Below are 57,671 nucleotides of genomic sequence, written 5' to 3' on the forward strand. Positions count from 1 at the left end.
GTGGGAAAGTAGATAACCGCCCCCTCTACCGACCGGAGCTGAAATGCGAAAGCATTTCAGCTCCGGTCTTTTTTTTGTATCCGGCCAAATCTTTTGTATCCACCCCGGCCCTTGCAGGATCCCCCTCCGGTGTCTGTGCCAAAAGAGGTGGCAAATTGATTTATGCGCAGCAAACCGAATTTTATTAATGCTCACTCACTAACTTTCACCTTCTTTATACGGACGAAAAAGTCTTATTTACCGCGTTTTGTTTGAGGTTACATATTTTTATTGTAATTTTGCATGGAAATGACTATTTTAGCCATTCTATATTTACCCTTAAAAAGAAATTTAACCTCGCATACATGGAACTCACTGCGTCACAACTCGCGGCTATTGTCAACGGAACGGTTGAAGGTGATGAAAATGTAAAAGTCAGCACATTTGCCCGAATTGAAGAGGGCCACCCCGGCGCTCTGTCATTCTTGGCTAATCCCAAATACACCCATCATATCTATTCCACAGATTCATCAGTAGTGCTGGTGAAACGTGATTTCGTAGCCGAGCATCCTGTCAAGGCTACCTTGATTCGTGTGGATGACCCATACGCGACTGTCGCTCATCTTTTGGAAATGGTTACGCAGATGACCAAGGTCGAGAAGGTGGGCATTGAATCGCCTGCTTTCATTTCTGAAGGTGTGGAAGTGCCTGAGGATGCCTACGTCGGAGCTTTCGCTTATATCGGCAAGGGTGTGAAGCTCGCACCCGGTGTGAAAATCTATCCGCAGACATACGTCGGCGACGGATGTGAGATTGGCGAAGGCACTATTCTCTACGCAGGTGTGAAGATTTATCAAGGCTGTAAGGTCGGCAAGCGTTGCATCATCCATTCGGGTGCTGTCATCGGTGCCGACGGTTTTGGTTTTGCCCCCGTCGACGGCGGATATGAGAAGATACCCCAGACCGGCAATGTCGAGATTGAGGACGATGTCGAAATTGGAGCCAACACCACTATCGACCGTGCGATGATGGGTGCGACACGCATCTGCAAGGGTGTGAAGCTCGACAATCTTATCCAGATTGCCCACAACTGTTCGGTTGGTGCTAACACTGTCATGGCTGCACAGGTCGGGGTCGCAGGTTCTGCAAAAATCGGTGCGCAGTGCATGGTCGGAGGCCAGGTCGGCTTCGTTGGCCATATTTCCGTTGCCGACGGAACCCAGATTGGTGCCCAGAGCGGTGTCAGCAAGGCTACCAAGCCCGGAGAACGTGTGATGGGCTCGCCTGCCGTCGATATGGGTGAGTATGCGCGAGGTCTTGTATATGTCAAGAAGCTCGGATCGCTCTATGACCGCGTGAAGGAGCTTGAAAAAAAGATAAAATAAGCCAACATTATAAGTGAATATGAACCAGAAGACATTAAACGGCGAGTTTACCCTCACCGGCAAGGGCCTTCATACAGGCCTTGAAATTACAGCACGCTTCCTCCCCGCGCCTGAGAATCATGGCTACAAGTTCAAGCGTGTCGATCTTGAGGGAGAGCCTGTGATTGATGCTCTCGCCGAGAATGTCGTTGCCACAAACCGTGGCACCGTCATTGCAAAAGGTGACGCAAAAGTGTCGACAATCGAACATGCCATGGCTGCTCTCTACGCTGCCGGAGTCGACAACGTGCTCATCGAAGTAAATGCCCCGGAACTTCCCATCCTTGACGGCAGCGCGCGCTTCTATTGCGAAGAGATTGCGCGCGTGGGACTTCAGGACCAGAAAGCTGACAAGGATTTCTTCTATATCAAATCAAAAATCGAGGTCCGCGACGAAGCTACCGGTTCGTCAATCCTCGTGCTTCCCGACGACGAATTCTCGGCTGATGTGAAGATTGATTTCAATTCGGTTGTGCTCAACAATCAGTTCGCAACCCTCGATACGATGGATCACTTCGGCGACGAAATCGCTTCGTGTCGCACATTCGTCTTCGTGCGAGAGATCGAACCTCTCGTAAAGGGCAATCTCATCAAGGGTGGTGACCTCGACAATGCAATCGTCATTTACGACACCCCCATGGAGCAGACCGAGCTTGACCGTCTGGCAGATCTCATGAATGTTCCCCGCAAGGACGTGAGCGAATTCGGCTATATCAATGATTCGCCTCTCACCTACGAGAACGAGCCGGCCCGCCATAAGCTTCTCGATCTCATCGGCGACATCGCCCTTATCGGCCGTCCCCTCAAGGGCCGCGTCATCGCAACCCGCCCCGGTCACTCCATCAACACCACCTTCGCCAAGAAAATCCGTCGCGAAATCAAGCATCAGGAAGTGCAGGCTCCCGTCTATAATCCTAACAAGGAGCCGCTGATGGACAACAACCGCATCCGCGAACTCATCCCCCACCGCTATCCCTTCCTTCTCGTCGACAAAATCATCGAGAAGGGTACAAACTATATCGTCGGTGTGAAGAACATCACTGCCAACGAACCCTTCTTCCAGGGCCACTTCCCTCAGGAGCCTGTGCTCCCCGGTGTGCTTCAGGTCGAGGCTATGGCACAGACCGGTGGTCTGCTTGTGCTCAGCGGCCTTGACGAACCTGAACGCTATTCGACCTACTTCATGAAGATTGACAACGTGAAGTTCCGTCAGAAAGTGGTTCCCGGCGACACCCTGATTTTCCACGTATCGTTCATGACTGAGCTGCGTCGCGGCTGTGCCATGATGAAGGGCTACGCTTTCGTCGGTGAGAAGATTGTCACCGAATGTGAGTTCATGGCCCAGATTATCAAGAATAAATAACAATAAGACATGAAACAACCTTTAGCATACGTCCATCCCGCTGCCAAGATTCATCCCAGCGTGGTGATTGATCCTTTTGTGACCATTGACCAGAACGTTGAGATTGGCGAGGGCACACGCATCGGCTCCAATGTTACAATCATGGAAGGTGCGCGTATCGGCAAAAACTGTACAATTTTCCCCGGTGCCGTGATTTCCGGTCCTCCTCAGGACCTCAAGTTCCGTGGCGAGGAATCTGTTGCCATCATCGGCGACAACACCGTAATCCGCGAATGTGTGACCATCCATCGCGGTACTGCTTCCAAGGGCAAGACCGTGGTCGGCAGCAACTGTCTCATCATGGCTTACTGCCATGTGGCCCACGACTGCGTGGTCGGTGACAACGTGATTATGTCCAACGCCGTGCAGTGTGCCGGTGAAGTCGTTATCGACGATTTCGCTGTCATCGGTGGCGGTGCTCTCATCCATCAATTCTGTCACATCGGTCCTCATGTGATGCTCCAGGGGGGTGCGCTTGTCAACAAGGACATTCCTCCTTACGTCAAGGCCGGTCGCGAGCCTATCGCCTACGCCGGTGTCAACTCCATCGGCCTCCGTCGTCGCGGTTTCTCCAACGAAACCATCCGCGACATTCAGGAGACTTACCGTTACCTCTACCTTTCGGGACTCAACAACTCCGATGCCGTAGAGCGTATCGAAGCCGAACTGCCTGCCACCAAGGAGCGCGATGAAATCATCCTCTTCGTGCGCAACTCGAAGCGTGGCATCGTCCGCGGTTATGTCTAAATAGCCGTTCCCTTTCCTCCCGACCGGTGCTTTCCGGACGTGTTCCGGGCTTCACCTGTCTCTCTCCGTTTCAATCTCTACCTCACAAACATAAAGATTCCCCATGAGACATACAGTCTCTCTGATAATGCTATTGGGCGCTTCGGCTTCCACCCTTACGGTGGCCGAAGTGCCCTTTAACGGTAAAAGCGGTGAGGCTCTGCTGCAGGGTGTGGCCGCCGCCTCTCGTCCGGTCACAGTGGCTGACAAAAGTAAACTTGACTTCAATATGAGAGATGAGTTTTCCGGTACTGACATCGCGGTATGCGCCGGGAAACTTCCCGACGGTTATTCATGGAATTGCCTTGTGCCGTCGGAATGGTGGGACAATTCGAAGAACACATACGGTGCGATGGTCAGCGGTGACATTTACAATCTTCTTCCGCTCACAGACGGGACGGCGCGCAACCGCCGGGAGTTGGTCCCGGGCACGGTCACGACCCCAGTGTTCTCTAATCAATGGTGGAGCGCCGGACAGGGAATCATCTACGGTGTGGAGACCGACCTCTATTCACCACCGGAGGCTCTGCGAGGGGAGTTGGCAAGAGCTTTCTTCTACATGGCTGCCGTCTATCATGTTTCGCTATGGACTCCGCGTGGCTTTGTGATGATGACCACCAAAGCTTACCCCGGATTGACCGACTATGCCCTTAGCCTCCTGCTTGACTGGCACAGAACATATCCTGCGTCCCAACAGGAGCGCGAGAAGAATGAGAGGGGCGAGGCTTTGCAAGGCAACCGGAATCCATTTGTCGACTATCCGGAACTGGCTGAATACATCTGGGGTACGCATAAGGACGACAGTTTCATTGTCGAAGGTGAACCACAGCCATTGCGTTCGACCTACAGTCTGGCCACCGATCGTGTCGACCTCTATTCTCCGGAAGTGCCTGCTGACGCGGAGTGGATGATTGACGGACTCCCTACAGCTTCAACCTCAGTTCCTGCGACTGATTTAGGCAAAGGGAAGCATCGGCTTTCCTACACGTCGCGTTCGACCGGTGAAAAAGGCATCGTGTTAATCAAAATTCTTGACAGATGAGAGGGATTGGTAATATAAAGGCTGTAGTTGTGTATTTGGCGCGCTATTTCCGTCGTCCGATGGTGCTTTGCCTGCTCCTTGCAGGGCTTTGTCTCAGCGGGTGTGACAGAGGTTCTGACAATGTGCGCCGTGAGCCCGAAAAGGAGGAGAATGGCGGGCGCGATGACGACAAACCGACTCCTCCCGGCGAAGAGAATCGTCCGGGGCCATCGGACAAGGATTATGATTTCACATCTGAGTTGCCCGATGCGTGTGTGCGTTACAAGGGGAGTGGATTGACTCTCCGTTTCGACCGTGGAGGTGTGCTTGCCAAGGTTCATGCTGATGGCCGTCGTGAGCTCATCGATCTTGACGGAGGGGAGCGTGTGGAGTTCACACCCGCCGACATTCAGCCCGATTCGCTTATTCCTGAGGCTCGTTTGGCTGTCAATGGGTCAGCCGTAAGACTCAAAAGCGTGAGGATGAAAAAACAGACCGCCGAAGCGGTCTGGTATCATGCGGTCGACGAGGATGATAAGAACCATATCCTCGTTCTGCCGTAATATGTTTGTCCGGGAATGTCGCGATCCGGATACAGAATGTAGGCCGGTGGGCTACTTCTGCATCATTCGGGCCATAGTGACCTTGTCCTCGCGTTCCTTGATTGACTGTCGCTTGTCGTATTCCTTCTTACCGCGTGCCACTCCGATGACGAGTTTTGCCAGTCCGCGGTCGTTGATGAAGAGTCGGAGGGGTATGATGGTGAATCCGGTCTCCTTGCCGTTCTTTTCGAGTTTGGCAATCTCCTTCTTGTTGAGCAGGAGCTTGCGGTCGCGTCGGGCGACGTGGTTGTTGTATGTGCCGTAGAAATATTCGGCGATATACATGTTCTTGACCCAAACTTCACCCTTATCGACATAGCAGAATGTGTCGGCAAGCGAGGCTTTGCCTTGACGTATCGACTTTATCTCAGTACCGGTCAGCACTATACCTGCCGTGAAAGTATCACCTATGGCATAGTCGTAGGTGGCGCGTTTGTTTTTTATATTTATATCTTTTGAAATCATAGTTTTTAGGGGGGAGAGTTGTGAGTTTTTAGTTTTTAGTTGTGAGTTGAGAGTTGGGGGGAGTTGTGGGTTTTGAGTTGAGAGTTGTCAGTTTTAGGTCTGACCGGTTCAGGCTTATAAGTTACCGGGACTGTCCACCAATCACCAATACCCACTTTATACTTAGTCCTTAACCCTTGATACTTAGAGCACGCAGTGCTCTCTCATCCTATCACGAGGGAGAAGAGGAAATAGAAGAGATATGGCGGCATGAGGACACCGAGAATGGCGATTATCATGAAAATGCCTATCCGTTCAGGCTTCACTCCCATGTAGGTGCAACCTTTCCATTCGATAAGTGCCACATAGAACGGCAGGAAGAAAAGCATGGCGGAAGTGATGGGGAGGACGTTGATAATGAACGAAATCAGCGCGAGAAGTCCGAGCGTGTAGAGGACAAACGTATGGGCTTTCTTCTCGTTGTAGCGTTTTTCGAGGGTAGGCTCCGCGAAGAGCGAGAGGGCAAAGACCCCGAAGAAATAGGCCACGAAGTAGACAAGGAAAGTCACTATCATCCTCATGAAAAGCACGAGGAAATCAACGTGGTGGTAGACCCCCTGCATGTAGACGCTGACAGCCGTCAGAGCGATCAGCGGATAGTAGCCGTTGACTGCTATGTCGCGCGTCGGATCATCAGCCTTGCCTATATCCTCCCATCCGTTGCCCGGTGAGAGAATCAGTTGAAAGAGATGTTTGAGATAGCGCTTCATAATAGTGTGGTTGACAATGGTTTGACCGGTCATGAATGTCAATTTCTTGCCTGACACTAATGACCGAAAGGACACCGGCGTTGGTTGCCGAATGAATTAATAACAACTAAACCCGCAAAACAGGGGCTAAAACTCTGCAAAATTACACAGAATCCGCGAAAACACCGGCACCCTGACCCAAGAAAAATCAATCCCCATCAAAAATGCACTCTAATTGATACAAAAGTCCAAAAGGGCATAAGAAACAGAAGAGCTTATTGGACAGTTGATTGATAGACACAACCATATAGCCTAAAGCACCCCTTCCTCCCGCATAAAGTCAGTTATATCCTCCATCAGATAGCGGGCACTGAAAGTATGGAGGACGTCGTATGATGGGACTATATAGTTGTAGAGTATTCCTGACTCATGGAGCCGGCGGTACACTTCGGTCTGCGGCATCTTAAGATGGTCAGAGAGCTTGCTGATGCAGTAGGTGACAAATTCAAGAGTTTTCTTATCCATGTAGGTCTGATTTTCTTTTATGTCAAGAGCGGATTTTGTAATCGTAAAACGCTTGGGACAGCAGATAGGAAACTTTCAAAATTGCTTCCAACTGTCGGCTTATATCATTTAGTTATTTTTATCAGGCCATTTCCATTCTGACCTTGTCAATTACAAAGTTATGAAGAAAATTTGAGATTGGCACTTGACATGTTTATAAACATATTGACACTGACCTTATTTTGCAGATTTGCGATTGTTTAAAGAGGCATATTGAGAAAAATCATATTTTCTTAATATGCCCCATACATCAATAACAAACTTTTTATTATCTTTGCATTGAATCAGAAATTCAGCGCATGGAGTTGCGTGTAATTTGATTCAACATTTTAATAAAAAAGGTGTTATTGAAATTTTATCTTCGGTTTCTCAAACTTGGTCGTCTGAAGAACTGCATGAAGGTGAGATTGGCAATAGCACCTGCATCGACTGCTTATATCCGTCTGCTAAAGTGGACGCTATATAGCTGTATCGGTGTGGGGCTATTGTTTTATCCATGCAGTAGGTAGACCAAGACCTGAGAACCGGATAAAACAAGATACATTCCTCACACCTTTTTTCATGTCAAAACTTGAACAATTGACTCTTGGGGGATGGAGAATATCTGAGTGGCAGCTATGTATTTTATAAACTATGTCAAAGATAAAAAACTATTCGAAGAGATAGCACCGAATGTATATGGTTTGAAAAGAAATGGAATCAACTTTTCTACCAGAATATATAAGTATATTGATTTATCTGCACTTATAGATATTGGAAATGGGAATTTTAAGGTGCAACGGCGAATGGATTTTAGCGACAGGCATGAATCTACTGTTGGTATGCTAAGAGAATTTTATTCTGAAAATGATGATGAAAATTATAAGAAAAGCGACGAGCGTAATTTAAATGAGATACTAAAAAAGCAATCGGCAGAATTCCTTACAACGTGTTTTACAAAACGTAGTAGCGAACTTCATGCAATGTGGAAGGCCTTTACTTCCGGTTATACGGGAGTGCGCATTTCTACAACCATCGGACAGATAGTTGAAAGCATGAAACTCGATGGTTATAATTTATATATCGGAACTGTAAAATATGAAAAAGTGGTTTGGAGATATGATGTAGTGAGGGATATGTTTACGAAAAACCCATGTTACAGCCCTGAAAAAGAGCTCCGTATTTACATCTTGCCTAAGAATGGTGAGCTACCAAAAGAAGCAGTCAATTTAAAGGTTGACTCCGAAAAATTAATTACAGGGATAACATTGTCTCCATTCATACCACAACCAATCCATATACCGATTCGGAATATGCTGTCCAAACGTTTTCCAAACGCAAATATTCAGGGTTCAACAATAAGCGAAAAACCAATTAAATAATAAAAAACAATCATTATGAAATTTAAATTTTTACTGTGCATGGCATTGGCCATGTCGTTGTTCTCTTGTTCAAAAAATGATGAACCGGGCAATGGAAATCAGAGTGACAACAATTCAAAAGTAACAATCAATGCAAACGGTACGACATCTACTGGAGTGTCGTTCTCGTCAATTGATGAAACATCATTTTATCTTGACTATGTGAAGTACAAGATCGTTGATTCCCATCTTGAAATTGTGGGTTATGATCCAATTGAGATTGGCTCAATAGTCACACCTTATGCTACAGTAGTGTTAAATGGCACTTCATATAATACAAGAGTGGTAGGAAAACAAGCGTTTTATGATTGTGAAAATATGACAGAGATTAATCTGCCTAATACAATAACCACGATTGATGACTGGTACGCCTTTGGCTCCTGTATAAATTTGAAAAAAATAAGTTGGCCAAAAGAATTGGTTCGGATAGGAGATCATGCTTTTTCCAGATGTACTTCGTTAATGCAAATAGTTATACCTGGTACAGTTAAAGAAATACGAGGTTCAGCATTTTATGAATGTGATTCATTAACAGATATTTATGTGTCAGGAATGCCAAAATGTCAGTTTACAGTTATTTCAGGACAATTAGTTAGTTCCGTATTTACTTCATATACAGCTACTCTTCATGTGACAAAAGAAAATTACGAGTGGATAAAACAGGCTGCAGTTTGGTCCAATTTTGAAAATATAGTTGCGGACTATAATCCATAAATTAACATAAGAGATAAAATTTAAAGTATTGAATGTATGAATAAATTATTTATCCTGTCCATATTTTTAATGTGGAATGTATTTTATGCATTTGCAGGTTCGGTAATTAACCTTAGTGAGAAGCATATAGCGAACAGTTATATAATTTCAGAAATTGGCGATTATTGTTTTGCTGTAGATGATTACCCTGAAGCTGCTGATGCATTTATACTGTGGAACGAGCTTGGTGAAAAGGATATCGTTGACGTGAAATTATCTGACGGTACGGTATACTTCACGAAAACATTCTTTCAGAAAGGGAATGCCATGATAAGTATTGTGGATAAAAGCAATACTATATTATGGTCATGGCATATATGGTCGACTGACCGACCGAAATGTTATGAAAAGGATGGATATAACGTAATGGATAGGAACTTGGGTGCGACAAATGCAAATCCCTATAGCGTGGATTCATACGGGTTAAGTTATACTCCGGGTTGTCCATTTCCATTTCCCGGTCCGAAGTATTCTGATTACATTATAACCTCCACTCCCTCAGTTCCTGACGGTTGGTATGTTGCACCCGGATATGGCTTTTATAAGGAATCAAAAATGCCAACTCCTGCAAATCCGATGATGTTGTGTTCGCATCGTGATAAGTATGGTAACTCTGTTTATTTTAGAATAGGCTATAACCCATTCCCAACCACATATTATGTTCCTACTATTAAAGATATGGTCGCTGTATTGGGATATGAGCCGATTGTGAGAGGAGGAGTTCTGCATACAGATTTTGGTTTGTCATTACCGGCTATATATGACGGGAAGGCAAATGAAACACAAGGATTTTATCTATGCGCCGGGGTCTACAATACCACTGCTGTTGATACGCATTGCATATATTTTACGGATGACTTGTTGAAAACGACATACTGTGAAGGTGCCGCATTGATGCCGTTGCGTGGTTTCATGAAAATAGTAGAAGTTGATAAGCTCATGCTCCAGCCTACTTTTAAAATGATGAAAATAGGGGAAAGTATTTATTTGGAAGCGAAATTTACCCCTTCTGATGTCTATGATAAGAGTTTGGAATGGAGATCTTCTGATGAAAATATAGTAGTTGTTAAAGACGGTATGGTGACCGCTGTTGGTATTGGACATGCGTTTGTCACAGCAATAGCATCCAATGGAAAAACTGCCACATGTGAGTTTCTGGTGGATGCTCAGAAAATCAATAGAATTGAAGTAGATCCGGCTGAAGTGTGTGCATTGGAGGGCAGCTCCATTCAATTGACGGCAATAGTATATCCTGAAAACGCCACAGATAAAAGAGTTGCATGGTATTCGTCTGACACATCTGTTGCTGTTGTTGATGGAAACGGGATGTTGAAAATCGTTGGCAGTGGTGATGCAGTCATTGAAGCAAGAGCATTGGATGATAGTAAAGTTATCGGAGAGTGTCGTGTGTCCGGCTACTCCGGAATAGAGGATGTCTTGCTTGATACCAAAAACGACTGGAACCTATATACAGTAACCGGAATCCTCTTAGGTTCAGGAATAAACTCTGAAGATTTGAATCGTTTACCACGAGGAATGTATATATTGCGCAGTAATAAAAAGGCAATAAAAGTTATATTGGGAAATAATTAAAGTTTATTCTAAAACAGGATTGATGGTATGGTACTATGAATTCGTAATAGTTCAAAGTTCCATGCCATCATTTTTCTTTAAATGATTGTCGGGTAGAGATTCGCTGTTTTGATATGGGAAATTTACAGAGTTATTGACAATGTTAATAACTTTTTGAAATGTAAATAACTTTATAATTACGGTGTGTATCAATGGTATATGGTATAAATGTTGATAAAGTGGGTGGGTTTGTTGATAAAAATGTTAATAACTTTTTGTTGAAATGTTTTGGAGAATTGGAAAAAGTTCGTACCTTTGCAATCGCAAAAGCAAAAGAATCTTATCCAAAAGATTTGATGGCGAGATAGCTCAGTTGGTTAGAGCGTCGGATTCATAACCCGGAGGTCCCGAGTTCAATTCTCGGTCTCGCTACAAAAGAAAATCGGTCACACTCACGCGAGTATGACCGTTTTTTCTTTGAAATTCGAAAAAGAATTCGTAATTTTGCCCCGCAAAATCAGTCGGCCGATGCCGGAGGTGTGTCCCCAGTGGTGGCGCGCGCAGGCGAAGCGGTTGATTTTCAACAATATTATTAACTAAAACCAATTAATCAAAAAACCACAATGATCATCGTACAAGTAAAAGAAGGTGAGAACATCGAGAAGGCACTTAAGAAATTCAAGCGCAAATTTGAAAAAACCGGCATCGTTCGCGAGCTCCGTTCACGTCAGGCTTTCCAGAAGCCCTCTGTGACCAACCGCAAGAAGATGATGAAGGCTGTCTACGTTCAGCAGCTCCGCGCCAACGAGGAATAATCGTCGCCCATCCCGCATCAACCGGATTTTTCAAATCAATCGAAAGGAGGCAGTTTATCCCCCGGACATCACCCGAATTTATTTGATAACAATACACGCTATAATGGCGATGAGGATTGGCATCAGCCTTTCCTCATCGCTATTGTTGTTATGGGAATGCCGGTGCCCCCTGTAGGGACGCTTTTCAAAGCGTCCGCGTCCTGATAGAAAATGGCGTGTTGTGATGAATAAATGGCGTGCCGTAACGAATAAATGGCGTCCCGTGATGAATAAAAGGTGTGTCATGATGAATATTTTAAACGATCGGTTGGGGCTGTGGAGCCGGTTTTGGTGGTGTGGTTTTGATTTTATTCGATTTTTTGATGTATTTTTGTGGCGGACGCTTTGAAAAGCGTCCCTACAGGTGTGGTTCCGTTTCCCGGGAATCAGACAGCTCGGAATAATAAAATGAGGATGCTGACATACATATCGGTGCTGTTTCTTGCCGTTCTGACGGTGGGATGTGGCGGTGTGTCGCTTCCGAAGGAGGATATTTTCAGTTGTGAGGGTTTTGAGATATACCCCGACAGCATTGTGAGGGGCAACAGAATCTATCGTGCGGTGTCGCCACGGGAGATAAGCAATGCATGGACGCTCCCTGACAGCACGACAGTTGCTCCCGAGTTCACCTCGACGCTTCCGATGGCCGATGCGCTGTTTGCTAAAGCCGTTATATCCCCCTCATTCCTCACCCCCGAAGAAATATGGCTCAGCCTCGGATTCCTCCGCCCGGAGGAGTCGATGCAGGCGTTGCGCTCGCTGGCATCGCTCCCCGCGAACGATAACGAGGACTTCCCTTATTCCACCCTCTCGCCCTATTGGGCTGCAGCCGCGTGGGAGGTCTATTGTGCCACAGGGTCACGGACATGGCTGCGCGAAGCTTACGATGCGTTGACCCGGATGCTCTCGCGGCAATGGAAGCTCAACCGCTCGGCTCTCTCGGAATTCTATTGCGGAATACCGCGCGGAGTCACCGAACAGTCGACTTTCTATCCTGCTTCGATGGATGAGATGTCGCGTTTCCAGACCTTCAGTGCGTCCGTCAACATCATGCGCGCCTATTCGCTCAGAATCGCCTCACGGATGGCCGGCGAACTGAAGCTCTATGCCGAGCGCGAGTGGGAAATGGAAGCTGATAAGCTTGCCGGAGCTGTCAACGACCGCCTTTGGCTCCCCGACCTCCAGCGCTACGGACAGTATCTCTATGGCGACTACTATCCCATAGTATCCTCGGTGACCGACAACGAAGCCAACGTCCTTGCCGCATTGACGGGGACGGCTACACCTGAGATGTCGGCTGCAATGGTCGGCGAGCTTCCGCTGATTGCAAGCGGTGTACCGTCGGTCTACCCCTACGTCGTAAATCCGACCCCTCTGCGCCCGATTGTGCAGGCACTCTATGGGCTTTCGGCTGCAAAGGTGCGCAACCCGCGCGCTTTCATCCACTCGATGGCTTCCGTGTGGAATCTCTCGCTCGATGCGAATTATCCCTCACTGTGGCCGTCGCTCGTAATGAAAGGTCTTTTCGGGATTGAGGCTACCCCCTCCGGGCTTGAATTCCGGCCTATGGTGCCGGAGGTGTTCGGCGGAGAGAAGCAGCTCCGTGGATTGCGTTACCGCGACGCGGTTCTTGACATATCTCTCAACGGAACGGGCGACCGCATAGCCTCATTCATGGTCGACTCCGTCAGCACCGACAGCCACAGTCTCCCCGCCGGGATGAAGGGATATCACAAAGTGGTCATCACACTCTCCGGCAACGACCTCAACGCCAAACCGCTGAGGATTTTCGAACCTGTCACAGTCCCACCCACTCCCGAGGTGAAATGGCCAACGGCCAACGACATGAAGATTGTCGGCTATGACCGTCTCCTCCACTATGATATTTATCTTGACGGGGTGATGACCCAATCAATCTCCACCGACAACTATCATGTAAGGCCGGGGGAATGTGGGGTTGTCACGGTTGTCCCTACGCTCGAACGCGGGTCGAGCGGCTACGCCACGCCCCCGCATGTCTGTCTGCCTGACGATGAGGTAATCAGCATTCACGCCTCGTCCATCACCCCGCGCCGTCCGCCGTTACATTTCATAAAGGATCCGGCTACTGCCACAAACTACATCGAGCTTGCTGCCCGCCACAACACACGCATCACGTGCTATGTCAATGTCGCCGTCGAGGGTGACTATTTTATCACCGTAGGCTACAGCAACGGCTCCGAACGCTGCGGAATCCGTACGCTCGGTGTCAACGGTGTCGATGTCGCTACACTGCTCTTCCCCCCGCGCCGTCTAAACGACTGGGTGCATGTCTATCCGTCGACCACTTCAGTCATCCATCTCAACGAGGGGGTCAACAAGCTGTGGCTCACATACGTCGGCGGCACCATCCTCTTCAATAAACTAACTCTTCTGAAACGTTCATGAAAACGATAGGCATACTTTCCGACACTCATTCATGCTGGGACGACCGCTATGCAGTCCACTTCAAGGATTGCGATGAGATATGGCACGCAGGCGATGTCGGCGACATCGACATCATCCGTCGGCTTGAAGGAGTAGCCCCGGTCGTAAGGGCCGTGCGTGGCAATATCGACCACGGCGACGTGTGCCGCCGCTGTAAAGAGGTGGAATGTTTTGAAGTAGAGGGTGTCAGGGTCTGGATGACCCACATCGGGGGCTATCCCGGGAAATATGCACCCGGAGTGAAACGCATCCTCGCCGAAAACCGCGTTAATCTGATGGTCTGCGGACATTCCCACATACTGAAAGTTATACCCGACCATGAGCTCGGTATGCTGCATGTCAATCCGGGGGCGGCCGGTTACCACGGATGGCAGAAAGTACGCACCCTTCTCCGCCTCACCATTGACAACGGCCATGTCACCGGTCTCGAAGTCATCGAACTCGGGAAAAAATCGGGTTGATCCGAAAAACTGTTTATATGTGATGAGAAGATAGGTACAAAAGAACAAAACAGGCAGAAGTAACAAAAGTATAATTTGCTTGATAATAAACCTTTTGTATCTTCTGCCCCTATGTCTTTATGTACCTTTTTCGGATATATAAACAAAAAAATATCCGTCAGGCCATTTCTGAGGGGGACTCCCTTGCAGTTTTTCCTGACGGATATGGATGTTTTTTTCGTAGATTACGATTATCTAACAGATGTATCTATCCAAAAGTTGACTTGGGTGGAGTTAAAGTTTGAAAATAAGTCTCAATTTTGTAATTGTTGTCTTAGAATGAGAACTGCGCGAGAGCGCCGACGCGTCGTGCCCATCCGTGTTCACCGTTGAAATCCTGACGCTTGCCAAGGTTGGCCTCAGCTCCGAAACGGATGCGGGGTGTAACGTCCCAGAACACATTGATGGCGCTGTAGAGACCATACTTGTAATCCGTACCTTCCACGCCGGTCGATGGCAGATAGCGTCCCTGACCGAAGGTGGCCGACATGAAGAGCTGCGGAGTGAAATTGTATTGCAGTCCTAAGAAATATCCCCAACCGGGCACCGTGCAGAGCTTGCCGGGATTCTTGGTGTCGGTGACGAGGTCGTATTTTCCAAGCAGGAAGTCACCGCCGAAGTTGGAGTATGATTTACCGGCATTGACAGTTCCATAGACGGTGAGCGGAGCCACGGGGCGGAATACGGTACTGAGCTGGAAGCCGTAGCCCACGGCCTGATGGTTGCGGCCGTTGATGAGGTCGCGGTAGGGGAGGAAGCGTGCAATACCTGAGAGGCGCACATGCTGTCCGGTTGCCCACTCATACTGCACCATAGCTGCGAAGTTAGGCAGAAATTCACTTCGTGCTGCGGTCTGAGTGCCATCGGTCTGCAATGTCATGCTCGGAGTCTCTACCGAAGCGGCAACATACATACCGCTTTTCCTGAAATGGTGCATGTAACGAATGAGCACATTTGTTCCGTCCATTTTCATTGTCGGGCCGGATGAGTCTACGGTTGGAGCTACTGCCGCACCGTCGCCGAATGTTGAGGCTGCGTAGCCGATGGTCCAGTCGTTGAGGACTGCGTAGGCTTTTTTCAGATGGAAGTCACGTCCCTGATAACCATTGAAGTTTGCTTCGATGTAGAGTTGGTAGCTCCCGAGGCGCTTGTTGCGTCCGATGACGCGGAAGAAAAGAGCTGTTCCTGCGGGAGTGGTTCCGAGCACCTGACGGTTCAGTTCATCGCGCTGCACCGGAATGAAGTATGGCGAGAATCCTGAGATTCCTGTCGAGCCGCCCCAGTCGAAATATCCGCGCATACGGACCATTCCGCCAATTCCCATGGCAAGCTGCGTGTCGCGGCTCATGAAGAGGAAATATGGTGCCTGCGGGTCCTGGAAGCTGCGGAACTGGTCGTAGTAGAAGTTCTCCACTAAATTGCGGATTGAATCGGATTCAGGGGTTTCTCCTTCACCGAAAAACACGACCTTGTGGTCATTGACAAGAGCTTCGTGCTGCTCTTCGACAGGGCTTGTGGCCAATGAAGGGATGGCTGTCAGGACCGACAGCGCGATACCGGATATGATGCGGCGGATGTTCATGATGAATTGAATGTTAATGGTGATGAAGTGTGGTGATGGTGGGTGGTGTTGAGCTGATGAATGGCCGACGGCAGTTGCCGTTAAGCATATTGAAATCTAATTTCACTTTTTATAACATTTGCATCTTCCTCTCTGTTCATAAATATTTACTGAAAAGCGATTTTTTTTGAAAATTGAAGTAACGTTTGGCCAGTTTTTCCGTCTATATAACAAAAGGACATCTTGAAGCTACCACCCCGCCGGAAACATGAACCGCAACGAGTTTGAAAGCATGGCTATCCCACTGAGGAAGCGCATTGTCAGCATGGTCATAGGGATGTCGGCCGAAGCCGACCCCTCGCTTGCCGACGATGTCGCTCAGGACACCCTTCTCAAACTGTGGACAATCCGCGACAGGCTTGATGAATACCGCAGTGTAGAGTCGCTTGCAATCGTCATAGCCCGCAACCGTGCCATTGACATTCTGCGCGACTCGTCCGGTCTGACGGTCGGCCTCGATGCCGTCGGTGAGCAAGCCATCACCCCTTCCGTCGAGGAAGCCATCATCAGGGCAGAGCATACTGAGGGAGTCATGGAGATAATCGCCTCGCTCCCCTCGGTCCAGCAAAACGTCATCCGGATGCGCCACATTGAAGGTCTGGAAATCGAGGAGATAGCGCGCATCACCGGTTCCACCCCGGGCTCCATCCGAGTGGCGCTTTCAAGAGCCAGACAGAACATAAAGGAAATTTTCATGCAGCAGCAATGATGAATCATATAGACAGTTCAAATATCAATCAGACAATCGAACGCTTCATGGCGGGCGAGACCTCGATCGAGGAGGAGAAGGCACTCTATGCCTTCTTTGCCCGACCCGGTTTGCCGAAGGAGCTTGAAGCTTACCGCCCCATGTTCGGGTGGTATGCCTCGCTCGGAACGGTGACCGATGGCAACTCCGGCGAAGTCCACGTCGAAGCGTCGGAAGAAGCACACACCGACACACTCCTCCCTAAACACAGCAAAAAAGCTCTCATTCTCCCTCTCCGTCCCTTGCAATGGCTCGGCATCGCAGCCATGCTTGCTCTGGTCTTCACCCTCGGGTTCTACTACCGCACGTCAAGCTCCATTCCTGAGGAATATCTCAGCTATGAAGGCAGCTATATCATCCGCAACGGTAAAAAGATTACCGATTTGCGTGTGGTGGTGCCAGAAATCCTAAGGACAGAGGGCATAGTCAACGAACGCATCGATGCCCTCAACCTCAGTCTTGAGGAAGCTGAGGATGCCTTTAACCGGGCAGTATTCGAGTCCTATGATACCTCAGACCCGACTGTGAGAGAGGTGATTCTTGCCGCTCTTGATGATTGATTCTCCTCTCTCCTGCGACAATCCACGGAAATTCTCCTCTCTCACTTTAATTTCTCCGTTTTTACAGATAACATTTATCATCCATCCAACAATATAAAGATAACGCCTCACACCATGAAGTTTATCCGTCTGATAGCCCTCTCCTTTATCCTGTGCTCGAATCTCGGTCTTTCTGCGCAGCAGTCGATTGAATCGGCAATGAAGGCTCTTGAAAATTCAAAGAGCGTCACGAACGAGGTCTACAACGAGCGTCGGAACCCGACGACAAAGGCCGTCGTAAGTTCCAACCGTCTCTATGAATTCTCTGACGACAAAATTGCCAACAAGCTGATTGATGCCATCCGAAAAGAGCGTGGCAATGCCGCCTCGTTTCAGATGAACAGCCGTAATCCGAAAGCGGCCTACAATATAACCTTTGAGAAGAAAGATGGCTCGGCCTACTCTAAATACACCCTCGTGCAGCAGGGCGACGGCATGTGGGTCTTCTCGGTAATCAAATCCACAGCCAAGACATCTTCTTCCAAAAAGAAAAACAAGGATCACAGCCAATACCATGAGGTACCCGGTGTGCAGTCGACCTACAGCATATATAACAAAGGATATAATCTTGCCGTGTATGACGAGAAAGGCATTCCTCCCGAATGGGCCTGTATCGGTGCAGGAACAATTCATGATTCCAATGGCAACCCTATTGTCATTGAGACGTGTGACAACGATATGGCAGTTAGCAGTCCAAGGTCATATAATTGTATGACCGTTTTCAATGAGACTGATGAGGCAGCTGCCCGCGCCCGAGAGCAAGCAGCTTACGCTCGTGAACAGGCTGCATACGCCCGTCAGCAGGCCGCCTACGCCCGCGAACAAGCTGCCTGCGCCCGTCGGCAAGCTATAGAAGCTCGTCAGAAAGCAATAAAGGCTGAGAAAAAGGCTGCGGAAGCCCATAAAAAAGCCTTGAAGCAGTCACGTTCCAGGAACGTCACCACAGGCGGTAATTACTATGTAAGCTATAATTAAATTCACATATATTGGAAAAAGCGATTCCGTCCGTCTATAATAGTGATAAAAAAGGTGATGAGCCGGGTATTCGGGTGAATATCCGGCTCATTGATGCTTTTTCCCGCTGAGGCTGTATCCTTTCGACTAAATTTTGACACGCTGACGTCAGGATTTAGAGCAGAGATGTCTGAAAAAACATTATCTTTGTGAATGTAAAAAAACTAAACCCGATAGCTTGACGTGTCAGGGGCTATCGGGAATCAACACTGCAAAGATAGTGAGATTTTTATGTATAAACAAATTTGGCACGTAAAAAAATCGCAAAAGCGGATGAAATATTCTGAATTTCAACAGATATTGTCGGGTGAACGGCTCCAACGCTATCTTTTGGCGTGTGACAACAATACACGGAAGACGATGACCCTTTACAGGTTGAATCTTAATCTGTCGCAAGAGGTGTTCACCCTTCTGAGTTGCTTTGAGGTGGCTGTCAGAAATGCGATTGACCGTATTCTGACTGAAAGACTTGGAGAGAATTGGCTGCGCGATGCAGTGCTTGATGGAGGAATATTTGATGTGCCCGGTTGTCGTGACAGTGCGAAAATCATAAAGAAAGCATATAACCGACTGATGCGTGACGGTTCCTATTCACATCCAAAACTTCTTGCGGAAATGGAGTTTGGAGTGTGGAAATATATGTTTGCCAATCCTCAATACAGGGCTGTCGGACGTACCTTACTTGCAATATTTCCCAATAAGCCACGTTCATCGGCAGAAGTTCAATATAACAACACATTTATATTCAATGAACTGGATGGCGTAAATATTCTCCGCAACCGAATTGCCCACCATGAGCCGATATGTTTTGCACGCCGCCAACCTGAAATCGGAACGTCCTATATACTGAATGCTTATCAGACACTTCACAAACTGTTTATGTGGATGGGGATTGACAGCCATTCTCTTTTGTATGGTCTTGATCACGTTCAGCAAGTATGTTCAAAAATCAATCAACTAAGAGGGTGTTAAAATACTTTCTGACTATGACTGTAGGAGAAGGTATTTTCAATATCTCTCACCGTGATACAATGGAATTTTCGTTGCACCATAAAAGCGATGAAGAGCTCGTACTATATGAATATACAATGGGCGGCGATGGCGGGTATATGACAATGTTTGACTCCATTCTTGATTTTCCATAGACTTGATTTTGACGCGCAGATGTCAGGATTTATATCTGTTGCGGTCTGTAAGAAATACAAAAAGCCTGTCAGGTTTGAAGTGACAGGCTTTTTGTGGTTTCTTAGAAGGGGAGGTCATCGGTAGCCGACGGTGTAAGGTCGGGCATCGGAGGAGCGGGAGCGGCTGCAGGAGCGGCATAGCCCTGAGGCATGTTCTGCGCAGGTCCGTAGGCTGCAGGTGCGCCGTATGCTGCGGGCTGGGGCGCTGCCATACCGGCATTGGGATCTTCAGCTTTCCATGCGCGGACTTCCACATACCAACGACCGTTGTACTCACGGCTGTCAATGTCGAAGCTGATTTTCACGACCTGACCTACCTGAAGAGGATACTGGTCAACGCGGTCACCGAAGAAGTTGAAGAAGACCTTGCGGGGATATGTTTCCTGAGTCTCAAGTACATATTCACGCTTTTTCCAAGCGTTTCCCTTCTGGGAAGTGCCCCCCACTTCCGGGAGTGCTACAATGATTTTTCCTGTTATTTCCATGTGTGGATATTGTGTTTTTGATTATTCTGAATTTCGCCTCTCCTGACAAATCCGGACAGCATTTCCGGTCAGAACCCGATTTTTCAATCGTTTCTGAAAATCAGAGGCTGACTACAAAAGTAATCAAAAATCCCCGACTCTCCAACAAAAATCCCCTGCCAGTTTTCAACATTCTTATTAACAATAGAAAGATTTCGACAAACCACTCTTGATAAATCCACCATATATTCGTATATTTGTTGGTGTTAAACCAATCCGGTTGACTTTTAATCAAAGCATCATGAACACTATCTCTCCTCATACCGAGGCCATTATTGGCCGTGTGCGCTATCTGATGGAGCTGCGGAGGCTTTCGCAACGTCAGCTTGCCATCTTGCTCCGCATCGATACATCCAATCTTTCCAAAGTTCTCAACGGCAAACTCCCATTCTCAGAGGGACTTGTCAACCGCATCGTAGCCGACCTCGGAGTCTCGAAAACGTGGTTGCGCGACGGCGAGGGATTGCCCTTCGACAAGACGTTGATAGCTAAGGAAATTCATTCAGACGCGGCAATGCCACGGCTTCAAGGCCAGCAGGGTATACCTGTCTATGATCTTGATGTGACGGCCGGATGCCGCAGTCTCGATGACCTTTTCGGCGAGATACGTCCGGTCGGGGCAATCGACATTCCCGGCATACCCCAGAATTCCAATATTGTGAAAGTCAGGGGAGACAGCATGTCGCCACGCATCATCAACGGTGGTTATGTGGCCATACGTCCCATCCGGGACATGCGAAATATTTTCTGGGGTCAAATCTATGTGGTGGAATTGCCGGAGTTCCGCATGGTTAAATATCTGCGCCGTCATGCCGATCCCGGAATGGTAATCCTCCACAGCGACAATCCGGACTACGATGACATGGACGTGCTGCGCTCTGACATCCGTTCGCTCCACGTCGTGGAGGCGATTCTGAACTATGAAATCATTTGATGGCCGTCGCCACGCAGATTGTTTCACCCGTATCGCTTGAGTGATAGGATAGGGCATATCTGTTTTCCCGTGCATCGGCCCGGCTGAAATCAGCGCTCACTTCTATCTCCGTCAGTCCGAGTCCGGGTGTGCGGGCGGCTTTGTAGACAGCCTCTTTTGCCGTCCAGCATTTCACAAGGAAATCCATCCCCGCATCCGCATCTTTTATCCGGTCTTTTCTTTGACTCTCATCCGCAGTCAGAAATTTTGATTCCACCCTTTCGAGCTGAGGACGTGCAGATTCAATGTCTGCCCCGATTCTACAGCCGGTTTTCCCGACTGCAAGCAGAAATGTGGATGAGGAATGTGAAATGGAGATGGGGATGTCTTCACGTCCGACAATGAAGGGTGCTCCATCGGCATGATGGCCTTTCATGGCCTTCTTTCCGAACACGGTTGAGAGCAGCCGCCGGCTCGCCGTCTGTTCGCGCTCGCTCCGTGAATCATTCCCTGTAGCCGTGATGGGTGTGAGATAGACCATATAGCTCACTCTCTCGATTATTTCTGTCATTTGACGGTGGTGATGTGTTTGAGCGCGTGAAGCATATCGCGCCGCACTGTTCTGACTATGGGTGCCACGGAATCAGTGGGTGTTTCGGGTGGAAAATTGAAATACAGTGCTCCTGAAAGCAGATGGCGTCCGTCGTGGGCAAGAAGTTGGACGGGTGTGGTGAGCGAACTGCGGGTCACTGCAAGCAATCCTTCCCAATCACCATCCGAAGTCAGTTCAATCAGTTCGGTGACAGCTCCGCCGGTGTTGAGTTCCATGCGTTCGCGTCTGTTTTCAATCGCTTCGGTCAGTTCCTGACGGTCAGTCACCGGAAGCAGTGTCAGATAAAGTCGGGCGTTGGCAAAAGTAGGGTATGTGACATCAATCCATATTCCTCCATCCTTATTCTGGCTGTCGACATTGGCTGAGGTATTGAATGGAATTGCAGTATCGTTGAAGGTCCTGACACTGTATTCCTCCGCAGGAATTTCAATCCTCGGCCATGCCTCAGGTTTGGGGACAGCTTGATTTCCGTCAGCCGGTCCGGAGCAGCTATATGACATGAGCGCAACCGCGAGGATGGACAATGCCTTGAAAAATGGAAGGGAGGACGCGATGTTCATGGTTGAAGAATCCTCGATTAGTTTGCGTGGGCCGGTGCCATCTGGTCGGCCTGTACCTCCGGCATAACCTTGACGCGCACGTTGACGATGCGGTGCTGATGGATGGAAAGGACAAGGAAACGGCAACGTCCGTAGACAATCGACTCCTTCTCCTTCGGGAAGTCACCTTTTATGGCAAGCAGCATACCGGCGAGAGTCTCGCAGTCTTCCGTCACAGCAGAGTAGTCCTCTTCGTCGAGATCTGTTACGCGGAAAAAGTCATTGAGAAGGGTTTTACCCTCGAAAATATAGGTGTCGTCAGGCAGACGGCGGTAGGTTTTCTCCTCCACGTCATATTCGTCGTCAATGTCACCGACAATTTCCTCAAGCACATCTTCAAGTGTGACAATACCTTGCGTGCCTCCGAACTCGTCGACCACAATTGCAAGATGCACGCGGCGCGAACGGAAGTCTTCAAGAAGGTCGTCGATCATTCTGGATTCAGGGACGTAGTAGGGTTCGCGCATCAGTTTCTGCCATTCGAAACCCTCTTTGGTCTGTCCGATATAGGGGAGAAGGTCGCGGGAATACAGCACACCTTTGATATTGTCCATCGAATTCTCATAGACCGGGAGACGGGCGAAGCCGCTCTCAATCACGACTTTCATCACCTCTGCGAAATCGTCCTCGACATCAATGCCGGTGACATCCACGCGCGGTGTCATCACTTCCGATGCTGTCGTGTCGCCGAATTTAAGGATGCCTTCGAGCATATCCTTGTTGTCATCGTCGCTCACCTGCGCTATTTCAAGTGCTTGCGAGAGGTCATCGGCAGTCACGGCGGTGTTTTCTTTTGTCACCACTTTCTTCACGATGCTGCCGCTTTTTACCAATACTGACGATAGCGGATAGAAAATCTTCACCCCGGCCTCAAGCATCGGCGCAGCCATCTTCGCCCAAGCCAGATTGTTGGAATTGGCGTAGAGTTTCGGCAGGATTTCACCGAAAAGCAGGATGAGGAAGGTAAGCAGGACGGTCTGGAGAATGAAACTCCACACTGCGCTCAATCCAGAGAAGACCGGGCCGAGAGCGAAGTTACAGAGCACGACTATGGTGACGTTGACGAGATTGTTGATGATGAGGATTGTGGCAAGCAGGCGTTCGGGGACGCGCAACAGCCGCAACACTTTCTCACCCGAGGATGATTCCTCAAGTTCGTCGCACTGCACGGGTGTAAGCGAGAAAAAAGAAATTTCACTACCCGACACGAAGCCTGAGATCACAAGTGCAAGCACAGCCAATGCAAGGGCCACAATCTGGGCCGTCGACATGGCGGGGATGCTCAGGAGGGGATTGTTGATGATGTCAAGAAGGAGGTTAGCCACCTGTTCAGTGGCTGGGAAAGGGTCAGAGTCCAAGACTATAAATATAAGTTATACAATGTCGTGGGCACATAGCCACGGTTTTATCACTGCAAAGATAGTAAAAATTCACTGATTCAGCGTAGGAAATCCTAAACTTATTGTTGATTGTCGTTTCCTAACCTGTCAGACGGCAGCCTTCTGCATCGGAATCATGCATTTTCGGTCATTGCCGAAGTGGAGGTGCGCTTTATCCCGACACCTCCCCGTTCGGCGATGAACACACCTCCGATGATGGCGATGGCTCCTGTGAATGTGTAAACAGTGAAGGGTTCTTTGAGTATGATTGAAGAGGCTATGATGGTCACAAGCGGAACAACATAGAGATAATTGGCTGCTTTGTCTGCCCCGAGCGACCTGACGGCGACGTTCCACATCAGATAACACAGCATCGATGCGAGGACGCCGAGAAAGAGCAGATTCATCCACACGACATTATGGGCGAGCAGGGCATAGTCCGAGCTATCGGTTTCCGCAATGAAAAATGGAAGTACAGAAACGATTCCGTAGAAAAACACCTTTCGGGTGATGAAAAAGGTGTCGTATTTCTTGGCCATACGGCGTACAATCAGGCAATAGCTCGACCATAGAAGCGCGGCAACTATGGTGAGGAAATCGCCGAGCGGACTGATTTCAAACTCCATGCCCTCGTTGATGATTACCAGGCCTACGCCTGTCAGTGCAATCATTGACCCTCCGAGCAAACTTTTGCGCAGCGGAGTCTTGTAGATTGCTCTTTCGAGGAGGACTGTGAAGATCGGGGCTGTGCAGATGAGGAGCGAGACATTCGAGGCAAATGTTATGCCGAGAGCGGTGTTTTCTGTGAGGAAATATATCGAGCCTCCCGCAAGGCCTCCGAGGGCGAGGGTAAGCTCGTCACGGAGGTTGGCAGCCAAGAATCTGCGCATCATGGGAAGAATGCACAGATAAGCTAATATGAAGCGGTAGATAAAGATTGCAAGAGGTGTCAGACCCTCGGCTATGAGCAATTTGGTTGAGATGAAGGTCACACCCCAGATGATTGCCGACAGGGCTGCAAGAAAATGCGGGAGGATAGTGCTGCGATTCATTATTGATGTTGACTTTTGTCGGTGCAAAATTACTTATTCTTTACCATAGTGCTGCAATATTGCTTGAAAGTAAGAAAATATTCCTATATTTGCCCGCAAAATGCGCTCCTATTCCTCCCGACGGATTGATGCGGGTGCTTATAAAGGACATAATGACTATGATACAGCTCGACGAAACTGACGTGAAATTGCTGAAAGCATTGCAGCGCGATGCTAAAATGGCCACCAAGACTCTCTGTGATGAGGTCAATCTCTCGAAAACTCCGGTCTATGACCGAATCCGGCGTCTGGAGAAGGAAGGTGTCATCAAGGGTTATACTGCCGTTGTGGATCAGAAGAAGGTGGGTTTGCCTCTTGTGGTATTCTGCAACGTCTCGGTTGCGGTCCATGACGATGAGCACATCATGCGCTTCTGCTCGGAAATCGCTGAGATTGATGAGGTCATGGAGTGTTACTGCACCGGCGGTCACTATGATTTCCTTCTGAAAGTGGTTCTGAAGGATCTGGAGTCCTACAATAAGTTTGTTTTTGAAAAACTGACCAAGGTGCAGGGCATCATCAAGATGCAAAGTTCATTCGTGCTCAATGAGATAAAATCAACCAATGTACTTGAGATAAAGCTGTAGGATGGCCCATGCGGATGTGTGAAACATGCGGAAATCCTGTGAATCCGGGGTTTTGGCCAGGAAATAAAAAATTTTTTCAGCCCTCTAAAATATTTTGCGCTCTCGTGTGTCATCCTTAGTGAAGGCCCTTCATCACAGTTTATTTAATTCAACATTGACACGATTATGAAAAAAAGATTTTTTGGTTTTCTCGTTTTATGGCTGGCTGTACCTGCCGCCGCAGGTGCCGGAATCATGCTGCTTTGGAATTTATTGTTCCCTGCAATATTCGGATTGACGGTGATAAGCTATTGGCAGGGATTGGGCCTTTTTCTGCTTTGTCAGCTTCTGTGTGGCGGTTTTATTTTCGGTTTGATAGGAATGGCGATGATGTTTGGTCATCATCATGCATCTGACGGCCATCGGGCCATCCATGATCACTGGCATAACATGAGCCGGGAGGAACGTCGTGAGTTCATCAACCGCCGCATGGGATTCCGTGGACCGTCTTTCGGTGGCGGGGTTGACGGGACTGCGGAATCCGGTATGGACGCAAAGCGCTGCGGGGCTGATGGCGAGGCGCGCTAAAGCATCTGAAGCGGAGGAGATCCTGCGCGATTCAGGTCCGGGTGTGAAACGGTTTATCCGTAGCCTGACGAAGATACGCGAGGATGCCGAGGATATTTGGCAGGAGGTGTGCTACAGTTTCCTGCGACATACGGATGATATTGAGAATGTCACCGCATGGCTCATGCGTGTGGCCCGCAATGCCGTCATCAACAATTCAGTACGCCGCCATGAATATCCCGATGCTGACGACGATCTTTCCGTAAGTCGTGAACTGGAGGAAATCATGTTTGCTCCTGACACTGCTCCGCCAGACATTATAATGCTCAGGTCGCTTGTCTGGGATGAGCTTGACGATGCTCTTGCCGAACTTCCCCCCGAACAGAGCGAGGCTTTCCGTCTGACCGTAATCGAGGGTATGTCGGTCAAGGAGATTGCGGAACTGACCGCAGTCCCGGCTGCAACAGTCACCTCGCGGAAATATTATGCTGTCAGACATCTCCGTGAACGTCTGGCCGACCTCTATATGGAGTTGCTTGGAGAATAGGGATGTTGTCCCCGCTTGCCCGTTGCGAAAACCGGGTGACAGACTCATTAAAATCCACTGAAAGAACAATGTTTAAGAATATATTTTGGATGGCGCTGATGTGCCTTCCTCTCCCTCTGTGTGCCTCAATTTCCCTGCCTGCCGATTCCATTCCGGAAACGGAGACCGTTGTCAATACCCTGCCGCCTGATGGCGATGACCTGTGGGACAGCGATTCCATCCTGATGGAGCTTGATGATGTCGTGGTGTCGGCTGCCCGCACCATTGTAAAGTCTGACCGAAAACTTCTCTATCCGCAGCGCGGACAGATTGAAGGTTCGACGAGCGGACTTGATCTCATCAACCGTCTTCATCTGCCCGGTCTGTCAATAAATCCGGTTTTCGGGACGATAAATCTGACCGGCGGTCGCAGTGTCCAATTGCGGCGCAACGGTGTGTTGGTCTCGGAGAAAGAGATTGCGGCCATTCCTCCGTCGGATATTGTCCGCATCGAGTATATCGATTCTCCCGGTCCGCGTTATGAAGGTGCGGATGTGGTGATTAATGTACTGACACGTCGGAATGATTCGGGAGGTAATGTCAGCGGTGAGTTTATGAATGCAATCGGCAACGGCAAATTCGCTTCGATTGACGATGTTGCTTTTTCTCATGGACATGGGCCATCGGAATTGGCTGTGAATGCTTCATGGTTCATGATGACGCGCGACAATTGGGTGCGTGACTACAATGAGACCCGTCATTATGCGGATGGCACCGTCGAGGAGCGCCGTGAGGTCGGTATACCGGTGAAAATCGGCAACTCAGGACTGGTCACGGATGTGAACTATTCCTACACTCCCTCGGAAAGCGACATGTTGAACGTCCGCTTTAACCTTGGTTGGGATCTCATTCCCTACAATGAGGAAGGTGACCGCCATTCATATCTCTACACTTCCACCTCCCCTCTTCCTGTGGAAATCAAGGAACATTCGTCGGAGCGCTCGCTCACACCGGCTCTCAGTCTCTATTACCGCCATGCTTTTTCGCGTGGTGAGAGTCTGACTTTCGAGGTCACCGGCACAAGGGTGAATTCCCGAAGTAAACGCCGGTATTCCGAACGCGGAGAGGGGCGTCCGGAAGAGGATGTGGTTTCCGACAACCGTGGGAGGAGCAATTCTTTAATAGCTGAAGGCGTGTGGGAGAAAAATATCTCAGCGTGGACATTTCTTGCAGGAGGTCGTCATCTTCAGCGCCTCACCTCTGACCGCTATGCCGGGACAGTCGCGGCCGACATCACAGTCCGTCAGGCTGAAATCTCGCTCTACGCTGGGCTTTCCCGCCGTGGAACGGATTGGTCCGCCTCGCTCTCTCTGAAGGGTTCACGCATCTATTCGCGTCAGGAAAATGTCAGCCGCAGTGACTATGCCTTTCAACCGGAATTTGTCGGTTCATATTCACCGGTGGCGTCTCTGACCATCCGATATTCCGCAGGATTATCAGCCTCCTCTCCGGCAGTTGCGATGATGAGCGACGTGGAGCAGATTGTTGATGCCGGAATGGTTGTTAGGGGCAATCCCGGATTGAAAGCATACAGGACTTTTAACCAACGTTTCAACCTCGGATTCAACCATCATCTCTTTGATGTGGACTGGACAGTGGGATTCAGCCGTGAGTATAATCCTGTGATGGGTGAGATTATCCGTGAAGGAACCCTGTTTGTGAAGACCTACGCCAATCAGCGTTCGTTTGACTGCCTGTCGTCGGAACTTAACTTGCTCATTCATCCTTTCGGGGACTATCTCACGCTCTCGCTGTCGCCTCTCTTCAACCGCTATATAAGCCGGGGGAATACCTATACCCATACATGCAATATGTTCCGTTTTCGTTGGGATTTGGATGTGAAGTTCGGGAACTGGGTGCTTTCCTACAATACTTTCATGGGTCCATCGAACCGTATGTATGGCGAGGAAATCATAGAGGAGAAAAATATGAATATGATACTTGCAGGTTATGTAGCCCCGACATGGTCACTTCAGCTTGGAGCATTTGATCCGTTTATGAAAACGTATTGGATGGAGACTCGCAATCTGTCGGAAATCGCTCCCTACACTTCGCGTGCCTATTGCCATAAGAACCCTTATTTTACAATAAAGGCAAGCTTCTCCCTCAACTATGGCAAAAAGCAAACCTCCGCATCACCCACCCCCCACCTCAATACCGCAGACGACAACCAAGGTCTGATGAAAGGATTCAAGTGAAATTTAAATAAGGCAAATAAGCCTAATAGGGCTAATAAGTCTAATAAGCCCAATAAGTCAAATAAGCCCAATAAGTCAATAATGCTTATTGGGCCTATTTGTCCTATTAGACTTATTGGACCTATTAGACTTATTAGCCCTATTTGCCTAATTATCCCTATTATCTTCCCCCAATCATCCTCTCGGTTCCGGGCGGAGGTTGTAGTTGTTGCGGAGGGATTCGAAGGTGGCGGGGAGGGAGGCCGTGTGGATTGATTTCAGGGATGAGGTGTCAGCATCAATGTCGTAGTTGATTGCTTCGGGAGTGATGGTTTTAGGAACGGGGGCGGTGTGGGGAAGGGTTGCGGTGAATTTTTCAGGAGTGATGTCCATTCCGTAGTGTCGGGCAAGATGACGTGCAAGCGCGTCGAGTACCATTGAGGTCGCGCGGATTTTGCCTTCTTCAGAATAACCGGCTATATGTGGTGTGGCCACGGTTGCCATTTCGAGCAATTCTGTGTCGATGGCAGGCTCTCCTTCCCAGCAGTCAATGGCAAGTGCTGAAATCTTGCCGATATTGAAAGCCCGTTTCAGCGCATCGGTATCCGTAACGGGACCACGGGCGGCGTTGATGACCATCGGTCGCTTTTCGGTCTTGTCAAGGAAACTGTCGTTGATGAGGTGATAGGTCGGGTGCTTTCCGGTGCGTGTCAAAGGGGTATGGACAGTGATAACGTCACACTTCCGTGCAATTTTATCAAGCCCGACATACTCCTTGCCGTCTTTTCCCTCCTCTTCGCGTGGAGGGTCGTTGAGCAGCACGGTCATGCCAAGTCCCTTTGCCCAGCGTTCGAGGATGGATCCGACATTTCCGACACCGATGATTCCGAGTGTCTTGTCGGCAAAGGTTTCGTCCGGGCGGAGTGTGCGTCCGATGGCTGCAAGCACATATTGCGCCACAGCGGGAGCGTTGCATCCGGGAGCGTTGGCGACGCATATTCCCCGTGACGAGCAATAGTCAAGGTCAATATGGTCGGTGCCGATTGTCGCTGTCCCGACGAAGCTGCATTTCGATTCATCGAGCAGATTGCTGTTGCATTTTGTGCGTGTGCGTGTAAGGAGAATGTCAGCATCGCGCATCACCTCCGGCGTTATCGCATCGCCGGGAAGATAGATGGCGTTGCCGAGCCCTTCAAGAGCTTCTTTAAGAAAAGGTATGTTGCGGTCGGCAACTATTGTCAGTGTCTTGTCCATAGTCATGCAGGGGGAAGAATCAGACGAGCATAGCCCAGGTGTAGATTCCAAGGTAGGCCACTATCAGTGAAACGACCACGATGTAGCCTCGCCGCATGACTGTCAGACGGAAGAAATGTCCCACCTGAAAGGCTATGCAGGCGTTGAGTATGGTCACATAGAAGGCTATGTTTGTGAAGTTGATGATTGCAAAGAGGCCAGTCGCGACGGAAATCAGCGAAATCATTCCGTTGTAGGCACGAGCCTGTGCATTGAATCCTATGATTTTGAGTAGATTGAAGCCTCCGAGGAAGAATCCGGTAATGAGTGTCAGCAAGGTGGCTGCAAGCATCGGCCAGCTTCCCGGCATCGATAGCAACATTGCCGGAGGGGTGAATTCGAAGTGTGGGATTTCCGGTTGTGGAACTATGCCAAGTCCCCACACGATCCATGCGGGAGTGATGTTGCCGAGGATGGCCGCAAGTATCTTCTTGAATTTGAAGATGCGCATCTGGCCGAGCCCGGCAATGAAGAGAGGGATGTAGAGGACGGTGGTATATTCAATCAACTGGCCTATACCCAGAAGGAAGAAGGCAAGGAATACCCTTCGGCTGCTTTGCCTGATGTTGTAGACACTGAACATCAGCCACACTCCTGCGAGGATGAGCAGGGCGATGATTGACGATGCACCCAACTGCCCCATGACGGCAGGAACACAGGCCATCGTGAACATAAAGTAGGCCGCGAAGAATACCGATGTGGTCCGCAGGAGATTGAAATGCCTGTTGATGAGTATCATCAGTCCGGCTGTCGCGCCGACGAATATCACGTTGGCCCATAGCGAGAGCCACGATGATGAGAGCCATTCGGCGGGTGTCGGGAAGGCTATTGTGCGGAAGTCGCCGATACGCGGGATTTTTCCGAATGCGTAGGCCTGTATGGTCATGAAAATGGCCGCGAGGGCGATGAGCACTGCCATCCCTCGCGACCTGATGATTCGTGTGAATGTGACTTCCTTTCGGGTCATAGATGAAAATTAGAGGAGTGAATCGACTTGACGAGTCAAATCCGCATGAGCAGCGGAATCCTGACTCATCGTCTTCAAGACAATTTTTTGAGATCCTGTCCGATGTCGCGGCGCATGTATTTGCCTGCGAATTCAACGGTGTCGGCTGCGGCATAGCTGTTGGCGAGAGCTTCGTCAATGTCTTTGCCGTAGGCGCTACATGCGATGACTCGACCGCCTGAGGTGACGAGCTCGCCGTCGTCGGCGCGGCTTGTTCCGGCATGGAAGAGAATGGCGTTGACTGCATCCTCGGCTCCGGTGATGACCTCACCCTTGGAATAGCTGCCGGGATAACCGCCTGACACAACCATGACGGTGGTGGCGAAGCGCGGGTCTTCGGCAAGAGGAAGCTGACCGAGATTGCCACGGGCTGCAGCTTCGAGGAGCGGGAGAAGGTCGGAGGCGATGCGGAGCATCACAACTTCTGTCTCGGGGTCGCCCATGCGGACGTTGTATTCAATCACCATCGGTTCGCCCTCGACTTCGATGAGTCCGAGGAAGATGAATCCGCGGTAGGTGATACCTTCGGCGATGAGTCCGTTGACGGTCGGGAGGATGATGCGCTCCTCAACCTTGCGCATGAATTCCTCGTTGGCAAACACCACGGGACTGACAGCACCCATGCCGCCGGTGTTGGGGCCGGTGTCACCTTCGCCGATGCGCTTGTAGTCCTTTGCGACGGGGAGTATGCGGTAGCCGCCGTTGCCGTCGGTGAGGACGAAGACCGAACATTCGATTCCTTTGAGGAATTCCTCGATGACTACTGTCGCTGAGGATTTACCGAACATTCCGCCGAGCATTTCGCGGAGCGATTTCTTGGCTTCTTCGAGCGAGTCGATGATGAGCACGCCCTTGCCTGCTGCGAGGCCGTCGGCTTTGAGTACGTAGGGGGCTTTGAGGGTTTCAAGGAATTTGCATCCATCCTCGACAGTCTCGGCAGTGAAGCTCTGATAGCGCGCGGTGGGGATTGAGTGGCGTACCATGAACTGCTTGGCGAAATCCTTGCTGCCTTCGAGGGCGGCGCCGGCTTTCGAGGGGCCGACGATGACGGGCGCACCTTCGATTTCCTGGAAATAGTCAAAGATACCTGCCACGAGCGGGTCTTCATTTCCGACCACAATCATGTCAATCTCCTTTTCAGCCGCGAAATCGGCGATTGCCTTGAAATCGAGGGGGGAGAGCTTGACATTCTCGCCGTAGGCTCCTGTGCCTCCGTTGCCGGGTGCGATGTAGAGCTTTTCGAGACGCGGTGAGAGTGAAATCTTCCATGCAAGCGCACATTCACGGCCTCCGGAGCCGAGGAGAAGCACTTTCAGCTTTTCGCCCTGCTGCGCTAGGGTTTCACCTGCATTGAAGGGGCTCTTTTCGGGAGCGTTGCTTACGGGATGACGAAGCGTGTTGAGGTTCTGTTGGATCGACATGGGTAATTTATGGTGTGGGGATGAATGGGAAATGGATTAGTTCTCACTGTTGTTCTCTCCTGTACGGCTATCGCTGTCGGGACGCTTCCAGCGGCGGCGTGTGCGCATGAACGGGCCTGTCGGCGCAGGGATAGAGGGGCGTTTGGGTGATTCGCCGAGCGATTTGAGCGCGTGGGGATTGCGGTGGCGCGAGAGAAGTTCCTCAGCCTCATTCTGAGCTGCGGTTTCCTCTTTGAATTTGCGGCGGCGTTCCTCGCTCTTGGCATATCCACCCTTCTTCGGACGGTATTTGTCCTCGAGAGGATTGGATTTGTGGCGCGCGGGAGCGGCTTCCTTGCCTCCCATGCCTTTGGCGCGGGCATCACGCTTCCATTCGCTGTCGCTCTTGCGTCCGGGGCGTTTGCGGTCGGGACGGTCGACGGGGCTTTCCTTCAGTATGCCACCTTCCTTGCGGAAGTCGCTCTTCGTGCCCTCGAAGATTACATATTCGCGCAGTTCGCAGTCAAGACCGCCGTTCTGCATGGCTTCCTTGGTGGAAGGGCTGAGGCCGATGGCTGCGAGATAGTCGGTGTTGGATGAAATCACCCATGCATGGTAGCCGAGGAAGACGCGTTTCAGCTTTGTGCCGATGAGCTTGTAGAGCTGCTCCATGTCCTGGGAGTTGATGCGCTCTCCGTAAGGGGGGTTGGTGACGAAGACGCCCGGAGTTCCGTCGGCGGGAGCTGCGTCCCACTGCTGGAGTGATTTGATGCGGAGGTTGATATATTCGTCGACACCGGCTGAGAGGATGTTGCGCTCGGCGATGGCTACTGCCTTGGGCGACACGTCGGCACCGTAGATTTTGAAGGGTACGTCGCGGCGCTCGGAGTTCTCGTCCATGACCTTCTCGAAGAGATCGCTGTCATAGTCATGCCAGTGTTCGAAGGCAAAGCCCTTGCGGTAGCTGCCGGGCTTGATGTTGGCTGCAATCATGGCTGCTTCGACAAGGAAGGTGCCGGAACCGCACATGGGGTCGACGAAGGGGGAGTCGCCGCGCCATCCGCTCTTGAGGATGATGCCTGCGGCGAGGACTTCATTGATGGGTGCTTCGGTCTGGGCCACACGCCATCCGCGTTTGTGGAGGGATTCGCCCGATGAGTTGAGCGAGAGGGTGACGCGGTCGCCATCGATGTGGACGTTGATCATCACGTCGGCATCGCTCAGACGCACGCCGGGGCGCTTGTCGGGACCGAAACGGTCCTTGAAGTAGTCCACGATAGCATCCTTGACCTTGTAGGTCACGAAGCGGGAGTGGGTGAATTCGGCTGAGTGAGAGGTGGTGTCGATTGAAAAAGTCTTTTCAAGCGTGAGCACATCGCTCCAGTTATACTCTTTGACCATTTCATAGAGTGAGTCGGCATCCTTTGCGATAAACTTATAAATCGGCTTGAGGATGCAGAGTGCGGTGCGGCAACAGATGTTGGCGCGGTAGAGCATAGCGAGGTCACCTTCGAAGGATACCATGCGTCGTCCCGGCTCAACGTTGACTGCCCCGAGTGCGCGCAGTTCTTCGGCAAGCACTTCTTCAAGACCTTTGAAGGTCTTGGCGACCATTTCAAAACGATGTTCCATTCTTTTTCTTTGACTTTCTGATTATTCTATTCTTATCTGCTATAATTATCCTATATTATATGGAATATGGATTCGGGAGAGACCGGCACGGCGGTTGCGTGGACAGTGCCGGAGCGGGGGTGGACGTCTGCGGAGCCGCCGGGGGCTTTCCGATGGCGGTCAGCGCGTCGAGCGGAAATTGTCGGCGCGGGCCTGGATGAGCTTTTCGCCCGGCTCGACGTCGCGCGTCACCCAGAGGTTACCGCCGATGATGGCATTGTCGCCGATGGTGACGCGGCCCAGTATGGTTGAGTTGGAGTAGATGACGACGTTGTTGCCGATGATGGGGTGGCGGGGGATTCCCTTGACGGGGTTGTTGGAGTCGTCGGTCACGAAGCTCTTGGCTCCGAGGGTGACACCTTGATATATCTTGACATTGTCACCGATGATGGCCGTGGCTCCGATGACCACGCCCGTACCGTGGTCGATGACGAAACGTTCGCCTATCGTGGCTCCGGGATGGATGTCGATGCCCGTGTCGGAGTGGGCAAGTTCGGTAATCATGCGGGGGACGATGGGGACATCAAGCCGCAACAGGCAGTGGGCGATGCGGTAGCTCATCGTGGCGCGGAACCCGGGGTAACAGGCAATGACCTCGTGGGTCGAGACGGCTGCGGGGTCGCCGAGATATGTCGCGTCAATGTCGGTGTCGAGGATGTGGCGGAGGGCCGGGAGACTGTCGATGAAGGATTCGGCGCAGAGCGCGGCGCGGTCGCGGATGACGGTCAGTGACCTGTCGCAGTTGTCGCCGTCGAAACACATTCCTGCGGAAATCTGTTCGACGAGCAAGTCATAGAGTTCGTGACATTCGAGAGTCATGACCGCGCGCATGACGGAGGATCCGCGGTCCCCTTCCGTAAAGAATCCGGGAAACATGAGGCGGGATGCAAGCTCGACTATACGGCGGACATCACTGTTGGACAGAAGAGGGTCACCCTCACCCGCGCGGGTGGGGCAGACGTGGCGCATCTCGTCTATGCTACACAGGTGACCTATCACCCGGTCGATGCTTGGCCTGTTGGTCAATGTCTGTTCTGCCATGATTTCAGTTTCGTTTCGGGATGTCAGGCGCGCTCCATTTTTATGATTCCATCTTGCAGCGGCATCGCCTCTGCGGGATGGAATGAATCAATTGTCGCGGCGCGCAATCCGCTCCCGGTTCCAATGATGCAAAGTTACTATTTTTTTGAGTGTCGGAAAACTTTATTGCTTATAAATTTTATTTGTTTGTGTGAATTAATCGGTAAGATTGTGTCGATATTTGGCGGTGTATTGGCGGATGAGGGAGGTGATGTAGACGGTGAAGAGGGGGAACATGACGATGCCTCCGACCGATAGGATGCAGCCGAGGATTTTGCCGGTGATGGTGACGGGGTAGATGTCGCAGCCGAGGGTGGTGGCGTTCATGCAGGCCCACCAGAGTGCGAGGCCGAAGTTGGTGACTTCGTGGTTTGCTCCGCTCTCGCAGTAGTAGAAAAGCAGGCTGCCAAGATAGATGAAGGATGCGAGGGAGACGATGTAGGACGCGAGGAAGGAGGTCAGTTTGTTTTGCGAGAAGGCGCCGACAACAATGGTCATGGCCATCACTCCACGGGCAAGGGGGATGAAGCGCACAAAGAATAGTGCTTCGCCACTGAGACGGATGTCGAGGATGTTGATGAGGTTGAGATAGGGGATGGACAGGAGGAAGTAGAGGAAATGGGAACGCAGATAGTGCCATTTGTTTTCCGACAGACCGAGTTCGAGGAAGAAGTCGGCCATGAAGATGACGCAGACCCAGAACTGGAAGGTCATGTAGCGGTGGTTTTCAAGGAAGTTGATTCCCTTGAAGGTGTCGACAGATATGAACACGATGAGTAGCACCGACAGGATTATGATGATCCACCGGAGAATGTCCATCAGATATTTGTGCAGTTTGCTTGTTCCCTCGTTGCTTGCCATAATATCATATATATAATAATGTGAGAACTGTAATGTGTGTATATGTTAAAATAACGCCTATACCGGTTGCTTGGTTGATTGGAAGTGCGGGATTAATTACGGGATTAAATGGATATAAAAAAGACTCACCCGCGTCCGGCTGACCGGATGCGGGTGAGTGGATTGTGTTGATGAAGTCTCTTTGCGGGAACCGTCAAGCAGCCCGCAGTAACCTTAATTAGAGGTTAGAGACGTTGAAACGTGCAAATTCGAGGTCGTTGGCAGCCTGCTTTGCGAGCTTGTTGTCAAGCTTGATGGCCTGACGGAGGTTAGAAGTAACCATCTGCTCGTTGTTGGTGCGGGCACCGAGAACGGCCATGAGGTAGTAAGTGGTAGCGTCGGGGTTCTGGATTGCAGAAAGGGTAGACTTAGCCTTGCTGTAGTCCTTGCTGAGGAGCTGTGCGAGAGCGGCGTTGTTGCTCTTGTCGTTGCCGAAGGCCTTGACAGCAGCATTTACATCACCCTGCTGGAGGTAGTAAACACCGAGGGCAGAACCGAGTTCGGGGATACCGCCGGCCTTGCCGAATGCCTGGTTGGCAGCCTTGAAGTCGTTGTTCACGAGAGCAACGAGACCCTGGTTCATCTGAACTTCAGGAGCAGAGGGGTTGATTGAGGCAGCCTTCTTGAAGTTAGAGAGAGCTCCGTCGAAGTCACCCTGCTGATAGAGAACCATACCGAGGTCGTTGAATCCGCGGTAGTCGTTGGGATAGTTCTTGGCAGCAGCAGCGTAGATGGATTTCTTGCGGTTGAGGTCGTCAGTGAGAGTGGCAGCATAGAGGATCTCGTCGATAGTGAGCGAAGAGGGGTTGCTGTCGAAAGCCTGGTTGATCTCAGCGTCGCTCTTTCCGATAACGTCGATAGAAGCAGTCAGACGAGAGTAGCGGAGACGGGGGAGGATAGTCTCGGCGAGTTCGTCGAATACGCTTGACATGTTGCGGATCTCACGGTCGCGGACTTCAGGATCCTTGTACATTTTGAGTACGCTGAGGATGAGGTCCTTGTCCTGGATGTTGCTTTCAGAAACGAGCTTCTGGAAGCCTTCCCAGTCTTCGGGAGTGAAGTTGGCAGTGAGTTCGCCGAATTCAGTGATGTTGTCTTTCTTGAGTTTCTTCTCGAGGTAGCCCTTGGTGTTGGTCTCACGCTTTTCAGCAAGCTGAGCGTTGAAATCGTAGGGACCGTCAGGTGAAGCGTAGGACTCGATGTTGAGTTCCTTGATTTCGCGACGGTTGTCAGCGTTAGCGTCGGCAACCTGCTGGTTCCAAGCCTTCATCTCGTCAGAGTTGAGCTGGCTGTCGCGGAGGTTGGCAACGTTGATAAGGAAGAGGATGTCAGCCTTGTACTTTTCGTTGATGATGCGCTGGAACTTGTCGGCTGAGAGGGCGGGGTCCACAGAAGCTGCGTCGGCGATGGCTGCAGTTGCGATAACGCCGTCGGCAACCTTCACGCGGGGAAGCACATACTGCTTGCCCTTCTGGTCAACGGTGAAGCCGAGGTAAAGCTCAGACTTCTGCATTTCGGGCTGGTAAACATAGTTTACGGGGATGGTCACTGTTCCGCCGTTGTCGTAGGAGATAACGCGGTTGTTGCCACGAACTTTCTCACCCTGGAATGTCATAGAGCTGCCTGCGAGTTCCTGGTTGTCGAAAGTAAGATAGGGAGTAACTGTCACGGTAGCATTCTTGACGAAGAACTTCGGGGGAATGTTGCCGGTTACGGTAGCGGGTACGTTCTGACCCACCACTTCGAGGGGATTGGGGTTGGTTGAGAAGTAATCAGCTGCAAACTGATTCATCTTCTTTCCGCAGCCGGTCAGCATGACTGCCGAGCCGAGAAGCATTGAGAAAGCGATTTTTTTGTCCATAGCAAAAAAAGTAGTTATAATTGTGACGAATTTATGCGTTTAAATATAGGCGGACGCAATTCAATAGCAAAGATACAACCTTTATTGTAAATAAACCAAATTTATGAAAATAATTGTGTGAAAAATGGATGATTTCGTAAATAAGTTGTACTTTTGTTTGTTGAATAATAGCATCGCTACGGCGGGGCACATCAAAAACCGTTTGTTTTCATTAGTTCTAATAAATTTTTTATAAGCAACACCAGCCGATGAGAAAATGGCGAATTGAAGACAGTGAGGAGCTGTATAACATCCAGGGATGGGGACGTAAGTATTTCTCCATTAATGAAAAAGGAAATGTGGCAGTGACACCCCGTGAGGGTTTCGCCTCCGTAGACCTCCGCGAAGTGATGGATGAGCTGCAGGTGCGCGACATCACATCGCCCGTGCTTCTGCGTTTCCCGGACATCCTGGACAACCGTATCGAGAAGATTTCCAATTGTTTTGCGGTTGCGTCGAAGGAGTATGACTACACTGCGCAGAACTACATCATCTATCCCATAAAGGTGAATCAGATGCGTCCCGTTGTGGAGGAAATCGTCACTCACGGCGAAAAGTTCAATATCGGTCTTGAGGCCGGTTCAAAACCTGAGCTTCATGCCGTCCTTGCCACAAACATCAAGGAAAACGCCCTTATCATCTGCAACGGCTACAAGGACCAGACCTATATCGAGCTTGCGCTGCTTGCCCAGAAGATGGGACGCCGCATATATATAGTGGTGGAAAAGCTCAACGAGCTCCGCATCATCGCCGATGCCGCCAAGCGTATAGGCATCGATCCCAACGTCGGCATCCGCATCAAGCTCGCATCGTCCGGTTCGGGCAAGTGGGAGACAAGCGGCGGAGACGTCTCGAAATTCGGACTCAATTCCTCCGAACTTCTCGAAGCGCTTGATTTCATGGAGCGCAACAAGATGAAGCATTGCCTCAAACTCATCCATTTCCATATCGGTAGCCAGATTACCAAGATCCGCCGCATCAAGACAGCCATCCGCGAGGCGGCGCAGTTCTATGTGCAGCTCACGCAGATGGGCTTCGACATCGACTTCATGGACATAGGCGGCGGTCTGGGCGTTGACTACGACGGCACCCGCAACTCCGCATCCGGAAGCTCGATGAACTACAGTATTCAGGAGTATGCCAACGATGCCGTCTCGACCATCGTCGACGCATGTGCCAAAAACAATATCAAGCAGCCCAATATCATCAACGAGAGCGGACGGTCGCTGACCGCCCATCACTCGGTGCTCGTTTTCGAGGTGCTTGAGACAACCCAGCTCCCCTTCTGGAAGGATTCAAAGGATATTCAGGATACCGACCATGAGCTTGCCAAGGAGCTTTACGAAATCTGGGACCGCCTTGACCAGCAGCGTCTTCTCGAAAGCTGGCATGATGCCCTCCAGATACGCGAGGAGGCCCTCGACCTGTTCAGCCTCGGTATGCTCGACCTCCGCACCCGTGCGCAGATTGAGGAACTGTTCTGGAGCATTGCCCGCGAGGTGGGCGACATCGCCGCCGGAATGAAACATGCTCCCGAGGAGCTTCGCAAGGTGGCAAAGATGGTGCCCGACAAATATTTCTGCAACTTCTCGCTCTTCCAGTCGCTGACCGACTCATGGGCCATCGACCAGGTGTTCCCGATTATCCCGCTCTCGCGTCTTGACGAGAAGCCCAACCGCACCTGCACGCTCCAGGACATCACCTGCGACAGCGACGGCAAGATTTCAAACTTCATCTCGACCCACGGTGGCGTGGCCAACTCGCTCCCCGTCCATCCCGTCAAGCCGGGTGAACCCTATTATCTCGGTGTGTTCCTTGTCGGTGCCTATCAGGAAATCCTCGGTGACATGCACAATCTCTTCGGCGACACGAATGCCGTGCATATCTCGGTTTACAAGGACCGCTATGAGATTGACCGCATCATCGACGGTGAGACCGTGGCCGATGTGCTTGACTACGTTCAGTTCAATCCCAAGAAACTCGTGCGCAATGTCGAGGCCTGGGTAACTGCCTCTATGAAGGCCGGAAAGATTACTCCCGACGAGGGTCGCGAATTCCTCAGCAACTACCGCTCCGGACTTTACGGCTATACATATATAGAAAAAGATTGACCGCTGTGGGACAGACGAGATATTTCATGCGTCTGGCCTACCGTGGCGCGCCTTTCCACGGTTGGCAGTGCCAGCCGGGGGAAGTGACGGTGCAGTCGGTGATTGAGGCGGCGCTGTCGACCATAATGCGTACCGACATGAAGATTGTCGGTGCGGGCCGTACCGACACTGGAGTCAATGCCCGCATGATGGTCGCACATTTCGATGTGGCCGAGCCTCTTGCGGAGCCGGGACAGCTTGTCAGGAAGCTCAATGCGCTCGTCGGCAAGGATATTGCCATCGAGGAGATTTATGAGGTGGGTCCGGAGAGCCATGCGCGCTTCGATGCCACTTCGCGCACCTATCATTACTATGCTGTCACCTCCAAGTCGCCGTTTTTCTATCCGCTGAGCTGGAAAGCTCCCGCCGGTCTCGATTTCGACAAGATGAACGAGGCTGCGGCTCTGCTGCTCGAAACCTCGGATTTCACTTCTTTTGCCAAACTCCATACGGATGCCAAGACCAATATCTGCCGCGTCACCAAGGCGCGGTGGGAACAGGTCGGGCCTGACGCATGGGTCTTTGTCATCACCGCCGACCGTTTTCTCCGCAATATGGTCAGGGCCGTGGTGGGTACGCTCGTGGAAGTGGGCCGTGGAAAGATGTCGGTCGAACGTTTCGCCGAGGTGATAGCCAAGAAGGACCGTTGCGCGGCCGGAACCTCGATGCCGGGCCATGCGCTCTATCTCTGGGATGTGACCTATCCCGAAGGAACACGCAGGTCGGTGGACGCATAGACAAAATTTGCAGGAAAAATACATTTGCAGGAAAGCACTCGCAGGAAGGGTACAAAAGGACAAAAGGTCAGAAGAAACAAAGAAAAGATATAATCCGTATGATAATCAGATGGTTATCGACTGCCTGTCAGATTGTGCGGATAAGATGATTTGAATGATGAATATAAATAATTGTGTTTCTTCTGATCTTTTTGTCCTTTTGTACCCTTCCTGCAACACATATTATCAACCATGAATTATAAACACATACTTTCGGAAATTGCAGCGGAGATAGAGCCGTTGCGTACAGTGGGCCGTCAGGCAGACTATATCCCAGCACTTGCAAAGGTCAATCCCGACCGTTTCGGCATCTGCATCACGACAACTCACGGCGATGTGATTGAATGGGGCGATGTCGACGAGCGTTTTTCAATCCAGAGTGTAACCAAGGTGTTCACTCTTTCAATGGCCCTCTCCATCATGGGTGAGAGACTGTGGGAGAGGGTGGGGAAGGAGCCTTCAGGGGCGGCTTTCAATTCTCTCATTCAGCTTGAACTCGACCGTGGAGTCCCGCGCAATCCGTTCATCAATGCCGGTGCGATAGTGGTGGCCGATGTGCTGCTGACGCAACTGGCCAATCCCGAGGCTGATTATCTTGACTTCGTCAGAAAAATTGCTTGTGACGACACCATTGACTATGACCGTGAGGTGGCCGCTTCAGAGCGTGAGAAAGGCTATATCAATGCTGCCATAGCCAATATGCTGAAGTATTACGGGAATCTTGAGAATGATATTGAGGAGGTGTTGCACTTCTATTTCCTGCAGTGTTCGGTAGAGATGAATTGCCGGCAGCTTTCGCGCGCTTTCCTTCCGTTTGCCGACCGCCACTCGGAGTTTTCCTTTGGCGATGTAAGGCTGACATCCTCACAAGTGAAGCGAATCAATGCCGTCATGCAGACATGCGGATTCTACAACGATGCCGGGGAGTATTCCTACCTCGTCGGTCTTCCCGGCAAGAGCGGTGTCGGAGGTGGCATAGGCGCGGTCTATCCGGGGAGATATGCCGTGGCCACATGGAGTCCGCGCCTCAATGAGAAAGGCAATTCCGTGATGGGCATGAAAGCCCTCGAGCTCCTCACAACCCATACCCGCGAGTCGATATTCTAAGCTGATTAATTTCAGCTTTGTAGGGACGCGCTGTAGCGCGTATGCCGGATGAAAGATACAATATGCTGCATTGTATATCCTTTTGTCATCCGGCATACGCGCTACAGCGCGTCCCTACAAACGGTTTGCAAAAAAATCCTGCCTGTTTTGCAAATTCGCACCTTTTCCGGGATTTCCGGTTTTAACTTTGCATCAAACTTAAAACCAAAAGACAATGGAAAACACCACAAATTACAAAAACAGCCGTTTCGGCACACGCAAAATAGGATGGGAATACGCGATAAGAGGGTTGAAACGCCGGTTAGCGGTACGAAAAACTTGTTTCAGACCACTCTATGAGAAACTCATGGAATGGTTATCAGTGATTGTTTGCGTCCGGGTGGCGGCGTTGAGAGTGCTATATGATTTCCCGTAGGAATCTTATGGAATCCTGTAGGTTTGCAATATCATTGTCCGCTATCAGCGCTCTATCGTAAGGCATAGATTGCATCGCGGGTTATTTCCGATTTCAGGAATGGGTTGAGACTCTTGCGGTCACGGACAATATCGACTGACTTTCCGAGTAGTGTTTCAAGATAGCGTTTCAGGCGTATTATGAGAAACATTTTTGCATCCATGTCCACGCAAACGTCAATGTCGCTGTCATCTCTCTGTTCGCCACGCGCAACCGAACCGAATATGCACAGAGATCGCACCCCGAAATCGTCGCGGAGCGTATGGGCGTTATGCCTCAGGATGTCGATATATTCATCACATGTTCTCATATTGCTTTTCTCGGTCGTTTTTACAAAGTTACAACAAATTTCCTTAATTCAAAGTTGCGGTTGGTAAATTATCCGGAAACTTCTGATGGAAATGTTCTTTTCCGGAACTATATGAAGCAGAGGATTATGAGTTGGGCGATGATTACGCGGCAGAACATCGAGAGGGGATAGACTGTGGCGTAGCTGACGGTTGCGTAGTCGCCCGGGACGATATCGTTGGCGTAGTTGAGGGCCATGGGGTTGGCCATGCTGCCACAGAGCATACCGCATGTGAGGCCGAAATCGAGGCGGAACATCTTCATGGCGACAGCTCCCATTATCAGGACCGGAATGACGGTGATGAGGAAGCCGAGTCCGATCCAAAGCAGTCCTTCCGAGCGCATGATGGTGTCGAGGAACTGCGCTCCCGCATCGAGTCCGAGACAGGCGAGATAGAGCGACAGTCCGATTCCGCGGAGCATGAGATTGGCACTGCGGGTGGTGTAGGTGACGAGGCGGAACTGCGGGCCGAAACGACCGATGAGTATGCCGATGATGATGGGACCACCGGCAAGACCGAGTTTGATTGGTGTGGATATGCCCGGGATGGCGATGGGGATTGAACCGACCACAAGGCCGAGCACAATACCGATGAAAATGGCACCGAGATTGGGGTCCTTCAGTTTGACTTCGGTGTTGCCGAGTATACGTTCGACCTTCTCGATGTCGGCAGCACTGCCCACGACATTTAGCACGTCGCCCAGTTGCAGGACGAGACCCGGAGTGGCGAGGAGATGCAGACCACTGCGGCTGATGCGGCTGATGTTGATGTGATACTGGTTGCGGAGGCGGAGCGATCCGAGTTTCTTGCCGTTGATTGATGAACGGCTGACGATGATGCGGCGCGAGATAAGCTGGTTGTCGATTGAATTCCAGTCGATGTCTTTCTTGTTCCAGTCGCGGGCCTCCTGCTTGCCGAAGAGCACTTTGAGTTTCGGACAGTCGGTCGGAGTGGTGATGACGAGCAGATGGTCATCTTTCTGCAATATCGTGTCGGAATCCGGGAGGCTCACATTCTCGTTTCTCCACAGACGGGAGATGACAAACGGCGTTTTCGTGACCTGTGAGATCTGGCGGACGGTCATGTCGTAGATGGCAGGATTGCAGACCTTGAATTCAGCGATGAAAGTGCCGTCAGGCTCTTCGGTTGCAGACGATAGCGGTGTCCCGGGCTTGATGAGGATTTTGCGTAAGGCTATTATTCCGAGGATTACGCCGACAACGCCGAGCGGATATGTCACCGCGCAGCTCAGGGCGGCACCGTTGGCCGACAGCCCCATCTGTTCGAGTGCCTGTTGGGCCGCACCGAGGGCAGGGGTGTTTGTCGTAGCGCCGCAGAGGATACCGGTAGCTTCCCCTATTGGTACGCCGAGACAGAGGCTGATGAGTATGGTCATGACTGTTCCGATGGCCAGCACTCCCAATCCGAGCAGGTTGAGCTGCAGTCCACCCTTGCGGAAGGAGCTGAAGAAACCGGGGCCGACTTTCAGACCAAGCTCGTAGACAAAGAGGACGAGGCCGAGATTCTCGGTGTAGTGCAGTATCGTCGGGTCGATTGAAAGGCCTATGTGACCTGCGAGAATTCCGGCAAAGAACACGAAAGTCACTCCGAGCGAGATTCCCCACACACGGATTTTACCCAATGCAAGCCCGACAGCGATGATGATTGAGATGACAATCACCGCCTGAAGGGCCGAATGGCTGAGAAATATGTCATAAATCCATTCCATGATGCAAAATTAGTAAATAATGCTTAAATTTGCAGACAAATCAGATATTTATAAACCCGTTTCATCCGTAACCCATATTATGATTACTCAGGAACAATTAAAAGAGACTTTTGAGCGCAAGTTGGCGCTGAGGAGGTATCTTTGACATCGACAGCAAGAAAATCCAGGTAGAGGAGGAAGAACTCCGCACACATGTGCCCGATTTCTGGGAGCACCCCAAGGAAGCTCAGGCACAGATGAAAAAAATCAAGGACCTTCAGGCATGGATTGAAGGCTATGAGGAGATTGACAAGACCGTCAACGAACTCGAACTCGCATGGGACTTCCTCAAGGAAGGTCTCGTGGAAGAGAGTGATATTGACGCTCTCTATGCCGACGCAATTTCCAAGATTGAGAAACTTGAGCTCCGCAACATGCTCCGCCGCGAGGAGGACAAGCTCGGCGTGGTTCTGAAAATCAACTCCGGTGCCGGTGGCACGGAGAGTCAGGACTGGGCTTCGATGCTCATGCGAATGTATCTCCGCTGGTGTGAGAGCCACGGCTACAAGACCTCAATCGCCAACCTTCTTGAAGGTGATGAGGCCGGTATCAAGTCATGTACCATCAATGTCGAGGGCGACTTTGCCTACGGCTATCTCAAGAGCGAGAACGGTGTCCACCGTCTCGTCCGCGTGTCGCCCTACAATGCACAGGGCAAGCGTATGACCTCATTTGCATCCGTATTCGTCACCCCGCTTGTCGACGATACCATCGAGGTCAAGGTCGATCCGGCGCTCCTGTCGTGGGACACCTTCCGTTCGGGTGGTGCCGGCGGTCAGAACGTCAACAAGGTGGAATCAGGTGTGCGTCTGCGCTACCAGTTCACCGACCCCTACACCGGCGAGCAGGAGGAAATTCTCATTGAGAACACCGAGACCCGCGACCAGCCCAAGAACAAGGAGAACGCTATGCGTCAACTCCGTTCAATCCTCTATGACAAGGAACTGCAACATCGTCTGCAGGAACAGGCAAAGATTGAGGCCGGAAAGATGAAAATCGAATGGGGTTCGCAGATACGCAGCTACGTCTTCGACGACCGCCGCGTCAAGGACCACCGCACCAACTATCAGACCAGCGACGTCGGAGGTGTGATGGACGGCGACCTCGATGCCTTCATCAAAGCCTACCTCATGGAATTCGCCGCCACCGAGGAGTAACCACAGGCGCCCTTAGCCCTCACAGGGGTTGGAAAATCCCATCCGGAGTCGGAAAATCTATTCGATGTCAGACTTGTCGGACTCGTCGGACAAGTCTGACAGGTCCGACCGGTCTGACAAGTCCGACAAGTCCGACCCGTCAGAAATCCCACCCAATCCCCCTCGGGAAAGCCACAGAAAGCCGGAAGGTCAGAAGAAACATAAGCCAATAATCAGCATTCCCAAACGCTGAAAAAACTCTTATGTCCCTTCTGACCTTCTGGCTTTCTGTGCCTTTCTTGCTTAATCCATATTGCTCGCTAATTTTACTCCCAGCATTCGGTCTCATCCGCGATTTCGGGGATGGTCGATGAACGGTAGACCGGATCCTTGCCTTCACGGAGTTGTTTTCGGTAGTCTTGCATCAGCCTGACAGCATACTTGCCAAGCATAAGGATGGCCGCGAGGTTGCAGAGGGTCATCAGTGCCATTGTGATGTCCGCAAAGCCCCACACAAGGTCAAGCGACATCACAGCCCCGGCATATACGATACCTCCGACGAGCAGACGGTAGATGTTGATGATAGTGTCGTTGTTGTGGATAAAGCGTATGTTGGTCTCGCCGTAATAATAGTTGGCGATTATACTCGTGAACGCGAAGAAGAATATGGCGATGCTGACGAAGGTGGAACCGTAGTTGTGACCTCCTCCGAATCCAGCGTCGATGGCGCGCTGTGTGAGCACGATTCCGTCATGCCCTTCCATAAAGATACCGCTGCAAAGGATAATGAATGCAGTGGCTGTGCAGACGAGAAGAGTGTCGGTGTAAACACCGAGAGTCTGTATCAGTCCTTGCTTCACGGGATGGCTTACCGAGGCGGTCGCGGCGGCATTCGGTGTGGAGCCTTCGCCCGCTTCGTTGCTGAACAGTCCGCGCTTTATACCCATGATCATTGCCGCGCCGATTGTGCCCCCCATAGCTTCATCAAATCCGAACGCATTTTCGACTATCATTGCCATCACTTCGGGGAAGCGATGGATGTTAAGAATGATAATCACGATGGCCATGACTATATAGGCAATGGCCATCACGGGCACTACAATCTCGCTGAAACGCGATATGCGCTGCACACCGCCCCAGATTACGGTCAGAGTCAGTATGCAGAGTCCCCATGCCGTCCATTGTGTCGGCACTCCGAACGAGGTGTGGAGCGCATCGGCGACGGTGTTGGATTGCACTGAATTGAATGCGAAACCGAAGGTGAGGGTGATGAGGATGGCGAATGTCACTGCCCACCACCGTTTGTGAAGTCCTTTGAGTATATAGTAGGCCGGGCCACCCATGAATGATTTTTCACCCTTGACCTTGAAGAGCTGTGCGAGTGTGGATTCGACAAAGGCGCTTGCCGCACCGAAGATAGCGATGACCCACATCCAGAACACGGCTCCCGGACCTCCTATGGCTATTGCTGTGCCAACACCGGCGAGGTTGCCTGTTCCGACTCGTGAGGCTATCGAGAGGGCGAATGCCTGGAATGAACTGATGGAACCGTGGTGAGGTGCATCGTTCCTGCGCTTGTCGTTGTTGCGCTTACCCGAACGCATGAGCAACCTGAGCATCTCGCCCACCATGCGGAACTGAACGCCACGGGTAACTATGGTGAAAAACAGTGCGGCCGCAAGCAACACAGTCACCATGACATAGTCTGTCAGCACTCCACTGACAGCGGAAACAATATCCTGAAGGGTTGTAGAAGTCGTCATAATACTGCAAATATACTCAAAATGTGGGATTATGGAAACAGCAGGGGTACATAAATTCAGAAATAACAAAAATAACAGACCATGCTTTAGCGGTTTGTTTTTCTAACCGAAGTATGGTCTGTTATTTTTGTTATTTCTGAATTTATGTACCCTTGAATATTATAACAGGGATATTCAGATGGTGTTGAGCTTTATGCGATGCCGAGATCTTTCTTGAGGGCTTCGATCTTCTCGTCGGCGAGTTTGCCACACTTGTCGTAGTCCTCAACCTTCTCCATGGGAACTTTGACTTCCATGTAGAACTTGATCTTAGGCTCTGTTCCCGAAGGACGTACAGAAACCTTCGAACCATCCTCTGTGAAGTACTGGAGCACGTTTGAAGTGCAGGGGAAGTCGAGTTTCTCCTTGGTGTTGGTGTCGACATTGATGAGGTCGAGCGAGCCGTAGTCCTTGATGGTCTTGACGGGGCTTCCTGCGAGTGACTTGGGAGGATTCTCGCGGAACTGCTTCATCATGGCCTGAATTTCTTCAGCGCCGGTCTTGCCGGGACGTACCACAGACACACCTACTTCATGGCTGAAGCCATATTTCAGATAGATGTCGGCGAGCATACCCTGGAAGTCCATACCCTTGTCCTTTGCCCATGCGCAAGCCTCGGCCATGAGTGAGCAGGCAGAAACTGCGTCCTTGTCGCGGACGAAGGTTTCGGCGAGGAAGCCGTAGCTTTCTTCACCGCCACCGAGGTAACGGAGCACGTCTTCGTTGTCGCGCATCACGGCTGCAATCCACTTGAAGCCGGTGTAGCAGTCATAGAGACGGACACCCATTGCGTCGCAGATAGCCTTGATGGTCTCTGTGGTCACGATGGTCTTAACGGCAAACTCGTTGCCTTTGAGGAGGCCGAGTTCCTTGTTGCGGGTGATGATGTAGTTGAGAAGAATCATCACAATCTGGTTGCCGTTGAGGAGCACATATTCACCGCTGTTGTCACGGATGACGCAACCGATACGGTCAGCATCGGGGTCGGAGGCCATGACGATGTCGGCGTTCACTTCCTTGGCCTTTGCGATAGCCATTGCCATTGCCGAAGGAACTTCGGGGTTGGGCGACTCGACAGTGGGGAATTCTCCGCTGGGGACATCCTGCTCGGGAACGTGGATGATGTTGGTGAAGCCGAAGTTGCGGAGCGAGTCAGGAATCAGCTCAACGCCTGTACCGTGAATCGGGGTGTAGACAATCTTGAGGTCCTTGTGGCGCTCGATGACATCGGGGCTGAGTGAAAGACCTTTGATTTTCTCGAGGTAAACCTTGTCGACATCTGCACCGATAATCTGGATTTTTGACTTGTCGCCTTCAAACTTGATGTCCTTCACGCTCTTGATGCGGTTGACATGGTCGATGATGTTGACATCGTGGGGGGCGATGATCTGTGCGCCGTCTTCCCAGTAAGCCTTGTAACCGTTGTAGATTTTGGGGTTGTGGGAGGCAGTGATGTTAACACCGCTCTGGCAACCGAAGTGACGGATGGCGAACGAAAGTTCGGGAGTGGGGCGGAAGCTGTCGAAAAGATATACCTTGATGCCGTTGGCCGAGAAGATGTCGGCAACGATTTCAGCAAATTTGCGTGAGTTGTTGCGCACGTCGTGGCCTACTGCTACGCTGATTTCGGGAAGATCCTTGAAGGCTTCCTTGAGGTAGTTTGCGAGACCCTGGGTGGCTGCACCCACTGTATAGATGTTCATGCGGTTTGAACCTGCACCCATGATGCCGCGGAGACCGCCTGTTCCGAATTCGAGGTCCTTGTAGAAACTTTCGATAAGTTCGGTCTTGTCGTCAGCGTCAAGCATACGCTTCACTTCGGTGCGGGTTTCTTCATCGTAACCGTCACCCAGCCAAACCTGTGCCTTGGCGGTGACTTCTTTCAATAACTGTTCGTTTTCCATATATTTTTAGGGGGTTAATTTTGTTTTTCTTTATCCGTCCGGATGCGGACGGGGATGGTATCAGTATCGTAGATCTTAACTTAATGAAAAGATATAGGTCCGTTCAATAAATTAGAATTGTGATTAAGGCAAATTTACGGCCTTTTGTGGAAATAACAAAGAAATCGGGACAAAAATGTTAATTACCGGTCTAAAATAGGTTAATAAATTCGGAGATGGATACCGTAAGTTGTCGAGTCGGGGGAAGGGCACATAAAGACTTAGGGTCAGAAGTTACATAAGAAGACTTAAAGTCAGAAGTTACATAAAGACTTAAGGTCAGAAGTTACATAAGATTTTTATAATCCATACGGCAACTACTCATCCATGCTGCGCATGAGATTCTGCCTTGGACTCTCTTATGTTTCTTCTGACCTTAAGTCTTTATGTGCCCTTCCCTGAAAGTTGAGAGGGGCTTATTAAAATAGGTGACGATTATTTTGCGGCTTTCATTGCATTGGCCACGGCTTCGCGGAGTTCATCGTTCTGCTTGTCGCGGCTGATGATTGTTCCATCAGGACCGAAGAGGATAATGCAGGGTATGCCCTGGATACCGTAGAGTTCGGTAGGGATGCTCTGTGCGTTGATGACATTCATCCAGGGAAGCTCGTGAGATTCGATGCCTTTGAGAGTGTCCTCAGGTTTGTCCCATACGGCAACGCCGATGACTTCGAGACCCTTGGGACCATATTCCTTGTAGAGATCCTTGATGACGGCTGTCTGACGGATGCAGGGACCGCACCAGCTTGCCCAGAAGTCAACGAGTACATATTTGCCCTTGCCGACATGGTCGCTCAGACGGAAAGTAGAGTCGTTGTAGGTGACTTCGAAGTCCTTGAACATCTTTCCTTCCGATGTCTCGGCCTGATTCACGAATGCCTGACGCATTTTCTGGATGCGCTGGTATTCGCCGAGTGAGGGATGGGCTGCGATGGCCGAGTCGAGACCGGCGAGGTCGAGGTTGCGTGCGGGACCATAGAGGAAGTAGTAGTAACCGAGAGCATTGTCGATGTTTTCGTCCATGAGTTTCTTCTCGGCGTCGTTGATGCGGGTCTGGAATTCCTCGTAGCGGGCCTGCTGGAGCGAATCGGGGAGTTCGCGGAACTCTTTGATTGCGTCCATGCGCATTGTCCAGTATTCATCGTTCTTGGCGTTGAGTTCGCCACCCTTCACGCCTTCTTCGCTGACATTGATCGAGTCTGCTTCAAGGTAGAGGCTGCCTACGCCTGTTCCGTCAACGGAAATGGCAACGTAGCGGGGCTTTGCGACTTCGCCCTCGAAGACTGCAACGCCGTTGGAAATCATGGCGCTGTCGAGCTTGTCCTCGGTGTCGAAGTCGATGATGTAGGCCATCTTGTCGTTCATGGCGTCGCCTGCATTGAGGGTGACTACATAGTTCTGCTTCGGACCTTGAGAGCATGATGCGAGCATCAGAAGTCCTGCGGCATAAAATAATGATCGGTTCATTGTATCTAAGTGTTTTGTTAAATGATTAAATTTCAAATGATAAGTTTGTTTGCGGAATAGCTCATGGCTGTTCCGCTTGCAAAGGTAACGCTTTATTCCAATACCATAAAATTATCCAAAGTGTTAAAGAACAGCAAATTTTTTTGATTGCTGAGAAAAAATAATCCGTATATTTGCCGTCTACTACCTACTTTCGGCCTTGCAGAGCGTTGTAGTCAATGACGGCCCTCTGCTTCCGGCCGCTACATTCAATCATAACAAATACCTTACAGCATCTCAAAATTTACCATCCGGATGGGAAAAGGAACTGAAAAATTTTCGCAGCGACCGTCATCTTTTCTGCCCTCGTGGCCGGGAAGGGTGGTGAGGTTCTATATCGACGGTTTCAAGTCGATGACTGTGGGCCGTAAGCTGTGGATGCTGATACTGATAAAGCTGTTCATTCTCTTCTTCGTGTTCAAGCTTTTCTTTTTCCCCGACATACTCCAACGTGACTACGACAATGATGCGGAGAGGGCGGAAGCCGTGCGCAGCTCCCTCATCAACCGCTGAATTCTCACTGTTCAAACATTTGAATATACATGCATTAATAAATCATAGACTCTCCGAATAATATCCTCTTCTCCCGATTTTTTCTCCTCACGTTTCCGATTACTCACAAATCCGATAATTCTTAACTTATCACACATTACTTAGTTTATTTATGGATGATTTAATGACCGTAGTCGACTGGTCGCGATGGCAGTTTGCCCTCACAGCCATGTATCACTGGCTCTTCGTGCCGCTCACGCTCGGACTGAGTGTGATTGTCGGCATCATGGAGACAATCTATTACCGTACGAGAAATGAAAAATGGCTCCGCACCACGAAATTCTGGATGACCCTCTTCGGCATCAATTTTGCAATGGGTGTGGCCACAGGTATCATTCTTGAATTTGAGTTCGGAACCAACTGGTCGAACTACAGTTGGTTTGTCGGCGACATCTTCGGCGCTCCGCTTGCCATCGAGGGCTTGCTTGCGTTCTTCATGGAGGCGACTTTCATCGCTGTCATGTTCTTCGGCTGGAAGAAGGTCAGCCCCGGTTTCCACCTTGCCTCCACATGGCTCACCGCTCTCGGCGCCTCTATCTCGGCCCTCTGGATTCTCATAGCCAATGCGTGGATGCAGTATCCCGTCGGCATGGAATTCGATCCCGGTCAGATGCGCAACATCATGGACAATTTCTGGGATGTGGTGCTCTCGCCGGTGGCAATCAACAAGTTCTTCCACGCTGTGTTTGACGGCTGGGTGGTCGGAGCAGTGTTCGTCTGCGGTGTCAGCGCATGGTATCTCATGAAAAAACGCCGTCAGGAATTCGCCATGGATTCCATCCGTATTGCCGGATGGGTCGGTCTTGTCGGTATCGTCATGACCCTCTGGACAGGTGACGGTTCTGCCGTTCAGGTTGCCAAGGTGCAGCCCATGAAGCTTGCGGCCATGGAAGGTCTCTACAACGGTAAGGTAGGGCAGGAGCTCGTCGGAGTTGCGATCCTCAATCCGTCGAAGGAACGCACTGATGATTCCGATCCGTTCCTCTTCGACATCTCGATTCCATACGGTCTTTCAATCCTTGCGAACCATGACCCCAACACTTTCGTGCCGGGCATCAATGATCTCATCAATGGTATCGCCCTCACTCCGGAAGGGGACACAATCCGCACTGATTCCTACGCCGAACGCATCGCTATCGGCAAACGTGCCCACGAGGCTCTCCGCGAGTTTGACCGTGCGATGGCCAACGGTGATGATAAGGCTATGGCCGAGGCCCGTGCCAAACTCAAGGAGGATTACCGCTATTTCGGCTATGGCTATCTCGACAATCCCGACGAGGCTATCCCCCCTGTAGCTGTCACTTTCTATTCTTTCCGTATCATGGTCATGGCCGGAGGCTATCTGCTTCTGTTCTTCCTCGTGGCTGTCTTCACAATGGGCCGCCGTTCGCGCCTGTGGCAACAGCGTTGGTGGCAATGGGTGGCCATGCTTACCATCCCGGTGGTATGGATCTGCTCGGAAGCCGGATGGATCACCGCCGAAGTGGGTCGTCAGCCCTGGATTATCGAGGGGCTTATGCCTAACCGTGCTGCCATCTCCGCCATCTCCGCATCGACTGTCCAGTTGACATTCTGGATGTTTGCCGCCGTATTCACCGCGCTGCTTGTGGCTGAGATTACAATCATGATAAACCAGATCCGGAACGGTTCGGACAACAACGAGTATTAACCACCCTCAAAAACATCATACTTCAATTATGGAACTTGAATCCTTACAGATATATTGGTGGCTGCTGATCTCAGTGCTCGGTGCCATCCTTGTGTTCCTCCTCTTTGTGCAGGGTGGACAGACTTTCCTTCTCGGTGTCAATGACAGTTCGGAGGCATCACGGCGCATGATAAGCTCATTCGGCCATAAGTGGGAGCTTTCGTTCACGACACTTGTCGTGTTCGGCGGTGCGTTTTTTGCCTCTTTCCCGCTATTTTATTCCACGAGCTTCGGCGGAGCCTATTGGCTTTGGATGCTCATTCTCATCAGTTTCGTGCTTCAGGCGGTGAGCTATGAGTTTCGTGCTAAAAAGGGAAATATTTTCGGAACGCGTACCTACGACACTTTCCTCTTTCTCAACGGTAGCGTCGGTTGCATCCTTTTGGGTGTGGCTGTGGCCATGTTCTTCTTCGGTGCTGAGTTTACGGTTGCAAAAGGCAACATCCTCGATGCGTCTGCTCCCGTGATTTCCACATGGGCACCTTCCCACGGTTTCGAAGCCATCTTCTACTGGAAGAATCTTGTGCTTGGATTTGCAGTACTCTTCCTTGCGCGCACTCAGGCCGCTCTCTATCTGATGAACAACAATCCGCAGGATGACGACTTCTTCCGTGCCAACCGCAGGCGAGTGCTTGTGAACGCTGTCATCTTCCTCGTGTTCTTCCTCCTGTTTGTCGGGCTTGTATTGACCACAGATTCGCTTGAGACCACATACGATGGCAGCATCGACGGTCGTCAGAGTCAGTTTGCAGTGCGCGAGTTCAAATATTTCTTCAATCTCATCGAGCTTCCGTGGGCGCTCGTCTCCTTCCTCATCGGTGTCGTCATGGTACTCTATGGCATCATCCGTTCGGCTTTTGCAAAGCATTGGACATGCGGAATCTGGTGGAGCGGTATAGGAACAGTCCTTGTCGTGCTTGCGCTTTTCTGGATTGCAGGCTACAACAACACACCCTACTATCCCTCGCTGACTGACCCCGCATCGTCATTGACTATCTTCAACAGCTCGTCGAGCCTCTTCACGCTCACTTGCATGAGCTGGGTTTCGGTCATCATTCCCTTCGTCCTTGCCTATATCGTCTATGCATGGTATTCGATGGACCGAAAGCATAACTGACTTGAAAGGTACATAAATTCATAATCATACAGAAACGACAGACTCCACAGTGTGGCATTTGGTGCCGGCTGTGGAGTCTGTTGTTTCTATCTTTTATAATTACTTACTTTGACAATGGGGCCTATAGGAGGTAAAACCGGTTGACTGTTTAATTTGTTTTTGTATTACAAATGTATTAATTTTGCACACAAACAAAATCATTATGGATATAGCAATACAAAAGAAAGCCCAGAGTTTCCGTCTGCCAGTGGATCTGATAGAGCGGTTGAAACAGATGGCAAAGAAGCAAAACCGCAGTCTCAATAATTTTGTGGAGTGTGCGCTGCTGGATTTGGCTTACAGAGAGCCGAATGCCGAAACGCGTGCTGCAATAGAAGATGCAAAGGCCGGAAAATATGAGGGCACTCTTGATGTGTCGAGTGTCGAGGCAATGTATAAGTCGATGGGCTTATGAAAATACTTCGTTTCTCTTCTCAATATAAGAAGGATGCCAAAAGATTCCGCAATCAACCCAAGAAGATGGAGAAAGTGGCGCGCATCCTCCAGATGTTGCGTGATGAAATTCCAATCCCCGAAATCTATAATCCTCATTTCTTGACAGGTAATTACAAAGGCTGCATGGAGTGCCATGTCGAAGGTGATTTCTTGTTGATATGGATAGATGAGGATGAGGATCAGATAGGGGTTCTTCGTCTTGGTTCCCATTCCGAATTGTTCGGTTGATGGGAATTGGTAAAAGATAAAAACAAACAGACTTCACTGTCGGGATTGAATTTTTCAGTCGGACAGTGAAGTCTGTTGGTTTTATGGGGGAATAGGGCTAATAAGGCTAATAGGACTAATAAGCCTAATAGGGCAAATAAGCCTAATAGGGCGGATAGGGCTAATAGGGATGACTATTTCAGAGGTCGAAGAAGGTTTTGAAGGCGCGGATGGTGTAGGCGTGGTCTTTTGTGGCCATTGTTTCGCGGACGGAGTGCATCCCCCAGATGGCTTCGCCCATGTCCACTCCGCGGAGGTCGATCTGCGAGGTGAGGATGTTGCCGAGTGTGGAACCGCCGAGGACGTCGCTGTGGTTTACAAAATACTGACACGGAACGCCAGCCTTTTCGCAGATGCTCTTGAAAATGGCTGCCGATTCTGCATCGGTCATGTATTTGCAGTTGGCATTTATTTTGATGGCCGGACCGCCGCCGACAACCGGATGGTTGGTCGGGTCATACTTTTCGGGATAGTTGGGATGGAAGGCATGGGCATTGTCGGCCGAAACCATGAACGATGCGTCAATGCCGCGCAGATATTCCTCCTCGCCGCCGCCAAGACAGCCGACGATTCTGCGGAGGAGCTGCATGAGCACAGGAGAGGCTGCACCCTGCTTTGTCCCTGAGCCGGTCTCCTCATTGTCGAAGATGGCCATCACGCGGGTCTGTTTTGTCGATGAGGTTTCGAGGAGGGCCGTCATGGCACCGTGGACCATGCTGAGGTCGTCGAGGCGGCCTGAGGTCAGGAATTCCTCGTTGAGTCCAACGAGACAGGCAGGAGTGGTGTCGTAGAGCGAAAGGTCGAAATCGAGAATGTCCTCTATGCGGACACCGACAGCATCGGCGATGGTGCGGAGAAGGAGATTGTCCTTCTCGGCAGCCTCCTTGACGATGGCAATGACAGGGAGCATATCTTTCTGCTTCGAAAGAGGGTTGCCCTCGTTGACCGCACGGTTGAAATGGATGGCGAGATGGGGAATTGTGAGGAGCGGACGGTCGAATTTTACTATTTCAGTGCGCGGGTTGAGGGGATCATCGCTGCGGAGCACCACGCGTCCGGCAAGCGAGAGGGGACGGTCAAACCATGTATAGAGAATCGGGCCACCGTAGACCTCGACGTTGAGCTTCACGATGCCACCGTCGCTGAGCATCTCGGCGTTGGGCTTCACGCGCATACACGGAGAATCCGAATGTGCGGAAATGATTCGGAAACCTGCCTCCGGGCCTTCTGTAGTTACCACGAAAGCGAAGATTGCGCTTGAATTCTTGGTGATATAGTATTTGCCACCGGGTTTGAGGTCCCATTTGTCGCGAGGGTCGAGACGGGTGAATCCAGCTTCGTCGAGCTGTGTGCTGACAGTCTTGACTGCCAGAAAGTTGACGGGGCTTTTGTCGAGGAACTCCATCAGGGAGCGCGCGATGACTTTTGTTTCTTCCATAGGGGTGTTATGTTTTTGGTATTACGATCAGCAGCAAAGATAAGTAAAAATCGGATAATTGAGAAATTAAAGATATTGGTAAGGAGATACAGAAGCCCAAAAGAGCACAAGAAACAAAAGAATAAAGTTTTCTGTAAGATTGAATGTTATCTTCAGATTCTTTATTCTTCTGTTTCTTATACTCTTTTGTGCGTTTGTATCGAAAAAACGGAATCTACGATACAGCGTCTCTTATACTTATTATATTATATGGTCAGAAACCCTCGTCGAAGAGGTTGCGGACGCTTGGCTGGAGGAAGCGGTCGATTTCGTAGGGGTAAACGGCCACATCGACAGCTCCGAGTGCATACGGGCCAATCTCGTATGGATCGTAGTGGAAATAGAGAGTGTTGTTGGATATGTAGGGACGGCCAGCATACGTCAGTTGGTTCGACCAGATGCCGGCACGGTCGAGACCCTTGACCGTTACGCCAAGCTGTCGGGCGAGCGCTTCCTTGATAACCGGGACAATTGAATCGGTGGGAACTCCCGGAAGATAGATGTTGGAGTTGTCAAGGACGGTAGCATCGGAGAAATTGTAGGTGAAGGGATGGATGGCGGTCATCGGATGTGCGCCGCCGAGGTAGGTCGAACCGAGCACCTGATAGGTGACCATCTGTTCGTTCAGGTCAAGGATGCTTGCGGTAATGGTGTTGAAATATGTCATGGAGTCGGCAGGCAGGGAGTCGATTACCTCTATATTTTCAGCACCGTCAACGACAGAGGTGTCGGCGATGTATTTTTTGACAGCCTCGCGGATTGAGGTCGAGGTCGTGTCGGAGTAGGCGAAGTTAAGGAGTGAATCGCGGAGCGTGGTGAGGTCGAAGCCTCCCATCTTTTCCGGCCACTGGATCGAGGTTGACAGTTCGAGGTAGACAGTGCCGTAGTCGGTCTCCACCTTGTAGTCTTTCTGTGCTGTGACGAGTTTCTGGTTAATGTCAAATTCCGTAATGTCGTCTTCACCCGCCGAAGAGGCGTCGTTTTTTTGTCCGCAAGCGGTTGCGAGAAGCGCAACGAGCGGAAGTCCAAGCAGATAAAATTTACGATTCGTCATCATGCCTTTAAATAGTTTGTCATTCGTGAATATTCGGACGCAAAATTGGATAAAAAAATCCT

53 protein-coding genes and 1 tRNA gene are annotated in these 57,671 nt (G+C 50.5%); 31 read left to right on the forward strand and 23 right to left on the reverse strand.

What is annotated here, in order from left to right:
• From QZ310_RS08285 to QZ310_RS08310, 6 genes are all read left to right on the forward strand, one after another.
• On the forward strand, positions 1-188 hold a 188-nt coding region (locus tag QZ310_RS08285; RefSeq protein ID WP_297072038.1), incomplete at its 5' end, for a hypothetical protein.
• A gap of 156 nt (positions 189-344) precedes the next feature.
• Positions 345-1,364, forward strand: coding sequence for a UDP-3-O-(3-hydroxymyristoyl)glucosamine N-acyltransferase (gene lpxD / locus QZ310_RS08290; RefSeq protein WP_297072039.1), 1,020 nt, complete (start codon positions 345-347; stop codon positions 1,362-1,364).
• A gap of 19 nt (positions 1,365-1,383) precedes the next feature.
• Positions 1,384-2,766 carry a bifunctional UDP-3-O-[3-hydroxymyristoyl] N-acetylglucosamine deacetylase/3-hydroxyacyl-ACP dehydratase gene (locus QZ310_RS08295; RefSeq protein WP_297072040.1) on the forward strand — a complete coding sequence of 461 codons (1,383 nt, stop codon included), beginning with the start codon at positions 1,384-1,386 and terminating at the stop codon, positions 2,764-2,766.
• Positions 2,767-2,775: 9 nt separating this feature from the next.
• The gene (lpxA, locus tag QZ310_RS08300; RefSeq protein ID WP_297072041.1) at positions 2,776-3,552 is read left to right on the forward strand and encodes an acyl-ACP--UDP-N-acetylglucosamine O-acyltransferase; all 777 of its coding nucleotides are present in this window, start codon (positions 2,776-2,778) and stop codon (positions 3,550-3,552) included.
• Positions 3,553-3,655: 103 nt separating this feature from the next.
• The gene (locus tag QZ310_RS08305; protein WP_297072042.1) at positions 3,656-4,633 is read left to right on the forward strand and encodes an endonuclease; all 978 of its coding nucleotides are present in this window, start codon (positions 3,656-3,658) and stop codon (positions 4,631-4,633) included.
• The gene (locus tag QZ310_RS08310) at positions 4,630-5,175 is read left to right on the forward strand and encodes a hypothetical protein (protein ID WP_297072043.1); all 546 of its coding nucleotides are present in this window, start codon (positions 4,630-4,632) and stop codon (positions 5,173-5,175) included. Before QZ310_RS08305 ends, QZ310_RS08310 begins: the two co-directional genes overlap by 4 nt.
• 51 nt (positions 5,176-5,226) lie before the next feature.
• Here QZ310_RS08310 and smpB read toward each other — a convergent pair whose 3' ends face one another.
• The 3 genes from smpB to QZ310_RS08325 form a co-directional block, all read right to left on the reverse strand.
• Entirely contained in the window at positions 5,227-5,679 is a 453-nt protein-coding gene (gene smpB / locus QZ310_RS08315; RefSeq protein WP_297072044.1) for an SsrA-binding protein SmpB, read from the reverse strand.
• 203 nt (positions 5,680-5,882) lie between these two features.
• Positions 5,883-6,428: a hypothetical protein gene (locus QZ310_RS08320; protein ID WP_297072045.1), complete on the reverse strand. Its 546-nt coding sequence runs from the start codon at positions 6,426-6,428 to the stop codon at positions 5,883-5,885.
• 291 nt (positions 6,429-6,719) lie between these two features.
• Positions 6,720-6,932, reverse strand: coding sequence for a DUF3791 domain-containing protein (locus QZ310_RS08325; protein ID WP_297072046.1), 213 nt, complete (start codon positions 6,930-6,932; stop codon positions 6,720-6,722).
• Between the two features lie 656 nt (positions 6,933-7,588).
• On the opposite strand from QZ310_RS08325, the gene QZ310_RS08330 reads away from it, so the two are divergent.
• From QZ310_RS08330 to QZ310_RS08360, 7 genes are all read left to right on the forward strand, one after another.
• Positions 7,589-8,332 carry a hypothetical protein gene (locus tag QZ310_RS08330; protein WP_297072047.1) on the forward strand — a complete coding sequence of 248 codons (744 nt, stop codon included), beginning with the start codon at positions 7,589-7,591 and terminating at the stop codon, positions 8,330-8,332.
• 15 nt (positions 8,333-8,347) lie between these two features.
• A complete protein-coding gene (locus QZ310_RS08335) occupies positions 8,348-9,085 on the forward strand; it encodes a leucine-rich repeat domain-containing protein (RefSeq protein ID WP_297072048.1) in 738 nt (245 codons plus the stop codon).
• Positions 9,086-9,121: 36 nt separating this feature from the next.
• Positions 9,122-10,717, forward strand: coding sequence for an Ig-like domain-containing protein (locus tag QZ310_RS08340; RefSeq protein ID WP_297072049.1), 1,596 nt, complete (start codon positions 9,122-9,124; stop codon positions 10,715-10,717).
• 337 nt (positions 10,718-11,054) lie between these two features.
• Positions 11,055-11,128: transfer RNA gene (locus QZ310_RS08345), tRNA-Met, on the forward strand.
• Between the two features lie 191 nt (positions 11,129-11,319).
• Entirely contained in the window at positions 11,320-11,511 is a 192-nt protein-coding gene (rpsU, locus tag QZ310_RS08350) for a 30S ribosomal protein S21 (RefSeq protein WP_107032413.1), read from the forward strand.
• A 453-nt stretch (positions 11,512-11,964) separates the two neighbouring features.
• Positions 11,965-13,977 (forward strand): hypothetical protein, encoded by a 2,013-nt coding sequence (locus tag QZ310_RS08355; RefSeq protein ID WP_297072050.1) that lies wholly within the window; start codon positions 11,965-11,967, stop codon positions 13,975-13,977.
• Positions 13,974-14,477 (forward strand): metallophosphoesterase family protein, encoded by a 504-nt coding sequence (locus tag QZ310_RS08360; RefSeq protein WP_297072051.1) that lies wholly within the window; start codon positions 13,974-13,976, stop codon positions 14,475-14,477. Before QZ310_RS08355 ends, QZ310_RS08360 begins: the two co-directional genes overlap by 4 nt.
• Before the next feature lie 313 nt (positions 14,478-14,790).
• Here the strand turns inward: QZ310_RS08360 and QZ310_RS08365 are convergent, their stop codons facing one another.
• Complete coding sequence (locus tag QZ310_RS08365) at positions 14,791-16,098, reverse strand: hypothetical protein (RefSeq protein WP_297072052.1); 1,308 nt, start codon at positions 16,096-16,098, stop codon at positions 14,791-14,793.
• A 247-nt stretch (positions 16,099-16,345) separates the two neighbouring features.
• Here QZ310_RS08365 and QZ310_RS08370 point away from each other — a divergent pair, with 247 nt between their 5' ends.
• From QZ310_RS08370 to QZ310_RS08385, 4 genes are all read left to right on the forward strand, one after another.
• Positions 16,346-16,846 carry a sigma-70 family RNA polymerase sigma factor gene (locus QZ310_RS08370; RefSeq protein ID WP_297072053.1) on the forward strand — a complete coding sequence of 167 codons (501 nt, stop codon included), beginning with the start codon at positions 16,346-16,348 and terminating at the stop codon, positions 16,844-16,846.
• On the forward strand, positions 16,843-17,445 hold the full coding sequence (locus QZ310_RS08375; protein ID WP_297072054.1) for a hypothetical protein: 603 nt from the start codon (positions 16,843-16,845) through the stop codon (positions 17,443-17,445). The genes QZ310_RS08370 and QZ310_RS08375 overlap by 4 nt, the downstream gene beginning before the upstream one ends.
• Before the next feature lie 114 nt (positions 17,446-17,559).
• On the forward strand, positions 17,560-18,459 hold the full coding sequence (locus QZ310_RS08380; RefSeq protein WP_297072055.1) for a DUF5024 domain-containing protein: 900 nt from the start codon (positions 17,560-17,562) through the stop codon (positions 18,457-18,459).
• A 312-nt stretch (positions 18,460-18,771) separates the two neighbouring features.
• Complete coding sequence (locus tag QZ310_RS08385) at positions 18,772-19,470, forward strand: hypothetical protein (RefSeq protein WP_297072056.1); 699 nt, start codon at positions 18,772-18,774, stop codon at positions 19,468-19,470.
• Between the two features lie 274 nt (positions 19,471-19,744).
• Here the strand turns inward: QZ310_RS08385 and QZ310_RS08390 are convergent, their stop codons facing one another.
• Positions 19,745-20,167: a DUF3127 domain-containing protein gene (locus QZ310_RS08390; protein WP_297072057.1), complete on the reverse strand. Its 423-nt coding sequence runs from the start codon at positions 20,165-20,167 to the stop codon at positions 19,745-19,747.
• A 280-nt stretch (positions 20,168-20,447) separates the two neighbouring features.
• On the opposite strand from QZ310_RS08390, the gene QZ310_RS08395 reads away from it, so the two are divergent.
• Positions 20,448-21,140 carry a S24 family peptidase gene (locus QZ310_RS08395; protein ID WP_297072058.1) on the forward strand — a complete coding sequence of 231 codons (693 nt, stop codon included), beginning with the start codon at positions 20,448-20,450 and terminating at the stop codon, positions 21,138-21,140.
• Here the strand turns inward: QZ310_RS08395 and QZ310_RS08400 are convergent.
• From QZ310_RS08400 to QZ310_RS08415, 4 genes are all read right to left on the reverse strand, one after another.
• A complete protein-coding gene (locus QZ310_RS08400) occupies positions 21,133-21,690 on the reverse strand; it encodes a 4'-phosphopantetheinyl transferase superfamily protein (protein ID WP_297072059.1) in 558 nt (185 codons plus the stop codon). The two genes, QZ310_RS08395 and QZ310_RS08400, sit on opposite strands and share 8 nt — an antisense overlap.
• Complete coding sequence (locus QZ310_RS08405) at positions 21,687-22,292, reverse strand: hypothetical protein (RefSeq protein ID WP_297072060.1); 606 nt, start codon at positions 22,290-22,292, stop codon at positions 21,687-21,689. The genes QZ310_RS08400 and QZ310_RS08405 overlap by 4 nt, the downstream gene beginning before the upstream one ends.
• A gap of 17 nt (positions 22,293-22,309) precedes the next feature.
• A complete protein-coding gene (gene gldE, locus QZ310_RS08410; RefSeq protein ID WP_297072061.1) occupies positions 22,310-23,689 on the reverse strand; it encodes a gliding motility-associated protein GldE in 1,380 nt (459 codons plus the stop codon).
• A 155-nt stretch (positions 23,690-23,844) separates the two neighbouring features.
• Positions 23,845-24,762 carry a DMT family transporter gene (locus QZ310_RS08415; RefSeq protein ID WP_297072062.1) on the reverse strand — a complete coding sequence of 306 codons (918 nt, stop codon included), beginning with the start codon at positions 24,760-24,762 and terminating at the stop codon, positions 23,845-23,847.
• A gap of 158 nt (positions 24,763-24,920) precedes the next feature.
• On the opposite strand from QZ310_RS08415, the gene QZ310_RS08420 reads away from it, so the two are divergent.
• From QZ310_RS08420 to QZ310_RS08435, 4 genes are all read left to right on the forward strand, one after another.
• Entirely contained in the window at positions 24,921-25,388 is a 468-nt protein-coding gene (locus tag QZ310_RS08420; protein ID WP_300847882.1) for an Lrp/AsnC family transcriptional regulator, read from the forward strand.
• A gap of 165 nt (positions 25,389-25,553) precedes the next feature.
• Positions 25,554-25,955, forward strand: a complete 402-nt coding sequence (locus QZ310_RS08425; protein WP_297072064.1) for a hypothetical protein — start codon at positions 25,554-25,556, stop codon at positions 25,953-25,955.
• Entirely contained in the window at positions 25,837-26,481 is a 645-nt protein-coding gene (locus tag QZ310_RS08430) for a sigma-70 family RNA polymerase sigma factor (protein ID WP_297072065.1), read from the forward strand. The genes QZ310_RS08425 and QZ310_RS08430 overlap by 119 nt, the downstream gene beginning before the upstream one ends.
• A gap of 68 nt (positions 26,482-26,549) precedes the next feature.
• Entirely contained in the window at positions 26,550-28,718 is a 2,169-nt protein-coding gene (locus QZ310_RS08435) for a TonB-dependent receptor (RefSeq protein ID WP_297072066.1), read from the forward strand.
• Between the two features lie 174 nt (positions 28,719-28,892).
• Here the strand turns inward: QZ310_RS08435 and QZ310_RS08440 are convergent, their stop codons facing one another.
• The 7 genes from QZ310_RS08440 to QZ310_RS08470 all read right to left on the reverse strand — a co-directional run bounded on the left by QZ310_RS08440 (position 28,893) and on the right by QZ310_RS08470 (position 37,908).
• Positions 28,893-29,951 (reverse strand): 4-phosphoerythronate dehydrogenase, encoded by a 1,059-nt coding sequence (locus tag QZ310_RS08440; protein ID WP_297072067.1) that lies wholly within the window; start codon positions 29,949-29,951, stop codon positions 28,893-28,895.
• Positions 29,952-29,970: 19 nt separating this feature from the next.
• Positions 29,971-30,957: a hypothetical protein gene (locus tag QZ310_RS08445; protein ID WP_297072068.1), complete on the reverse strand. Its 987-nt coding sequence runs from the start codon at positions 30,955-30,957 to the stop codon at positions 29,971-29,973.
• A gap of 74 nt (positions 30,958-31,031) precedes the next feature.
• Positions 31,032-32,312 (reverse strand): phosphoribosylamine--glycine ligase, encoded by a 1,281-nt coding sequence (gene purD, locus QZ310_RS08450; RefSeq protein WP_297072093.1) that lies wholly within the window; start codon positions 32,310-32,312, stop codon positions 31,032-31,034.
• Between the two features lie 141 nt (positions 32,313-32,453).
• The gene (locus QZ310_RS08455) at positions 32,454-34,028 is read right to left on the reverse strand and encodes a THUMP domain-containing protein (protein WP_297072069.1); all 1,575 of its coding nucleotides are present in this window, start codon (positions 34,026-34,028) and stop codon (positions 32,454-32,456) included.
• A 159-nt stretch (positions 34,029-34,187) separates the two neighbouring features.
• Positions 34,188-35,108: a serine acetyltransferase gene (locus QZ310_RS08460; RefSeq protein WP_297072070.1), complete on the reverse strand. Its 921-nt coding sequence runs from the start codon at positions 35,106-35,108 to the stop codon at positions 34,188-34,190.
• 195 nt (positions 35,109-35,303) lie between these two features.
• Complete coding sequence (locus QZ310_RS08465) at positions 35,304-36,008, reverse strand: potassium channel family protein (protein ID WP_297072071.1); 705 nt, start codon at positions 36,006-36,008, stop codon at positions 35,304-35,306.
• Between the two features lie 217 nt (positions 36,009-36,225).
• Complete coding sequence (locus QZ310_RS08470; RefSeq protein ID WP_297072072.1) at positions 36,226-37,908, reverse strand: tetratricopeptide repeat protein; 1,683 nt, start codon at positions 37,906-37,908, stop codon at positions 36,226-36,228.
• 248 nt (positions 37,909-38,156) lie between these two features.
• On the opposite strand from QZ310_RS08470, the gene speA reads away from it, so the two are divergent.
• The 3 genes from speA to QZ310_RS08485 all read left to right on the forward strand — a co-directional run bounded on the left by speA (position 38,157) and on the right by QZ310_RS08485 (position 41,980).
• Positions 38,157-40,058: a biosynthetic arginine decarboxylase gene (speA, locus tag QZ310_RS08475; protein WP_297072073.1), complete on the forward strand. Its 1,902-nt coding sequence runs from the start codon at positions 38,157-38,159 to the stop codon at positions 40,056-40,058.
• A 26-nt stretch (positions 40,059-40,084) separates the two neighbouring features.
• Positions 40,085-40,834: a tRNA pseudouridine(38-40) synthase TruA gene (gene truA, locus QZ310_RS08480; RefSeq protein ID WP_297072094.1), complete on the forward strand. Its 750-nt coding sequence runs from the start codon at positions 40,085-40,087 to the stop codon at positions 40,832-40,834.
• A gap of 231 nt (positions 40,835-41,065) precedes the next feature.
• Complete coding sequence (locus tag QZ310_RS08485; RefSeq protein ID WP_297072074.1) at positions 41,066-41,980, forward strand: glutaminase; 915 nt, start codon at positions 41,066-41,068, stop codon at positions 41,978-41,980.
• A gap of 467 nt (positions 41,981-42,447) precedes the next feature.
• Here QZ310_RS08485 and QZ310_RS08490 read toward each other — a convergent pair whose 3' ends face one another.
• On the reverse strand, positions 42,448-42,744 hold the full coding sequence (locus tag QZ310_RS08490; RefSeq protein ID WP_297072075.1) for a nucleotidyltransferase family protein: 297 nt from the start codon (positions 42,742-42,744) through the stop codon (positions 42,448-42,450).
• A gap of 107 nt (positions 42,745-42,851) precedes the next feature.
• On the reverse strand, positions 42,852-44,513 hold the full coding sequence (locus tag QZ310_RS08495; protein ID WP_297072076.1) for a putative transporter: 1,662 nt from the start codon (positions 44,511-44,513) through the stop codon (positions 42,852-42,854).
• Positions 44,514-44,592: 79 nt separating this feature from the next.
• Here QZ310_RS08495 and prfB point away from each other — a divergent pair.
• Positions 44,593-45,709, forward strand: a protein-coding gene (prfB, locus tag QZ310_RS08500) for a peptide chain release factor 2 (RefSeq protein WP_297072077.1) whose coding sequence is annotated in 2 segments (ribosomal slippage) — positions 44,593-44,655 and positions 44,657-45,709 — 1,116 coding nt in all. Because the reading frame shifts where the segments join, the coding sequence is not laid out codon by codon here.
• A gap of 305 nt (positions 45,710-46,014) precedes the next feature.
• Here prfB and QZ310_RS08505 read toward each other — a convergent pair.
• The 3 genes from QZ310_RS08505 to QZ310_RS08515 form a co-directional block, all read right to left on the reverse strand.
• A complete protein-coding gene (locus tag QZ310_RS08505; RefSeq protein ID WP_297072078.1) occupies positions 46,015-47,451 on the reverse strand; it encodes a sodium:alanine symporter family protein in 1,437 nt (478 codons plus the stop codon).
• Positions 47,452-47,642: 191 nt separating this feature from the next.
• Positions 47,643-49,394, reverse strand: coding sequence for a phospho-sugar mutase (locus tag QZ310_RS08510; RefSeq protein ID WP_297072079.1), 1,752 nt, complete (start codon positions 49,392-49,394; stop codon positions 47,643-47,645).
• Positions 49,395-49,868: 474 nt separating this feature from the next.
• A complete protein-coding gene (locus QZ310_RS08515) occupies positions 49,869-50,900 on the reverse strand; it encodes a TlpA disulfide reductase family protein (protein WP_297072080.1) in 1,032 nt (343 codons plus the stop codon).
• 294 nt (positions 50,901-51,194) lie between these two features.
• On the opposite strand from QZ310_RS08515, the gene QZ310_RS08520 reads away from it, so the two are divergent.
• From QZ310_RS08520 to QZ310_RS08540, 5 genes are all read left to right on the forward strand, one after another.
• Positions 51,195-51,452 carry a DUF4492 domain-containing protein gene (locus QZ310_RS08520; protein ID WP_297072081.1) on the forward strand — a complete coding sequence of 86 codons (258 nt, stop codon included), beginning with the start codon at positions 51,195-51,197 and terminating at the stop codon, positions 51,450-51,452.
• A 151-nt stretch (positions 51,453-51,603) separates the two neighbouring features.
• Positions 51,604-53,160, forward strand: a complete 1,557-nt coding sequence (locus QZ310_RS08525; RefSeq protein ID WP_297072082.1) for a cytochrome ubiquinol oxidase subunit I — start codon at positions 51,604-51,606, stop codon at positions 53,158-53,160.
• A gap of 28 nt (positions 53,161-53,188) precedes the next feature.
• Positions 53,189-54,316, forward strand: coding sequence for a cytochrome d ubiquinol oxidase subunit II (locus QZ310_RS08530; protein ID WP_297072083.1), 1,128 nt, complete (start codon positions 53,189-53,191; stop codon positions 54,314-54,316).
• Between the two features lie 202 nt (positions 54,317-54,518).
• Entirely contained in the window at positions 54,519-54,770 is a 252-nt protein-coding gene (locus QZ310_RS08535) for a ribbon-helix-helix protein, CopG family (protein WP_297072084.1), read from the forward strand.
• Positions 54,767-55,039, forward strand: coding sequence for a type II toxin-antitoxin system YafQ family toxin (locus QZ310_RS08540; RefSeq protein WP_297072085.1), 273 nt, complete (start codon positions 54,767-54,769; stop codon positions 55,037-55,039). Before QZ310_RS08535 ends, QZ310_RS08540 begins: the two co-directional genes overlap by 4 nt.
• 178 nt (positions 55,040-55,217) lie before the next feature.
• On the opposite strand, the gene QZ310_RS08545 is transcribed toward QZ310_RS08540, so the two are convergent.
• Together QZ310_RS08545 and QZ310_RS08550 are read right to left on the reverse strand one after the other, a co-directional pair.
• Positions 55,218-56,516: a M18 family aminopeptidase gene (locus QZ310_RS08545; protein WP_297072086.1), complete on the reverse strand. Its 1,299-nt coding sequence runs from the start codon at positions 56,514-56,516 to the stop codon at positions 55,218-55,220.
• 253 nt (positions 56,517-56,769) lie between these two features.
• Complete coding sequence (locus QZ310_RS08550) at positions 56,770-57,612, reverse strand: RsiV family protein (protein ID WP_297072087.1); 843 nt, start codon at positions 57,610-57,612, stop codon at positions 56,770-56,772.
• Positions 57,613-57,671: the final 59 nt, after the last annotated feature.

Origin of the sequence: uncultured Duncaniella sp., from assembly GCF_910577345.1 — a bacterium.
Classification (GTDB): Bacteria; Bacteroidota; Bacteroidia; order Bacteroidales; family Muribaculaceae; genus Duncaniella.

Coding starts and splice junctions, on each gene's coding strand:
- lpxD (WP_297072039.1), top strand. CDS start 345: ATGGAACTCACTGCGTCACAACTCGCGGCTATTGTCAACGGAACGGTT.
- QZ310_RS08295 (WP_297072040.1), top strand. CDS start 1,384: ATGAACCAGAAGACATTAAACGGCGAGTTTACCCTCACCGGCAAGGGC.
- lpxA (WP_297072041.1), top strand. CDS start 2,776: ATGAAACAACCTTTAGCATACGTCCATCCCGCTGCCAAGATTCATCCC.
- QZ310_RS08305 (WP_297072042.1), top strand. CDS start 3,656: ATGAGACATACAGTCTCTCTGATAATGCTATTGGGCGCTTCGGCTTCC.
- QZ310_RS08310 (WP_297072043.1), top strand. CDS start 4,630: ATGAGAGGGATTGGTAATATAAAGGCTGTAGTTGTGTATTTGGCGCGC.
- smpB (WP_297072044.1), bottom strand. CDS start 5,679: ATGATTTCAAAAGATATAAATATAAAAAACAAACGCGCCACCTACGAC.
- QZ310_RS08320 (WP_297072045.1), bottom strand. CDS start 6,428: ATGAAGCGCTATCTCAAACATCTCTTTCAACTGATTCTCTCACCGGGC.
- QZ310_RS08325 (WP_297072046.1), bottom strand. CDS start 6,932: ATGGATAAGAAAACTCTTGAATTTGTCACCTACTGCATCAGCAAGCTC.
- QZ310_RS08330 (WP_297072047.1), top strand. CDS start 7,589: ATGTATTTTATAAACTATGTCAAAGATAAAAAACTATTCGAAGAGATA.
- QZ310_RS08335 (WP_297072048.1), top strand. CDS start 8,348: ATGAAATTTAAATTTTTACTGTGCATGGCATTGGCCATGTCGTTGTTC.
- QZ310_RS08340 (WP_297072049.1), top strand. CDS start 9,122: ATGAATAAATTATTTATCCTGTCCATATTTTTAATGTGGAATGTATTT.
- rpsU (WP_107032413.1), top strand. CDS start 11,320: ATGATCATCGTACAAGTAAAAGAAGGTGAGAACATCGAGAAGGCACTT.
- QZ310_RS08355 (WP_297072050.1), top strand. CDS start 11,965: ATGCTGACATACATATCGGTGCTGTTTCTTGCCGTTCTGACGGTGGGA.
- QZ310_RS08360 (WP_297072051.1), top strand. CDS start 13,974: ATGAAAACGATAGGCATACTTTCCGACACTCATTCATGCTGGGACGAC.
- QZ310_RS08365 (WP_297072052.1), bottom strand. CDS start 16,098: ATGAACATCCGCCGCATCATATCCGGTATCGCGCTGTCGGTCCTGACA.
- QZ310_RS08370 (WP_297072053.1), top strand. CDS start 16,346: ATGAACCGCAACGAGTTTGAAAGCATGGCTATCCCACTGAGGAAGCGC.
- QZ310_RS08375 (WP_297072054.1), top strand. CDS start 16,843: ATGATGAATCATATAGACAGTTCAAATATCAATCAGACAATCGAACGC.
- QZ310_RS08380 (WP_297072055.1), top strand. CDS start 17,560: ATGAAGTTTATCCGTCTGATAGCCCTCTCCTTTATCCTGTGCTCGAAT.
- QZ310_RS08385 (WP_297072056.1), top strand. CDS start 18,772: ATGAAATATTCTGAATTTCAACAGATATTGTCGGGTGAACGGCTCCAA.
- QZ310_RS08390 (WP_297072057.1), bottom strand. CDS start 20,167: ATGGAAATAACAGGAAAAATCATTGTAGCACTCCCGGAAGTGGGGGGC.
- QZ310_RS08395 (WP_297072058.1), top strand. CDS start 20,448: ATGAACACTATCTCTCCTCATACCGAGGCCATTATTGGCCGTGTGCGC.
- QZ310_RS08400 (WP_297072059.1), bottom strand. CDS start 21,690: ATGACAGAAATAATCGAGAGAGTGAGCTATATGGTCTATCTCACACCC.
- QZ310_RS08405 (WP_297072060.1), bottom strand. CDS start 22,292: ATGAACATCGCGTCCTCCCTTCCATTTTTCAAGGCATTGTCCATCCTC.
- QZ310_RS08415 (WP_297072062.1), bottom strand. CDS start 24,762: ATGAATCGCAGCACTATCCTCCCGCATTTTCTTGCAGCCCTGTCGGCA.
- QZ310_RS08420 (WP_300847882.1), top strand. CDS start 24,921: ATGATACAGCTCGACGAAACTGACGTGAAATTGCTGAAAGCATTGCAG.
- QZ310_RS08425 (WP_297072064.1), top strand. CDS start 25,554: ATGAAAAAAAGATTTTTTGGTTTTCTCGTTTTATGGCTGGCTGTACCT.
- QZ310_RS08435 (WP_297072066.1), top strand. CDS start 26,550: ATGTTTAAGAATATATTTTGGATGGCGCTGATGTGCCTTCCTCTCCCT.
- QZ310_RS08440 (WP_297072067.1), bottom strand. CDS start 29,951: ATGGACAAGACACTGACAATAGTTGCCGACCGCAACATACCTTTTCTT.
- QZ310_RS08445 (WP_297072068.1), bottom strand. CDS start 30,957: ATGACCCGAAAGGAAGTCACATTCACACGAATCATCAGGTCGCGAGGG.
- QZ310_RS08455 (WP_297072069.1), bottom strand. CDS start 34,028: ATGGAACATCGTTTTGAAATGGTCGCCAAGACCTTCAAAGGTCTTGAA.
- QZ310_RS08460 (WP_297072070.1), bottom strand. CDS start 35,108: ATGGCAGAACAGACATTGACCAACAGGCCAAGCATCGACCGGGTGATA.
- QZ310_RS08465 (WP_297072071.1), bottom strand. CDS start 36,008: ATGGCAAGCAACGAGGGAACAAGCAAACTGCACAAATATCTGATGGAC.
- QZ310_RS08470 (WP_297072072.1), bottom strand. CDS start 37,908: ATGGACAAAAAAATCGCTTTCTCAATGCTTCTCGGCTCGGCAGTCATG.
- speA (WP_297072073.1), top strand. CDS start 38,157: ATGAGAAAATGGCGAATTGAAGACAGTGAGGAGCTGTATAACATCCAG.
- truA (WP_297072094.1), top strand. CDS start 40,085: ATGCGTCTGGCCTACCGTGGCGCGCCTTTCCACGGTTGGCAGTGCCAG.
- QZ310_RS08485 (WP_297072074.1), top strand. CDS start 41,066: ATGAATTATAAACACATACTTTCGGAAATTGCAGCGGAGATAGAGCCG.
- QZ310_RS08490 (WP_297072075.1), bottom strand. CDS start 42,744: ATGAGAACATGTGATGAATATATCGACATCCTGAGGCATAACGCCCAT.
- QZ310_RS08495 (WP_297072076.1), bottom strand. CDS start 44,513: ATGGAATGGATTTATGACATATTTCTCAGCCATTCGGCCCTTCAGGCG.
- QZ310_RS08505 (WP_297072078.1), bottom strand. CDS start 47,451: ATGACGACTTCTACAACCCTTCAGGATATTGTTTCCGCTGTCAGTGGA.
- QZ310_RS08510 (WP_297072079.1), bottom strand. CDS start 49,394: ATGGAAAACGAACAGTTATTGAAAGAAGTCACCGCCAAGGCACAGGTT.
- QZ310_RS08515 (WP_297072080.1), bottom strand. CDS start 50,900: ATGAACCGATCATTATTTTATGCCGCAGGACTTCTGATGCTCGCATCA.
- QZ310_RS08520 (WP_297072081.1), top strand. CDS start 51,195: ATGGGAAAAGGAACTGAAAAATTTTCGCAGCGACCGTCATCTTTTCTG.
- QZ310_RS08525 (WP_297072082.1), top strand. CDS start 51,604: ATGGATGATTTAATGACCGTAGTCGACTGGTCGCGATGGCAGTTTGCC.
- QZ310_RS08530 (WP_297072083.1), top strand. CDS start 53,189: ATGGAACTTGAATCCTTACAGATATATTGGTGGCTGCTGATCTCAGTG.
- QZ310_RS08535 (WP_297072084.1), top strand. CDS start 54,519: ATGGATATAGCAATACAAAAGAAAGCCCAGAGTTTCCGTCTGCCAGTG.
- QZ310_RS08540 (WP_297072085.1), top strand. CDS start 54,767: ATGAAAATACTTCGTTTCTCTTCTCAATATAAGAAGGATGCCAAAAGA.
- QZ310_RS08545 (WP_297072086.1), bottom strand. CDS start 56,516: ATGGAAGAAACAAAAGTCATCGCGCGCTCCCTGATGGAGTTCCTCGAC.
- QZ310_RS08550 (WP_297072087.1), bottom strand. CDS start 57,612: ATGATGACGAATCGTAAATTTTATCTGCTTGGACTTCCGCTCGTTGCG.